The organism is Caballeronia catudaia, from assembly GCF_001544755.2.
GTDB lineage: Bacteria > Pseudomonadota > Gammaproteobacteria > Burkholderiales > Burkholderiaceae > Caballeronia > Caballeronia catudaia.
The window spans coordinates 56,597-111,914 of record NZ_FCOF02000009.1 but is presented as its reverse complement, the minus strand read 5'-3'; the positions used below and the strand labels follow the sequence as shown (position 1 = coordinate 111,914).

The window sequence follows — 55,318 nt, the reverse complement described above, 5'->3', positions numbered from 1 at the left end:
ATCATGAGCGTGAACACGGCGCTCGTGCGCGTCATCTATCCGCACGAGCAGCTCGGGCGCGGCGTGTCCATCAACGCGACGGTCGTTGCGATCTCGTCGGTGATCGGGCCGACGGTCGCTTCGGGCGTGCTCGCCGTCGCGACGTGGCCGTGGCTCTTCGCGATCAACGTGCCGATCGGCGTCGCGGCATTCGCGATCGGCTGGAAATCGATGCCGCGCACGCCGGGGCATCGGCAGCCGTACGACTACATCAGCGCGATCATGAACGCGCTCTTCTTCGGCATCGCGATCGTCGCGGTCGATGGCTTCGGGCACGGCGAGCATCGGCCGTATCTCGTCGGCGAACTCATCGCGACGGCGGTCATCGGCTACTTCTTCGTGCGGCGGCAACTGACGCAAAGCGCGCCGCTTCTGCCCGTCGACCTGATGCGCATTCCGGTATTCGCGCTGTCGGTGGGCACGTCGGTGTGCTCGTTCTGCGCGCAGATGCTCGCGTTCGTTTCGCTGCCTTTCCTGTTGCAGGGCACCTTCGGCATGAGCCAGGTCGAGACCGGCTTTCTGATGACGCCGTGGCCGCTCGTGATCGTGTTCGTCGCGCCCATTGCGGGTGTGCTCGCGGATCGCTATTCGGCCGGGCTGCTGGGTGGCATCGGTCTCGCGATTCTCACAGTCGGACTCGTGCTGCTCGCGAGCGTCGGCGCGCATCCGGACGCGTTCGACATCACATGGCGCATGGCCGTCTGCGGGCTGGGCTTCGGGCTCTTCCAGTCGCCCAACAATCGTCAGATGCTCGCGTCCGCGCCCCGCCATCGCAGCGGCGGCGCGAGCGGCATGCTCGGCACCGCGCGTCTCACCGGGCAGACGTTCGGCGCCGCGCTCGTCGCGCTGATCTTCGGCGTCGCGCCGAAGCAAGGCCCCGTGATCGCGCTTGCCGTGGCGGCGGTGTTCGCTGCCGCGGCCGCCGTCGTCAGCATGCTGCGGCTCACGGGCAAACGCAGCGTCGAAACGGCCTGAATCACACGCGCTTCGCTGGGCACAGCCCTTGCTGAAACTCCTTTTCAAGGAATTCGCACCACGCGGATTGTTCGGATATCAGCAACGAGGAGTGTGTTCATGGCCAATTCCCTCAACGGCCTCAGGGTCGCCATTCTCGCCGTCGACGGCTTCGAGCAGGCCGAACTCGTCGAGCCACAGCGCGCGCTGAAGGAAGCGGGCGCGCATGTCGATGTCGTGTCGCAGAAGCCCGGTCAGATCCAGGGTTTCAAGCACGTCGACAAGGGCGACAAGGTGAATGTCGACGTCACGTTCGATACAGCGAACGCCGCCGATTACGACGCCCTCGTGCTGCCGGGCGGCGTCGTGAACGGCGACGCGATACGGCTCGACGCGAAGGCGCAAAGTTTCGTGAAGGAAGCCGATCAGGCGAAGAAGCCGATCGCCGTGATCTGCCACGGCGGCTGGCTGCCGATCTCGGCGGGCATCGTCGCGGGCCGCACGATGACGAGCTGGCCGAGCCTGCAGGACGACGTGCGCAATGCGGGCGGCACATGGGTCGATCAGGAAGTGCAGATCGACGGCAATCTCATCACTAGCCGCAAGCCCGACGATCTGCCCGCGTTCAACAAGGCGCTGATCGACGCGCTCGGCAAGGCGCGCGCCGCGTGATTGAACAGGAGCCGAAGCCGATGCTGCGCTCGCCGCGATCACTCATACGCGTGCTTACGCTGGCGCTGGCCGCGGCAGCCTGCGCACCCGTCGCGAACGCGCAAACGGACAGCGCCGCGCAAAGCCAGAAACTCTCGCCCATCGACCAGCAGTTCCTGCAGGACGCCGGTCAGGCGGGCGCGACGGAAATCGCCGCGAGCAAGCTGGCGCTCTCGCACGCAAGCGACCGGCAGGTGCGGGAATTCGCACAGCGAATGATCGTCGATCACACGAAGCTCGCGCGCAATCTCGACGTGATCGCGAAACGTCACGGCATCATCGCGCCGGCCGCCGCCGATTCCGCCGTGATCGGCAGCCTGCAAAATCTCCAGGGCGCGGAGTTCGACACGGCCTATATTGAAAAGGTAGCCGTGAGCGGGCACCAGAAGGCCGTCGAACTTTTCAGGAAAGAGAGCGAAAGCGGCAACGACACTGCGCTGAAGGCGGCGGCGAACAAAGCGTTGCCGATCATCAGCCATCACTACGAGATGGCGCAGCAGTTCGCGAAAACGAAGGCGGCGTCATGAGCGTCGTTGCTTCTCATCCCGCCTCGCATCGCGCCTCTCAACCCGCTTCCCGTCCCGCTTATGAGGACTCGACCATGCACATCACGTTTGCAGACGAATCCCCCGTTTATGACGGCGATGATCTCGCGATTCACTTCGCCGCGCTCATCGACGGCGAGCCGGTCGTATGTTCGATCACCGCCGAGGCGCTCGAAGATCACTTCGGCGCGAAATCCCCGCGCGAGGACGATCTGCTCGCCGCCTTCGAACAGGGCGCGGCGCGCATCCGCGCGGTCTGCGCCGAAGTGCTCGACGACAACGGTGGCCAGCCCGCCGTCCTGCGCAGCGGATTGTTCCGCGTCGCCGGCATGGAGCCGTAGCGAGCGCGCCGGCGTTCGTCGTGCAGCGCAGCCAGTCCGACCAACCCCACGCCAACAAGGAGGGAACATGTCCCTGATCATCGCGGGCCGCTTCCAGACTTTTCGTGCCGCCGAATCGGCGGCCCAGAAGCTCTTCGCGCAAGGCTTCGTGGAAGAAGACGTGACGCTCTTCTTCGTCAACCCGAGCGGGCAGCACGCACGTTTCCCGGTCGGCGGCGACGTCGGCACCGACCCGGGCGCGAGCGGCGCGCCCAAAGGCGCCGGTAAAGGCGTGACGATCGGCGCGGTGATCGGCGCCGTGGTGGGCGCGGCGATATTCGCCGTCTTCCACGCGCCGCTGCTCGTCTCGGCGATCGCGGCGGGCGTCGGCGCGTACGTCGGATCGCTCGCCGGCGCGATGTCGCATACGAAGAAGCCCAAAACGGCCGCGCAAGCCGAGGAGCCCGCGCGCCACGCGGGCGTGCTCGTGGCCGTGCATGTGTCGCCGGAGTCGCAGGACCAGGCCGCGACCGCGTTGCGCGAAGCGGGCGGCATGGATATCGAACGCGCGTCGGGACGCTGGAAACAAGGCCGCTGGAGCGACTTCGATCCGTCACAGCCGCCGCATCCGGTCGGCGAGTTCGCGCAGACGCGCGCCTGACCCGTCTGCCGTTCGTTCGATGATGACGCCCGCCTCGCGCGGGCGTTTCTTATCGTTACACCCAGATTGCCCGCATGTGATGAGGCAGCATGTCCGCCCGAATGCCGCAGTCCGCGGGCAGCATGCGCGGCGCATCGCCGTCGTCAGCGGCGGACGGCTCGCAAATGCGCCCATCCGTTACCCGCGATGTCTGCGCCGGCTGCGATTCCACGCCGGCAACGTGCTCACGCACCTGCAACGTCACCGCCGATGCCGCGATCGCCACGAGTATCAGACACTCGCGATGCACGAGTCGATTGAAGTATTTCACTGCGCTCTCCTGTTGCCGTTCATGTGCGCGCGTCTCATATCGGACGCGGGCTGTAGTGCGTGAGCGGCAGCAAGTCGGCAGCAAGTCACATGCCGCGCAGCCGAGCGGTTGCTGGCACGCCGCGTGCGTCATGTATCGGCGAGCCGCATCCCGCAGGGAGATTGCGCCGCGACAATGTCAAACGAAAAGGAGGTGTCATATGAGCACGAACGTCGTATCGGTACTCAACGATCTCGTCGAAACCTCGAAGGACGGCGAAAAGGGATTTCTCAAGGCCGCCGAGGACACGCGTGACCCGAGCCTCAAGCTGCTGTTTCAGAACCGCGCGCAGAAATGCGCGGAAGGCGCGCGCGAGTTGCAGGATATCGTCGCCCGCCTGGGCGGCAAGCCCGAAACCGGCGGTTCGATGGCAGGCGCGCTGCATCGCGGCTGGGTCGATGTGAAGTCGGCCGTGACGGGCCACAGCGATCACGCGATTCTCGCCGAATGCGAGCGCGGCGAAGACGCCGCGAAGAAGAACTATCGCGAGGCGCTCGACAAGGACCTGCCAGCCGACATCCGCGCCGTCGTGGAGCGCCAGTATCAGGGCGTGGTGGAAAATCACGACCGCATCCGCGATCTTCGCGATCAGTACGCGGCGGCGAAGTCCTGACGCGATGAGGTCCGCGGCCCTTCCGTAACGGGCCGATGAAACACGAACGGCCGCGCGATGCGGCCGTTCGTTTGTCCAACGCAGGCGAGACGCCCGTTATTGCGGCTGACCCTTGTCGTTCGTACCGAGCGACGAAGCCGCCGCCGCCGCCGACGCGCCCTTCAGCTTGTGCGCCTTGTTCTGCTGATGCAGATACGTGCCCTTCTCTTTTTTCGCTTGCGTGCCCGTGGTCCCGGCTGCATCGGACGCTGCCTGCGCGAACGCCGCCGTCGAGAACGCCAGCGCGAGCGCGCCGATCAATGCCATCTTTTTCGTCTTCATGAAGAGCTCCTTTTTCTGCGGCCTCTGAACGCCGGGCTACTGCGCATTCATGAGCCGCCTGGGTAAGTACCGTCCTGAACGGTCGTACTCGTGTTTTAAGTTTCGAAGTGCTGCGAGGTTGATGCGCGCTGCGTGAAGCGTCATGCGTGAAGTTGCGACTGAAGCGCCGTGCGGACCCGGCGCCTCCATGCGAGAACCCGCGCTTCGTCCGACTGCGCGCCATCCAAGGCGAATCGTCGAACCCCGCGCGGGTTCCGTACTGCTGGCACTCAACCGCGGCCCGCCGTGGCGAAGCCGGGCATACGAACTATGCCATTACTTGGCGGCAATTTTAAGATGGTTCTTCACGGAAGCAACACCCGAGACGTTCGAGACGACCTCTTCCGCCGCGGTCTTGTCCGCCGCCGAGGGCACCGAGCCCGTCAGCGAGACGATACCCCCGCGCGTCTTCACGTGGATATGCGTGGACTTGACGTTCTTCGCACCGAGGAGTTCGGCCTTGACCTTGGTGGTGATCGCGCTGTCGTCAACCTTCTGGCCCATGGACGTATCGGAACCGCTCGTCGACGACGCCGAATGCGTCTGCGCCCCCACGTTCAGCGCGAACACCACACATGCGATACCGCCGGCTGCCTTCAGGATTTGAGTCGTCTTCATGGCATTACTCCCATTTTGTCGATTTTGGTCTTGCGCCCCGTCGCCCGCTTCATGCGATGCGTGCACGAACCGCTCTTTGTCACGTCCGCGCCGTAGCACGCGGATCGTCCCCCCTGTCCGCAACTTGCGTGCCGCCACTGAAGCGGCGCGTTCGATGCCCCTGAAAAACCGCGCGCGAGGCACCGTCGTTCAAGGGCAACGTGAGTCTCCGAACAAATCTTCGACGCTAGTGAAATCGCCCCGCGCCGCCTGCGCCGTACTGCCCGAAAGGCGCGTCGCTTTTGGTTGGGAACGTGTAAAAACTGCGTGAAAACGGCCCCGCCGAGGCTTGCGGAAGACAGGAGCGGACACGAAAAACGTAGTGGCGGCGCGAGCTTATCGCTAGATGGCATGGCTGTTGCTTTAATCATCTCCAAACCAGCCCATTACGTTTAGAACAATCGAGGATTAGCAAGCAATGCCGCCTACACTCGAACTCCGCGCGAAGCAAACGCTCGCGCTCACGCCGCGCCTTCAGCAGTCCGTTCGTCTCCTGCAACTCTCGTCGCTGGAGTTCCAGCAGGAATTGCGCAACGCACTGGACACGAACCCCTTTCTCGAATACGACGAGTCCCAGACCGAGGACAACGCGCTCGGCGCCGACAACGGCAGCTCGATGGCCGACTCGACGTCCACGAACACGGCCGATGGAGCGGCCGAAGCCCCGCTCACATCCGAACCCAGCATGGAGAGCGAAGCGAGCGCCGATGCCGGCTCGCGCGACGACGTCAGCGAGTTCTCGTCCGATCCCTTCGGTCGCAGTGCATCGCGCGGAAGCGGTGACGGCGAGGGCTCCGATCCGGCCGACTGGGTGCGCATCGAGCCGTCGCTGCATGAAACGCTGCACGACGCGCTGCGCCTGTATCAACTGAACGAGCGCGATCGCGCGATCGCGCAACTCATCATCGAAGCGCTCGACGACGACGGTTATCTGCGCCAGGAATTGAGCGAGCTCGCGGGCGTCGTCGAAATAGAGCCGGGGTTGACCGAGGATGAACTCACCATCGCGCTCAGGCTCGTGCAGTCGCTCGACAAGCCGGGTGTCGGCGCGCGCAATCTCTCCGAATGCCTCTCGCTGCAACTTGACGCGCTGGACGAAGAGACGCCGGGCCGCGCTGTCGCTCGCGAAATCGTCACGCATCATCTGGAGCGGCTTGCTCGCCGTGAGCAAGCCGAGTTGCAGAAGAAGATCGGCTGCACCGCCGATGAACTGCGTATCGCGTGCGCGCTCGTGCGCCGTCTCGATCCGAAGCCGGGCGAGAACTACGGCCGCAGCGAAGACAACTATGTGGTGCCGGACGTCATCGTGCGTCAGGTGAAAAAGCAATGGGTGGTGACGATCAATCCAGCGGTGCTGCCGCGCGCGCGGATTCATCGCATGTATGCGGAACTGTTCGCGCAGTCGGCGGGCGCGAGCCGCTCGCCGCTCGCGCAGCAGTTGCAGGAAGCACGCTGGCTCATCCGCAACGCGCAGCAGCGCTTCACGACGATTCAGCGCGTAGCCGAATGCATCGTCTCGCACCAGAAAGCGTTCTTTGATTACGGCGAGATCGCATTGAAGCCGCTCGTGCTGCGCGATGTCGCCGACGAGCTCGGACTGCACGAATCGACCATCTCGCGCGCGACGGGCAACAAGTACATGGCCACGCCGCGCGGCATCTTCGAGTTCAAACACTTCTTCCCGCGCGAATTGAGCACGGAAAGCGGCGGCACATGCTCGGCCGCGGCGGTGCGCGCGCTGCTGAAGGAAATGATCTCGAAGGAAAATACGGCCGATCCGCTGTCCGACGTGAGCCTCGCGAAGATGCTCGCCGATCAGGGCGTGATCGTGGCGCGGCGCACGGTGGCGAAGTATCGGCATCTGATGAAGGTGCCGCCGGCGGAATTGCGCCGCCAGGCTTGAAGTCGATGGCGGCAATGCTTTCACGCTCTCAAGCGTTCGGCGACGACCCGGTCAAGCGAGGCGCCTGAGCGACAAGAGCGTAGCCGACAGGCCGTCCGTTCGCGGACGGCCTTCTTTTGCCGGCTTCGGTCTGCATCAACGCCAGCCCGACGCCCGATGTGTGCGCTTTCTCGCCGCCGTCGCCGCTAGCTCGGCGCCGAGCAGGAACACCGCCGCCGAGTAGTAGAGCCACATGAGGATGATAGCGAGCGATCCAGCCGCGCCGAACATGTTCGCAGTGCCGGCGTGCGCGAGATAGAACGCGAAGAGACGCTTGCCGCCTTCGAAGAGCAGCGCGGCCGCGGCAGCGCCGAGCGCGGCGTCGCGCCACAGCATGCGCGTCGTCGGCAGGAACTTGAGCAGCACGGTGAACGCGATCATCAGCACTCCGAGCGATATCGCACGCCTCGTCAGTCCCGACAGCACGATGAACGGGCTGCCATCGCCGAGCACCCAGTGGCCCAGGAGTTCGACGAACGCATCCATCACGAGCAGCACGGCGACCAGCAGCCCCGAGCCGACGACCAGACCGAACGACATGAGCCGCACGCGCAACAGCGTGACGATGCTTTCGCGCGTGCTCACGGCGGGCGTCGGCCAGATCACGTTGAGCGCGCTGTGCAGAGACGAAAACGTCGCCGATGCGCCGATCAGCACGCCCGCGAGCGAGAGAATCGCCGTGCTGCGCGCGATATCCGCGTGCCACGCATTCGCGACGATCGCTTCAAGCGCATGCGCTGCATCGACGCCGACGACGCCACTGATTTCAGCGAAAAGCCGCCCTTGCACGGCATCCGAGCCGAAGAACACGCTCGCCACCGCGATCACGATGACGAGCGTCGGCGCGAGCGAAAACGCCGCGAAAAACGCGATCGCCGCCGAGAACATCAGGCAGTGGTCCTGCGTCCATTGCACGATGGGATCGACGATCCACGAGAGCCAGCCGAACCGCGACGTGCGGCCCGAAGCGACGGGCGCGGATTGAGTGGGAACGTGCTGGTCCATCGGCGAAAAGCGTGAGCGGCGAAAGGTGTCAATCGACGATGTTAGCCCCGCGATGCCAAGCGCGTGTAAAAAACGGCGCGCTCCGTAAGGAGCGCGCCGCGCTTGCACCCGATTAAGCGTGTTCAACTCCGGTCTTCGTCAGGGTCAGAGTCAAGGTCAGAGTCGGCGTCCTCGTCGACGAGGCCGCGGGTTTCGTCCTGGATTTCGTCGGGCAGGATGTCGGCGTCGGACTCCAGATTGTTGTCACCGTCAGCCGACGCCACCTCGCCGGTGCCCGCGCGATCCGTATCGCTGTTGAGCTCGGCTGCGGACTGGCCGAGCGCGTGCGCGTCGAGCTCGTCTTCGATATCACCCGGATAGCGCTTTTCGCCCTGCACATCCGAGCCGCTGTCGGACGAGTCGCTCGGACCGAGCGCGCCGGTTCCATGCCCCTTGCCGTACTCCACGCCGTCGTCTTCCGGCGGGTTCAATGTGCTTCCACTCATCATGACCTCCGTTGGATCGTGTCCCTGACGAGTCCGCAAAACCCGTTCCGCGAACGCGGGCCATCGGCGCAAAAAAGCCCCGCGCTCCTTGCGGAGCGCGGGGCCGGAGTGCAAGACGGCTTTTCGCTCGAATCAGGCCTTCGCCGCCGGACGCTTCGCTTCGCTCGCGCCCTGCTTCACGGTCTTGACGGTCTTCTCCGTCACCGATGTCGCCGTCGCGACGCTGCGCAGGTCCGAGAGGAACGAATCGCGCCAGACCGAAAGATTGTTCTCGCGTAGCGGCACCATCATGTCGGCGTGGCGCGCCTGACGCTCGGCGAGCGGCATCGACAACGCTCTTTCCAGCGCTTCGGACATCTGTGACAGATCGAACGGATTGACGACCAGCGCGCCCGGCAACTGATCCGCAGCGCCCGCGAACTGCGAGAGCACCAGCGCGCCCGGATCGGCCGGGTCTTGCGACGCGACATATTCCTTGGCGACGAGATTCATGCCGTCGCGCAGCGGCGTCACATAGCCGACCTGCGAGAGCCGGAACAGCGCCATCAGCAGATTGCGCTCGTATTTGCGGTTGAGATACTGGATCGGCGTCCAGTCGAGCTGCGCGAAACGCCCGTTGATGCGCCCCGCCTCGCCTTCGAGATTCTGACGGATGCGCTGATACGTCTGCACGTCCGAGCGAGTCGGCGGCGCAATCTGCACAAGCGACACGCGGCCATGCCAGCCCGGTGCGTTCAGCAAGAGCCGCTCGAACGCCTGGAAGCGCTCGACGAGACCTTTCGAATAATCCAGGCGATCGACGCTCATGATGAGCTTGCGCCCGTGCATGCTGTCGCGCAGGCTCTTCACCTGCTTGCGGTTGGAGAACTGCTCGGCGGCTTTCGCGATGGCGTCCGGATAGATGCCGATCGGATACGCGCCCACTTTCAGCATGCGGCCGAACGCCTGCAGCATGCCGTCGTCGCTGTAGTGGCCGCGGCCGGTGCGCTCCACGTAATCGATGAACGACTGCTTGTCCGCGTCGGTCTGGAAGCCGACGACGTCGTACTGGCACATCGCCGCGATCAGTTCCTCGTGCGGCGGCACGGTGCGCATCATCTCCGGGACCGGAAACGGAATGTGCAGGAAGAAGCCGATCGGATTCGCGACGCCGAGCTTTCTCAATTCGTTCGCGAACGGGAGCATGTGATAGTCGTGCACCCAGATGATGTCATCGGGCTTGAGCAGCGACTTCAGCTTCGCGGCGAGACTACCGTTGACGCGCATGTAGCCCGCATATTCCTCGCGATCGAAGCGCGACAGGTCGTTGCGATAGTGGAAAGTCGGCCACAGCGTGGCATTCGAGAAGCCGCGGTAGTACTGGTCGTAATCGCGGCGCGTGAGCCCGACGGTCGCGTAGGTCACCTTGCCGCTCTGCTCTACGACGGGAGCGCCCGCCTCGCCGACGATCTCGCCGCTCCAGCCGAACCAGACGCCCCCGGTCTCCTTGAGCGCGTCCAGAACCCCGATCGCGAGCCCGCCCGCGCTAGGCTTGCCTTCCTGCGTCGGCGCAACGCGATTCGATACCACGATCAATCTGCTCATTACAGCATCACCTCTTCAGTTGTCGTTGCATGCTCGAATTGGCGATCAAGGGTACGCAAAAATTGTGCCGTTTTGTTCTTTTATGTAAATGAAAGTTTGTATGAAGATGTTACGGACGAACGAAAACACGCGACGAAAGCGCGCCGCGTAGAAATTTTGTTCTTGTGCCGGGTGCGTCTGCCGGCAAGAAATCACGAATCCTGCTCGGAACCCAGGTCGCGCTGATAGTCGATGCCCTCGCGGCGCACACCGCCCTGGTTGTGTTCGCCGTCTGGCGGAACGCCAGGCGCAGGGCGGTTCTGACCGGCGGGATCGTGCTCGGCGGGCGGCGCGGACGCGCCCTGCACGCCGGCAGCCTTGGCGGCTTCGGCGCGCGCTTCGCGCTTGGAAGAGTGACGCGCGGAGCGTCGAAGTGCGGGATGCCTCATGATGCCTCCAGAAAAGAAGGCCGTCGCGATAGTGACGTCGGCGGCGTCGGACCGGTGCGCTTGGGTCAAGCGCGGCTTCAGAAAAAACGACCGGCGACTAGGGCGTCGCCGGTCATTGTTGCGTCATCTGTTGTAATCCCTACGTCCGGGATGGAAACTTATTCAAACCTTGCACGAATTCTGGGCATTGTCCAACGTCTGCAATCCAGCTTCCTTCGGCGCTGCTAGTACACGTGCGGCATGTCGCCCGGTCCCGGCGGCGGATCGCCGATGGGTTGCGACGGCGGCACGGGCGGTTCACGCGTCGGGTCCGGATTCGTGTCCGGCGGCATCGGCGTGGGCGGCGGCTGATCGGGCGGCGTCACCGGCGGGTCCGGCGGCTGCGGCGTCTGTGCATCGATACGGGCGCTAGCGCAGGCGCGATCGGGAACACTGAGGGACATGGCGGGCTCCTTGCGGTCTTGTGATCGTACTTTCCCATCCGCGCGGCGCCATTGCACGGCGCGCGCCGATGTCATTCGATCGCGAGCAAGGGACATGCCCCTCTAGGCGTCCGGTCGGCATCCATCTGTCACATTATCGGCGTAGAAAACGCGCCTGCCAATAAAAAACGCCTGCGCTTTTTAAAAGACGCAGACGTGTTTTCGTCTAAAGATAAGCGACGATCAGGGATTTTCGTTATCGGGCTCGTTGACGTCGCCGCCTTCGCCGACGGCCGCCTTGTTCGCGTCCTCGCCGTATTCCACGAGGCGGTTGTAGAGCGTTTTCAGGCTGATGCCGAGGATTTCCGCGGCGCGTGTCTTCACGCCACCGCATTGATCGAGCGTCGCGAGAATCAGCTGACGGTCGGCCTGCGCGAGCGACGTGCCGAACGGAATCGTCACCGCCGTGCCCGCCGACGGCTTCGACAGCGAAATCTGCAGCGGCACGGTCGCCGTGCTGTCCGAGTCCGACGCCGACATGATGTACGCCCGCTGCACATAGTTCTTCAGCTCGCGCACATTGCCGGGCCAGTTGTACGAGCCCAGCATCTCGCGCACGGCGGCCGGGAAATTCTTCTTCGTGTTGTAGCGGGAGTTGAGCTCGTCGAGAAAGGCCTGTGCCAGCAGTTCGACGTCTTTGCCCCGCTCGCGCAGCGGCGGCAGGTTGATCGGAAACACGTTCAGGCGGTGATACAGGTCGAGGCGCAGCTTGCCTTCCAGCACGGCCTGCTCGGGATCGCGATTGGTCGCAGCGATCAGGCGCACGTCCGTCTCGATCTCCTTGGTCGTGCCGACGCGCATGAACATGCCCGTCTCGAGCACGCGCAGCAGCTTCACCTGAAGCTCGATCGGCATCTCGGTGATTTCATCGAGGAACAGCGTGCCGCCGTTCGCGCGCTCGAAATAACCCTTGTGCTGACGATCCGCGCCCGTGAACGAGCCGCGCTCGTGGCCGAACATCTCCGATTCGATGAGGTTCGGCGAAATCGCGCCGCAGTTGACGGCGATGAACGAATGCTTGCGGCGCAGGCTGAGCTCGTGCAGCGTCTGCGCGGCGACTTCCTTGCCAGTGCCGGATTCGCCGATCAGCAGCACGGACGCGGCCGTCGGTGCGACGCGGCCGATCTGGTCATAGACGGTCTGCATCGCCGCGGAATTGCCGAGCATCAGACCGAAGCGGCCCATTCGGCGCAGTTCACCGCGCAGGGTGCCGATTTCCGCCTTGAGATCGCCGGCGCGCGGCAGGCGTGAAAGGATCGCCTTCACGCGCTGCATGTTGATCGGTTTGACGAGGTAATCCGCTGCGCCCATCTTGAGCGCGCTGACGGCGGATTCCACCGTCGCGTGACCGGTTATCACGATCACTTCCACCCCCGAGCGCGGGTCGAGATCTTCGAAGAGATCGACGCCGGTGCCATCGGGGAGTTTCAGGTCGGTGAATACGACGTCCGGCGTCTGACGCACGAGCTGAATGCGCGCCTCGCGCAAATCGCTGGCGGTGGCCGTCGTCAATCCATCTTCGCCGATGATCGCGGCTAGCGCCTCGCGGGTACTGGGATCGTCATCGACAATCAATACGTGTGGCATGCGTCTCGAATTCTTCCAAAGCGTTTTCAGGGTCACACGCCCGGTGGCGGCGTGGTCTTCTCCGCGCGGCTAACGCCGTGCGGGCCGGTGCGATTCACGTTCACACTGATGCCCGATCGAATCAGCGGGCAACGCAAATGCGCGACAAAATAATTACCGATGTTCTGTACGCTTGGCACGACTTCCGCGTAAGTTTTTCCATTTAGGCAACTTATCGCAGAAGTTTCGCTGATTATAAGCGCTTATCAAGATGAGAACGCACGCTGATCCCAGCGTGCGTTCTCATTGATCGCATCATAAAACCGGCGTGAAACGATCAGCTCATTCGCGGCATTGCCGCAAGTCGCGATCAACTGCGCGGAAAGTGCCACGCATCCGCCGTCCCGCCTACCGTGCCATGACCATTCACCGCTTGCGCCGAGCCGGCGGGCGTCAGCACCTTGCCGCCCTCGTCCTCCCAGCGGCTCAGATCACGCGCAGTGCGCCGTCCGGCGAGATCCTGCGACTGCACCCATTTCCATGCGAGAACGCTGCCCACCGCGAACAGCGCGCCGAAGATTCCGATCGAAGGCCGTGCCATTTGTGTTCTCTCCCATCTTCAAGAAATTCCGATGCCGCCGCACAAAGCCGGCGGCGGTCACAATGTGCCCCATCGTCGCAAGCGGCGAATCAGCGTGAAACCAGAAGGCCGATCAGGAAGCCGACACCGGCAGCCATCCCGAGCGACTGCCACGGGTTGTCCTTCACGTATTTCTCGGTGCAATCGATGCCCGCGCGATAACGGCCCTGCGCGCTCGCCTGCGCGTCTTCCAGCGCGACACGCGCCGAATCGACGTGATCGCGCAGGCGCGAGCGCAGCGCTTCGACGCCCTCGCCGGGCAGCGACGCCGATAGCCGCAACAACTCCTCGGAGTCGTTCAGCAGCACCTTGATGTCCTCAATGATCTTTTGCTTGCCCAACGCAAGCTGGACAGTCGTCTGACTCATGGAATGAAGTCCTCGCCTAAGTGGGTTCTGTGGAACGTGGCGCTGGCCTGAAGGCGACGCCGGATCACTGCGACTCGGCGACCGGCACGCGGGCCACGGCGAGCCGCCCGCCTGCTGCCAGCCGCGCACGCAGACTGCGCACGACGCCGCTCGCCGTCAGAGCGCCGCCCATCGCGCCGAACACGAGACTCGTCACGTTCGCGGCGCGCGCGAGCGCTGGCGTGCCCGCCGCATAGCCTAGCACCGCGCACATGAGCGCGGTGACGAGCGCGACCGCGGCCCAGTGATAGATGTCGATCGGCTCGCCGGCCCCGAGTTCCGGCCGATCGCCGCCCGGACCGTGCGCGCGCCGTGCGCGGGTGGGCCGTGTCGTGCTCATGCGCGGGTTCGTGCGCTCTCGCGCGGCCGCCTCGAATGTAAAGAAGTCGTCCATGATGCGTTGCCTCTCTCGCCCATCCTCGTGTGTGCGCCTCGGACGCGATGCTTCGTCGGCGGACTTTCGAATAAGAATCACGATGATCTTCATGATGCAGCTTTCATGCCACGGCCGATCGGCCCTGAACGAACGTATGCTTTCGCCACTTTCTGGCCGACGGCCGGGTAACAATTACGCCGTCGCGTTGTAAATTCTCGAAGCCGAAAAGAGAACCTTTCCGAAACCGTATGACAGCGTGCAACGGACGCCGACAAAATATGCGCGGAGCAAGTCCGCGCATTGCCGCAGAGTCGTTGCGAATGGTTAAATAGCGTTATTGAGACAGGCTGGTTCGCAACGATTCGAATGCGCAAGCAGCCGATGCAAACGACCCTGTACGGACGCACGACCAGGAAAAGCGGCTCGCGGGCAACGTGAGCCGACCGCAGCGCGCACGACGCGCGATACATGCCGGGACGCGCGGTCATCCACGTTTCGCCGCTCGCGCGCGCCGACTGCGTACAGACCGGCCGCAACCGCAGACGAGCGCGGGCCGCCGCCCGCCCACCACCTACGCAGAACTCAGGAACGATCAGGACACATGGCGTCAACCGATCTGGATCCGCCGCCCACCGCGGTCGGCGATACACCCGCGCAAAGAAAGCGCAACACGGGAGAAGTGCCGGGCCTGAGGTCTTATGGACTGCTCTACGGCTCATCGCCCGTGATGCAGGAGTTGTACGCGCAGATCGAGCGCGTCGCCGCCACCGATGCGACCGCGCTCATCATCGGCGAGTCGGGAACCGGCAAGGAGCTCGTCGCCCGGACGATTCACGACTGCAGCGCGCGCAAGGACGCGCCGTTCATCGCCGTGAACTGCGGTGCGATTCCCGACAACCTCATCGAGGCCGAGCTCTTCGGGCATGAGAAAGGCAGCTTCACGGGCGCGGTGCAGGGACGTATCGGCTACTTCGAGCATGCCAACGGCGGCACGCTCTTTCTCGACGAAGTGACCGAGATGTCGCCCGTGCGGCAGGTGAAGCTGCTGCGCGCGCTGGAGACCGGCACGTTCTTTCGTGTCGGCGGCAACGATCTCATCCGCTCGGATGTACGCGTGATCGCGGCGACTAACCGCGATCCCGTCACGGCCGTGAAGGAAAACGGCTTGCGCGAGGATTTGATGTATCGCCTCGCCGTCTTCCCGCTGCGCGCGCCGCCCTTGCGCGAGCGCGATTCGGACCGCGAACTGCTCGCGCAGCACTTCCTTGCCGAGATGAACGCGCAGGAAGGCACGAACAAGGCCTTCAGCAAGCGCGCGCTTGACGTGCTGCGCACCTACTCGTGGCCGGGCAACGTGCGCGAGTTGAAGAACACGGTGTATCGCGCGTTCATTCTCGCGGAGAAAACGGTGGAGATCGCGCACCCGCATCTCGCGTCGCGCGTAAAGAAGCCCGTCACGCAAGGCGATGCGATGAACGTCTGGGTCGGCACGCCACTCGCCGATGCGCAGAAGCAGATCATTCTCGGCACGCTCAAGCACTGCGGCGGCGACAAGCGGCGCGCGGCAAAGGCGCTCGGCGTGAGCCTGAAGACCTTGTACAACCGCCTCGGCGCGTACGAGAACGAAGACACGGACTCCGGCGAAGCGGGTTCGAACAACGAAAGCTGAACGCCCTGCTTCTCGGCTTTCCAAATGTCCATCGAGCGAGCGCGCAATTGCCGCGCTCGCTTTTTTTTGGCCGTTGGCTCGCAACGTGCTCTGTCCGTTTGCAATTTCTTGCAATTTTCTCAAGGCGGTAATTAGAAGCATGCTTCAGAATGCGCGAGGTCCGCGCATCGCGATTGTCTCTGTGCATTGCCGGACGGTCATTTGAAAGCGAAAGCTCAAGTAGATTCGAACCTATCGAAACCCGATCGCAAGGATCGGGAACGGCAGACGAAGGAAAAAGCAACATGCAGATCAGGGTTCATCGGCGCCGGCCGCGCGCCGCCGCGCTCGCCGCGGTCATCACTGGTGCCATCGCCTGTGTGAGTCTCAGCGGATGCAACTCGCTGTACAGCGAAGGCGCGACGGCCGGCGCGGGTATCGCGGGCGCAGCGGTGGCGAACAGCGTTACCAGCAACGCCGCGGTCGCGACGGGCATCGGCCTCGGCGCGGTCGCCGCGGCGCGCGCGGGGGTGCAGTACTCGCAGCGCGTGGTCCATACCAATACGCAGGATCAGATCGCCTCCGTCGCGGGTCCGCTTGCGGTCGGGGCCGTCGCGCCGTGGAAGATCGTCCATTCGGTGCCGATCGAAGAAGACGAAAAAGGCCGCGTGACGGTGAGCCGCACCATCAGCAGCGGCGTGCTCGACTGCAAGGAAATCGTGTTCTCCGTCGACCGCGATGCGACCAAGGACCGTCCCGCCGGCAGCGCGTTCTACGTTGCATCGGTGTGCCGCGATGGCGACAAGTGGAAATGGGCGTCGGCCGAACCGGCCACGCCGCGCTGGGGCTCGCTGCAATGACCGTGCTTTTCGACGGACACTTCTTATCCTTGCGTCTGGGCTGCCTCGCGGCCGTCGCCGCCGTTTGCGTGACGATGAGCGGCTGTGCGTCGATCGGCGCGGCGGCGGGCGCGACGGCCGGCATCGCGACGGGCGCGTTCACGACCAATCCGGCGGTCGGCTTCGCGGTGGGCGTGGCGGTGCAGGCCGCCACCGATGAAGTCGTGAAGCGCACGATGAAATCGCTGCATCAGGATCAGCAGGTCATGATCGCGGTGACGGCGGGCAGCTCGCAGGTCGGCGAGACACGGCCCTGGAAGGTCAAGCACACGTTGCCGGTCGAGAACGGCCACGGCGAAGTGCGCGTGCTGCGCGAGTTTGGCAGCGCGCTCGCGACATGCAAGGAGTTCGCCTTCTCGGTCGTCGATGGCGACGACGCCAAGGCGCCCGCCGATTGGTTCATCGCAACGGCCTGCCAGCAGTCCGAGGGATGGAAGTGGGCATCGGCGGAGCCTGCGGTCGAGCGGTGGGGAAGTTTGCAGTAGTAGTCGCTGGTCGCGGTCTGGACATGAGAAGCGCGGTGCTCCTGAAGGAGACCGCGCTTTTTTGTCGTCTCAGCCGTTTGCGATCGCCTCCAGCGCGACCCGCGCTAGAAAGCCGCTGCGCGTCTCGTGGCGCGCTTCGACGTAACTGTCGATCTTGTGAAGCACGAAGCGCGGCAGGCTGATGTTGATGCGTTCGGGACGCGAGTCGAGCTTGGAGAGGTCGACTTCGACATAGGCCCAGATAGCACCGGCGAAATCGGGGTCGACGATCAGTTCCTCGATGCTCCTCGACGTGATCGCGACGTCGGCGCCGTCTTCGATGATCGTCTCGATGTGAAAAAAGATAGCTTCCCGGGCATTTTGGATCGCTTCGTCGATCGTATCTCCGGCCGAAAAAACGCCGGGCACGTTGGGCACGGTCACTCCGTAGCAGCTTTCAGGATCTTTATGAATGGCGAGGGCAAATTCCATGTCCGGCTCCGTTAGGACGAGTACAGACGGTTGGGCAATCCGGCGCCTCTGAGTACTGATCTGACTGTCCCGATGCCACGTCTTTCTTTGGATGAACCACGGTCACGCGACCGCCCTTGGGTGTGTGTCTGAATGGTGATGAAGCGCGATGATTCCATCTCGTCCCCGAACGCCGCGTGTGTAGTTTTACACACCCGGCAGTGATTCTCAAGACGAGAACGTTACGCTCCGTCGCACTCGGCGAACATTCAGCGAAACGGCCAACGCCAACGAAAAAGCGCGGCTCCGTCACCGGCAACCGCGCTTCGAAATCGAATCACAGCCCTACTGAACTCAAGCCTCCACGTCCTCCAGGCTCAGCATCTCCGTCTGGTCGTTATACGAGAAAATCTCGCCATACCGTCCCCAGTCGATGACCGCATCGAGCGTCTCCTGCGCGGCCTTGTCGGAGAGGAAATCCTCCAGTTCCTGCTCGAAACGCACCCGCGGCGCGCGATGCCCCGGCCGCTCGTTCAGCACTTTCTTGATCCGCGCGGCGAGCGGCACATGCCGCAGCAGATGCTCCGCGAACATCATCTTGCGCTCCTGCGTGCCGAGCTCCGCGAACACGCGCGCCTGCGGCGTCAGGAAAATATCGCCCTCGCGCACATCGGCGAAACCGAGATGTTGCAGCACTTCGGCGACCGGAAAGAGCTCGTCCACTTCGAGATGCAGCGTACGCGCGATTTCCGGCATGTCGGCGCGGCCGTGATACGGCTCGGCCGCGAGCGTTTCGATGAGACCCGCCATCAGGTTCGTCGACACCGAGGGCAGCCAGCTCCGCAGCTCCAGCCCCTTCTTCTTCGCTTCGTCCAACTGGCGCGCGGTCATCTTCGCGTAGATATCGTCGACGAGCCGCCGGAACGCCGGATCGAGACGGTTGCGCGGATGCTTGAACGGCACCTTGATCTCGGCCATCACGCGCCCAGGATTCGACGACAGCACGAGAATGCGGTCGCACATGAACACCGCTTCCTCGATGTTGTGCGTGACGATCAGCACCGACTTGATCGGCATGCGGCCCTGCGTCCAGAGATCGAGCAGGTCGGTGCGCAGGTTCTCGGCGGTCAGCACGTCGAGCGCGGAGAACGGCTCGTCCATGAGCAGCAAGGTCGGATCGACGACGAGCGCCCGCGCGAAGCCCACGCGCTGGCGCATGCCGCCCGACAGTTCGCGCGGATACGCGTTCTCGAAGCCGTCGAGACCGATCAGGTCGATCGCGGCGAGCGCACGCTCACGGCGCTCGCGCGAACCCACGCCCTGCGCCTCCAGGCCCGCTTCCACGTTCTGCAGCACGGTCAGCCACGGAAACAGCGCGAACGTCTGGAACACCATCGCGACGCCCTTCGCGGGGCCGCGCAACGGCTCGTTCAGGTACGTGACCTCGCCCGCCGTCGGCTCGATCAGCCCGGCGATGATGCGCAAAAGCGTAGATTTGCCGGAGCCGGAACGCCCGAGCAAACCAACGATCTCGCCTTCGCGCAGCGCGAGGTTCGCGTCGTCGAGCACGAGCAGTTCGCCCTGCGTTTTGTTGAAGCCGCGGCTCACGTTCTGCACGCGCAGGATTTCCGCGCCGAGGCGTGGCGGCGTGCCGGCCGGCGCCGCGCCCGCCGTGCGCTGGAAGGTCTGCGTATTTTTCAGGTTCTGCATCGGAACTCGTCCTCAATCCAGCCGGAGTTTTGCTTCGGCATAGGCGTATAGCGGGCGCCACAACAGTCGGTTGAACAGCGTGACGAACAGCGACATCACGGCGATGCCGAGAATGATTTTCGGGTAGTCGCCCGCGGCGGTGTTCTGGGCGATGTAGGCGCCGAGCCCGTGCGCGACGACTTCCGTCTTGCCCCACGAGACCGCCTCCGCGACGATGCTCGCGTTCCACGCGCCGCCCGACGCGGTGATCGCGCCAGTGATGTAGTACGGGAAGATGCCCGGCAGCATGCACCTCTTCCACCACTGCCAGCCGCGGATCTGGAAGTTGGTTGCGGCTTCGCGATAATCGTTCGGGTAGGAGGACGCACCCGCGATCACGTTGAAGAGGATATACCACTGCGTTCCGAGCACGATGAGCGGCGACAGCCAGATATCCGGGTTCAGGTTCCAGTGCACGATCGCCACGACGAACACCGGGAACAGCAGGTTCGCCGGGAACGCGGCGAGGAACTGCGCGAGCGGCTGGATCTTTTCCGAGAGCGCCGGACGCAGGCCGATCAGCACCCCGATCGGCACCCAGATCACCGATGCGATCGCGATCAGCACCACCACGCGCAAGAGCGTGATGAACCCCAGCAGGAACACGTGGCCGACTTCGCTTGCGGTGACACCCGTCGCGACGAACGACGCGACCTTCCACACGACGAACACCGTGACCAGCAGCACGACGGTGCCCCACGCGATGTCGCCCACACGCGTCGACGGCACTTTCGCGCGCAGCGGCAGCCCGACGTTCTCGAATGCGCCCTGCAATGACGGCAGCTTGATCGGCACGCGTGCGAGCTTCGCGAGAATCCAGCCCGCGGGCACGAGCAGACGGTGAATCAGGCGCGTGCGGCGGATCAGGTCGAGCAGCCACGATTCCGGAGCGTTGCCCGAACTCGTGAACTCCATCCTGAACTTGTCGGCCCACGCGACGAGCGGGCGGAACATCAGCTGGTCGTAAGCGAGGATGACGACGATCATGGTGAGGATCACCCAGCCGATCGCGCCGACATTGCGCTCGCCGATGGCCGCGGCCAGATACGCGCCGATGCCCGGCAGCACGATCGTGCGGTTGCCGACGGTGATCGCCTCGGACGCGACGACGAAGAACCAGCCACCCGACATCGACATCATCATGTTCCAGATGAGGCCGGGCATCGAGAACGGCACTTCGAGCTTCCAGAACCGCTGCCAGTTGGTGAGATGAAAGCCGCGCGAAACTTCGTCCAGGTCGCGCGGCACGGTGCGCAGCGACTGATAGAAGCTGAAGGTCATGTTCCACGCCTGGCTCGTGAAGATCGCGAAGATCGCCGCGAGCTCGGCGCCGATCACGCGGCCCGGGAACATCGCCAGGAAAAAGGTCACCGTGAAGGAGATGTAGCCCAGCACCGGCACCGACTGGAGAATGTCGAGAATCGGCACGAGCACGATCGACGCGCGCCGGCTCTTCGCCGCGAGCGTGCCGTAGATCAGGGTGAAGATGAGCGATGCGATCATCGCCAGCAGCATGCGCAAGGTCGTGCGCAACGCGTATTCGGGCAGATTCGTGGGATCGAGCGAGATGGCCTGCGACTGCAGCGTCGAGATCGGCGCCAGGGTTTCGTGAAATCCAACGGAGGCGAGCGCGATCATGCAGATGATCATCGGGAACGCCACGAAATCCCAGCGATTGGGAAGGAGCCGCCACACGGACGCGTTCGCCGTGCGATTCAGATTGAAACCAAATTCCATGAAGGCCCTCCCCGTAAGGCTTTGTTCCGGCCGCGCGAGCGCGGGATAGTGCTTGAGACGGCAAGCGAGCCGTCGGGCGGGCAAGAAGCCCTGGCCCGGCGCGACCCCATGCTCAACGCGCGCGGCCGTCGAAAGGACGACACGAAGCGCGCAAAGAGCGGCGCCAGGCAGTCGCCGCGTCGAGCATTGCCGGCGCTGAACCGAGCGACACTACACCAACCGATGTGACAGGCACAACCGTCATGCGGCCCGGCGCGCGATTCGTGCGATCTTTCTGTTGCTCTTCGGCACGGCACGGGCAAAATGAAGGGCATTCGCGCCGGATGCGCCGTCGCCCGCATGCTTTCGCTTCCTTTCAGACCGGCTGCGGCTCGCCGGGGCCGGGCAGCGAAGCAACGCGGCGGCGAGCGCGCTTGCGCGGCGCGCGTCCGTTATGTTGGACGCACGTCGCCCGCCGTAACAAGACGCTTGATAGGCGGCGAAAAACATCGTCCAATCTTGGCTTATCACGAACAATAAATTGAGCGCCGAAGCGATGCGACACGACGCCAGATCCGGGCCGCAAGACCACCCGAACCCGACCCGCCGCGCCGTTGCGGGCGTGGTCCGTGAAGCGGCAGACTCCGCGCGCTGTAATCCGCGCGCCCGCGTTGCCGGCTTCGCGCAGGCCGCCCCGCACGGATGGCGCGCGCGCTGTCCGCGCACGGCGTGATCATCCACGCCGCCCGAGATCGATGAACAAGCTCATCCTGCACCGTGTGATCGCGACGCTCGGCCTCTCGGCGCTGGCATTCGCGTGCTGGATTGCCGCCGGCTTGTTGTCGGACCGAATGGTACAACAGGAGATGACGTCCACAGTGCGCACGGAGCGCCAGATGGCGGCGTCCATCGTCGACAACATGGCGCAGATCATCGCGAGCGATCTGGCGATGTCGCGCGCCATTCCCGCCACGCTCGCGCAGATGGAACTCACGCAGCGGGCGCTGGCGGAGTCGCGGAATTATGCCTCGAACCCCGCCGCGACGGAACTCGAACGACGCAAGGACTGGACCGCGCGCCCCGGACTCGCGAAGGTCAACCACTTCCTGCACGACGCCCAGGGCTTCTCCGGCCTCGATTCGATCTGGCTCGTCAACGAGAAGGGATTCTGCATCGCGTCGAGCAACGCCAACGACGACGACAGCTTCATCGGCTATGACATGAGCGCCCGCGGCTACGTCACGCGCGCGCTGCTCGGTGGCTTCGTCGAAATGTACGGCGTCGGACGCCTCTCCGGCGAGCCGGGCATCTTCATCGCGGCGCCCGCCTACGAGGACGGCTTTCTCGTCGGCGCCGTGATCGCCAAGGTGAGCATCGACCGCCTGCGGCACTGGGTGTCGCGCGCCGGCACCTTCGTGACCGACGAGAACGGCGTCGTGGTGATGGCGCACGACGGCCGGCTCGAATACGAGGCGATGCCCAACGCGCCTGTCGCGCGCATGACCGAGCGCGAGCGGATCGAGCACTACCGGCGCGAGTCGTTTCCGGAGTTGCGCGTGTCGCACATCGGCGAGCAGATGCGCGCCTCCGAGCACTGGCTCGCGCCCGCGCTCGCCCAAACCTTCTATGCGGCGAACGGCAGCAACGTGCCCTCGCTCTACGACGAACGCACCGGCCTGAATTCGGGCCTCTCGGCGCATATCGTGCATCCGCTCACGAGTTGGCCGGAAATCAGCCGCAACCACAGCCGCGACCGCCTGCTCGTGTTCCTGACGATGGCGGGCGTCGTCACCCTCGCCCTCGTGATCGCGACGTCGTACTCGCGCGAACGACGGCTGCACCGCGCGACGCGCGATCTCGCCGAACAGTTGCAGTCGGCCAATACGCTGCTGTCCGCCGAGGCCCGCCACGACGCGCTGACGGGCGCCCTCTCGCGACGCTATTTCCTCGACACGCTGCGCCATGAAGTGGAGCTCGCGCGCTCGGCCGGCACGCCGTTGTCGGTGGCGATCGCCGATCTCGACCACTTCAAGCAGATCAACGACCGCTTCGGCCACGCGTCGGGCGACCGCGCGCTGGAGCATTTCGTCGAAGTGTGCCGTGCGCAACTCCGCCCGAGCGATGCGATCGGCCGGCTCGGCGGCGAAGAGTTCGGCATTCTGCTGCCGCAAACCTCGCTCGCCGATGCGCAAGCCGTGCTGGAACGCCTGCGAAAGCGCTTTCATCACGAGCACTGCGCGCATCTGCCGGACGATGCGGCGCTCTCGGTTTCCATCGGCATCACCGAGCTCGCGCCCGATGACGCACTCGAATGGATCCTGTCGCGCGCCGATCTCGCGCTTTATGAGGCGAAATCGCGCGGGCGCGACCGCAGCGAAGTGCGCCCCGCCGATCCGGGCTCGTCCGAGCGGCACCCGGAAAACACGCTCGCAGGCAAGTGAGGCCTTTGGCGGACGCGCCGGGTCATCGCACGGTCATCCGCATGTCGCGACGCGCACGCGTCCCGCAGGTATCATCGATGTTCGATAACGAATGCCGCTGGCCCCAACCGGGAGGATTGCATGAAGGGAAATCTGGTCATCGTATGCCGCGATCAGGACGCTGAAACGTTCGACCATCTGCTCGCCGAGTACGGCTCGTTTCAGACGCGGCTTTCGTCGACGGCGTGGTTCCTGAAGATCGACCTCGCGCCCGAAGTGATTCAGGAAGAGATTCTCTCGCGCCTCGGCAAATACACGACGCACTATATTTTCGAGGCGTCGACGGTGACATACAACACGGTCGACAGCGAAGCGGCGTCGGCGCTCGAAACTTTGTTCGACTGAAGCCGCTTCGTTCGACTGGCGCGCGGCGTTACAGCGCGCGCTCTTCGTGCTGCGGGCCGGCGCGGCGCTCGGCGAGCGGCTGCGTGGCGATGTCGAAGGGAAACGTCATCGCGACCCGCAGCCCGCCTTCGGGACGATTGCCGATCTCGCACTCGCCGCCCGCGCGCCGCGCGAGCCGCTCCACGATCGCCAGTCCCAATCCGCTATGGCCGCTGCCGCCACGCGCGGGATCGAGCCGCACGAACGGCCGGCTCGCCTTGATGAGATCGTCCGGCGCAATGCCCTTGCCGTGATCGGCGACGGATAACACCCAGCCCTTCGCTTCCCGCCGCGTTTCGATGACGACAGGCGGCGCGCCATACGCATGCGCGTTGTCGAGCAGATTCGACAGCAGCCGGTCCAGCGTGGCCGCGGGCAGCACGAAAGCCGGCCCGGCCTCCAGATTCAGGCGAACGGGCTGCACGCCCGGCGACACCGCCCGATACGCGCGCACGATGCGCTCGCACTGCTCGTCGACGGGAACCGGCTCGCTGCCGTCCGGGCGGTCGTGCGCGAACACGAGGAATTGATCGACGATATGCGCCATCGATTCGACGTCGCGCACGACGCCGTCGCGCATTTTCTCGTCGTCCATCATTTCGGCGCGCAGGCGCAGGCGCGCGAGCGGCGTCTTGAGATCGTGCGCGACGCCCGCGAGCATGACGGCGCGGTCGTTTTCGGCCTGCGAGACTTCGCGCACCATCTGGTTGAAGCCGTGCGTGAGCTGCCGCAATTCGCGCGGGCCGCGCTCGGGCACGGGCGGCGTCGGCTGGCCGCGCCCGAAGCGCCCGACCGCCTGCGCGAGCGAGCGCAGCGGATATTGCAGTTGCCACGCGCCGAAGAGCGCGGCGAGCACGGCGGTCGAAAAGATCAGCGCGAGCCACACGAGCATGCGGTCGCGCGAGCGCGGCGGCCGCAGCGGCTGCACCGGCACGACGATCCAGCCCGTGTCCTTCGCGCCATGCACCCATACGCTCGGCGGGCCGCCGGGCTCGTTCAGGCGCACGTCGGTGCCGTCGGGCAGACGGTCTTTCAAATCTTCGATGAAGCGTTGCAGCGGCCGCGGAATGTCGTCGTCCGGCTGCTTCGGCACGTCCGGGCTGTCGAGCGTGACCGTGCGCACGCGCGGGGGCAAAGGCTGATCCGGCGTGTTGGCGATGTGCTGACGCACCGCCTCGACGAGAAACACGGCCTCCTCGACGGCGAAGCGCGTCTGCACGTTGTCGCGCTCGAAGCGGATGATCGCGAACCACGCGACATGCGACAACACCAGCATGCCGATGACGATCAGGACCAGCCGGCCGAACAGCGTATCAAATGCCCGGCGCATTTTGCTCGCCGTCCGGCACGAACACGTAACCGCGCCCCCGCACCGTCTGAATGAAGCGCGGCGCGGACGGGTCCGTCTCGAGGATGCGGCGCAGGCGCCACACCTGCACGTCGATGCCGCGGTCGGTGCCGTCGTATTCCGGGCCGTGCAGCAGTTCGAGCAGGCGCTCGCGCGTGAGCGTGCGCATCGGGTTGTTCACGAAGATCTTGAGGAGCGCGAATTCGCTGCCCGACAGCGTGAGCGGCCTGTCGTCCTGTTGCAGCGTGCGCGACTGGAAATCCAGCCGGAAGCGGCCGAACGAATAAGGCTCTCGCTGCTCGGGCGCCGCCGACGGAATCGTGCGGCGGCGGCGCAGCACCGCCTGCACGCGCGCCAGCAGCTCGCGCGGGTTGAACGGCTTGCCGAGGTAATCGTCCGCGCCGAGTTCCAGCCCGACGATGCGGTCCACGTCGTCGGCGCGCGCGGTCAGCATGATGACGGGGATGTCGTCGCCGGACGCGCGCAATGATTTGAGCGCGGTGAGCCCGTCGACGCCCGGCATCATCAGATCGAGCACGATGAGATCCGGCCGCTCGCGTTCGATGCGGCGTTCGAGTCCACCGGCGTCATGCAGCACCGACACCTCGATGCCTTGCCGGACCAGATAGTCGCGCAGAAGGTCGCGCAGTTCGGCGTCGTCGTCGACGACAAGTATTTGCGTAGTCATGGGATGAAGTTTAGCGCGTGACTACGACCTCGATTGATGACAGCCGTGCCATAAGGGTTACGGCGCGTTACTACGAAAGGGAGGCGTAAACCGGCGTAATAAGCCTAAACGATGCCGTAACACACGCCCAGTTGCGAACCCCTACGCTGTGTCTCACCGACAAGCGCAAGACCTCGACGCACTTTCCGACACGTCTTTCAGGGTCTCGCGGCTTCGGCTTCGACAACAATCCAGGGAGTCACGAGATGGCCAAGCAATATCGCATCCTCACCGCCGCCGCCGCTGCAATCGCGCTGACGTTCGGCACGGCCTACGCCGCCACGAACGACGCGCCGCCCGCGCCCCCCCCCGGCGGCCCGGCCATGATGGGCGGTCACGGCGGCCCCGACGGGCACCGCATGGAAATGCGCATGAAGAAGCAACTGGACGAGCTGCACGGTCAGTTGAAGCTCAACGCGGATCAGGAAAAGCTGTGGCAGAGCGCGCTCGACACGATGAAGCAGAGCCACCAGCAGATGCGCGAGGCGCGCAAGCAGATGCACGAGCAGTTCAAGTCGATGGAAAACCAGGCGATCCTCGACCTCGACGCGATGCACGCCGCGCACCAGAAGCTGGATCAGCAGGCGTCGCAACTGCGCGAGCAGACCGCGACCGCGTGGCTCAACTTCTATCACTCGCTGAACGATCAGCAGAAGACGACCGTCAGCACGGCGCTCAAGAAGCACTTTGCGAAGATGCGCGAGCACGAAGAGAAACGGCATGAGCGCTGGGAGAAGCACGGCGCGCCGGGCGCGGCGGCGGGCGCATCGGCGACTGCAAAGCCTTAAGCTGGCTTAGCGCGTAAAAAAAGACCGCGGGGCTTCGCGCTCCACGGTCTTCGTCACATCAGGCCATTGATCAGGCGAGATCGAACAGCAGCACTTCCGCATCGTCGCCCTTCTCGACCGTGACCTTCGAGACGTCTTCGAGCTTCGCGGCATCGCCGGCGGCGAGCGTCTCGCCATTCACCGTCACTGCGCCGCGCGCCACGTGCACGTACACGCGGCGGCCCGCCGGGACGTCGAAGTCGGCGCGCTCGTCGCCATCGAAGAGGCCCGCGAAGATGCGCGTGTCCGCGCCGATCTTAACCGAGCCGTCCGCGCCTTCCGGCGATGCGATCACGCGCAGCCGGCCGCGCTTTTCATCGTCCGCGAAACGCTTTTCCTCGTAGCCCGGCGCACCGCCCGGCGCATCCGGAATGATCCAGATCTGCAGGAAATGCGCGGTTTCGGTCGGCGAGCCGTTGAACTCGCTGTGACGCACGCCGGTGCCCGCGCTCATGCGCTGGACGTCGCCGGGACGGATCGTCGAGCCGTTGCCCATGCTGTCGCGGTGCGCCAGCGCGCCATCGAGCACGTAGCTCACAATTTCCATATCGCGATGGCCATGCGCGCCGAAGCCCTGGCCGCCCGCGACGCGGTCCTCGTTGATCACGCGCAGCGCTCCGAAGTGCATGTGAGCGGGATCGTAGTAATCGGCGAAGGAGAAGCTGTGATACGAGTCCAGCCAGCCGTGGTTGGCGTGACCCCGTTCGTTGCTGCGGCGAATCTCGATCATGATGTTTGCTCCCGCCCATGGCGTTGTTTTGCGATGGAGAGAATGTAAGGGCGCGGCCCCTCCGAAACAACGCGCGCGGCGGCACTACATCGTTCCGCTGATGCGTGTAATCGGACGCGTCCGGCTTCGCGCTCGCGCGTGGGCCGGGTTCGGGTAAAATACCGCGCTTTTCGGGGCGCGACGGGGCAGCGATCGTCCACGAGCCTGACCTGACGCGCGGTTCACCGCTTTCGGCACCCGGAAGCCAGAGAAAAAGCGAGTCCGCCGCGGCGCATCGATCGCTTACAGCAGGGTTAGCAGCAACGGCAGTCCGCAATTTTGACCATCTAGAATAGCGACCGCCCGCCGCGAAGCGAGAGACGGACGGAAGACGGCTTCACGCGGGCAAAAGCCGCGCCGCGCCAGACGCATCCGCGCTCCATGCACGTTAGGCACCTTATCAAGGAAACACCATGTTGCAAGGCTACGGTCCGCTGATCCTCGCGGGCACCTGGCAGACCGTCAAGCTGGCGGTGCTCTCGCTCGCGTTCGCCTTCGTGATCGGCCTGATCGGCGCGGCGGCGAAGCTGTCGAGGAACCGGTTCGCGTCGGGCGTCGGGACCGTCTACACGACGCTCATCCGCGGCGTGCCCGACCTCGTGCTGATGCTGCTGCTCTTTTACAGCATCCAGATCTGGCTGAATCTTCTGACGGACGCGGCGGGCTGGGATCAGATCGACATCGATCCGTTCCTCGCCGGCATTCTCGTGCTCGGCTTCATCTATGGCGCGTATTTCACCGAGACGTTCCGCGGCGCGTTCTTGTCCGTGCCGCGCGGCCAGCTCGAAGCGGGCGTGGCGTACGGCATGACGCCCTGGCAGACCTTCTCGCGCATCATGTTTCCGCAGATGATGCGTTTCGCGCTGCCGGGCATCGGCAACAACTGGCAGGTGATGGTCAAGGCGACGGCGCTCGTGTCGATCATCGGTCTCGCCGACGTCGTCAAGGCCTCGCAGGACGCGGGCAAGGGCACGCTGCGTTTCTTCTTCTTCACGCTGATCGCGGGCGCGATCTATCTCGCGATCACCACGATCTCGAATCTCGTGCTGATCTGGCTGGAGCGGCGCTATTCCATCGGCGTGCGCAAGGCCGACCTCTAATTTGCCCATGAAAGAGCGGCACGGATCATGATCGAAATCATCCAGGAATACTGGAAGAACTACCTCTTCACCGACGGCTATCGCATCACCGGTCTCGCGATCACGATGTGGCTGCTGGTCATTTCCATCGGCCTCGGCTTCTGTCTTTCGGTGCCGCTCGCGGTCGCGCGAGTGTCGAAGAACAAGCTGCTGTCGCGCGCCGTGTGGCTCTACACGTATGTGTTTCGCGGCACACCGCTCTACGTGCAGCTGCTGCTTTGCTATACAGGTCTGTACAGTTTGCAGGTCGTGCGCGATCACATGTTGCTCGCTGAATTTTTCCGCAGCGGCATGAACTGCACACTTCTCGCGTTCACGCTGAACACTTGCGCGTACACCACCGAAATCTTCGCGGGCGCGATCAAGGCGACGCCCTACGGTGAGATCGAAGCGGCGCGCGCCTATGGCATGTCTTCGTTCACGCTTTATCGGCGGGTGATTCTTCCGTCGGCCTTGCGACGAGCGCTGCCGTATTACAGTAACGAAGTGATTCTGATGCTGCACGCGACCACCGTCGCGTTCACGGCGACCGTGCCGGACATCCTCAAGATCGCGCGCGATGTCAACTCGGCGACGTATCAGTCGTTCGAGGCGTTCGGCATCGCCGCCCTGCTCTATCTCGTCATCTCGTTCGCGCTCGTGTGGTTGTTCCGCCGCGCCGAGCATCGCTGGCTCGCTTATTTGCGGCCGCAAGGCAAATAAGACCATCGCCGCCCAAGGACCGTACATGATTTCCCAGCAGCACAAGCTTTTCGTCGACGACATCCACAAGCAGTACGGCAGCAACGAAGTTCTGAAGGGCGTTTCGCTCAAGGCGAAAGCCGGCGACGTGATCAGCATCATCGGCTCGTCGGGCTCGGGCAAGAGCACGATGCTGCGCTGTATCAACTTTCTGGAGCAGCCGAATCAGGGGCGCATTTTCGTCGACGGCGACGAAGTCCGCACGATGAAAGACAAGTCCGGCGCGCTCAAGGTCGCTGACGCGAAGCAATTGCGACAAGTGCGCTCGAAGCTCTCGATGGTCTTTCAGCACTTCAATCTGTGGTCGCATATGAACGTGCTCGAGAACGTGACCGAGGCGCCCGTGAACGTGCTCGGACTCTCGAAGAAGGAGGCCGAGGACCGCGCGCGCACGTATCTGGAGAAGGTCGGGCTCGCGCCGCGCGTCGAGAAGCAGTATCCGTCGCATCTGTCGGGCGGACAGCAGCAGCGCGTGGCGATCGCCCGCGCGCTTGCGATGCATCCCGACGTCATGCTCTTCGACGAACCGACGTCCGCGCTCGACCCCGAGCTCGTCGGCGAAGTGCTCAAAGTGATGCAGACGCTTGCCGAAGAAGGCCGCACGATGATCGTCGTCACGCACGAGATGGCTTTCGCGCGCAACGTGTCGAATCACGTGGTGTTTCTACATCAGGGGCGCATCGAGGAAGAAGGTCATCCGGATGCCGTATTCGGCAACACGCGAAGCGAGCGGCTCAGGCAATTCCTGTCCGGCAGTCTCAAGTAAGCCGAAGCAACTCCCCTTCCAGAACAGGCGCCCGCGAGGCGCCTTTTTTTGCGCCCTGCGCGCGGCGGTGCGAGCCGGTCTTGGGGTCCTTCGCCGAACTAGCGCTACGACACTGCCGCGTCAATAGGCGACAAACCTGACCCCGAAACTTACAGCACGCTGAAGCCTTGACGGGATAAGGCTTTGCGGGCGATTTCCCATGCTTTGGGTAGCGTGTCTACGACATGGGCATTGCATTTTTGACACAACCGCCGACGGTTCCTCGATTTTCTTTGGCGGCTGTAACGTATTTTGTTAAATTGGTAACGAAAGTACCAAAACGAAGTACGCAAAAAGTAGTTTTACTTCAAAAGTCCAAAAGAAACGGAGGAACGGCGCCGATCGACGGATCGGAGCCGGGTTCGCGCCCACGACGCGCGGATCGTCACAAGCACCACAGCCCGCGTGTCCTTCCTCTGAAAACGATTTTTCGGTTGGGTGCGCCCGCATCGAACCACACAGCAGCACTTGGGTTCTATTTCTTGACAGGGTTGGAGGAGATGATGAAGAAAGCTTTGCTCGCGTCGGCAGCACTGCTGACGTTCAGCGCGGTGGCGCACGCTCAAAGCAGCGTGACGCTGTATGGCCGCCTGGACGCTGGGCTCGAATACATGAACGGTGTGCCGACCGGTCCCGCCGGCGCGCCCGCCACCGGCTCCTCGCACCGCTTCAGGGCGGAAAGCGGCGACTGGGGCACGAGCTTGTGGGGTATGAAGGGCGTCGAAGATTTGGGCGGCGGCTACCGCGCCGTGTTCCAGTTGGAAGGCAGCTTCAACACCATGACGGGCGCGGGCCCGGGCGGTGGCGGTCTCTTCAATCGCTGGGCGACGGTCGGTATCGCGAACAACCAGTTCGGTACCCTGTTGCTGGGTCGCGAGCTCTTCATCGCGAACGGTGTGTGGGACTTCGATCCGTTCGGCCAGTCGAACTGGTCGTCGGCGTCGCTGGTGCGTGGCCGCAACTGGCCGCAGTCGAGCAACAACATTTCGTACCAGTCGCCGAAGTTCGCGGGCCTCGACTTCTACGGTCAGTACTCGCTCTCGAACGCGACGAACTGGAACGGTAACGGCACGACCCCGCAAGGCCGCGAAGCGGGCGCGTACATCACGTACACCACGCCGCTCTTCCAGGTGCGCGGCATGTACGACGAAATCCGCAATCCGGCGAACGGCACGCTCGGCGGCGCCTACAACCCGATCGACGGCGGCTCCGGTGGCAACGGCGTCTACGCGTATTCGCGCGAATACACGGCGATGTTCAACGTCTTCCTCGGCCAGTTCAAGATCCAGGGCGCGTATCAGGCCATCCGTAGCTCGGGCATGACCGGCCAGTTGCCCGGCCAGCCGACCACGCTCGATCACGAATGGGGCGGCGTGACGTGGCAAGCGACGCCGGCGGCAGCGCTGATCGCCGCGGTCTACCACTCGAACGGCAACAACGGCGCGGGTAATGCGACCATCTACACGGTCGGCGGCTCGTACAACCTGTCCAAGCGCACGCTGCTCGACTTGCAGGTCGCGACGGTGCAGAACAGCAAGACCGCGAACTACGGTCTGAACGCCAACAACTACGGCTCGGCGGCTTCGACCGACAACCCGTTCCCCGGCCACAGCCAGACGGGCGTGTACGCAGGCATCCAGCACTCGTTCTAATCGACGAGTCTGAGCAGAACATAGCTTCATCAGGTTTTCACGCTGCTGCGAGAGGCGCGTATCGGTGCGGTGCCCGAAAGGGTATCGCACCGTTTTTTATTGGCGCGCGTGGCTCTTATCGCAGTCCGAACAGGCTTGTCAAGCCGAAGACCAAAAACTACAAATCGAAGACGCAGACAAAGTAAGTTCTCCTCCAAAATCCGAAATTCGAATTGACCACGCATGTTGCATGCATGCGGCTGCGTGCTCGCTTCGAAGCAAAACACGGCAATTTTGAACTACACCTTTCTAGGGGTTGGCAGGAGATGATGAAGAAGGCTTTGCTCGCGACAGCGGCGCTACTCACTTTCAGCGCGGTCGCGCACGCACAAAGCAGCGTGACGTTGTACGGTCGCATCGATGCGGGACTCGAATACATGAATGGCGTGCCGTCAGGAAATGGCGGCAGCACGAATCGCTTCCGCGCAGAAAGCGGCGACTGGGGCACGAGCTTGTGGGGTATCAAGGGCGCCGAGGATCTTGGCGGTGGAAACCGTGTCCTGTTCCAGCTGGAAAACGGCTTCAATGCCATGAACGGCCAGGCGCAAGGCAACCTGTTCAATCGCTGGGCGACCGTCGGTATCGCGAATCAGCAATTCGGTACCGTCCTGCTGGGACGCGAGCTGTTCATCTCGAACGGCGTGTGGGACTTCGATCCGTTCGGTCAGTCGAACTGGTCGTCGGCATCGCTGGTGCGCGGCCGCAACTGGCCGCAGTCGAGCAACAACATTTCGTACCAGTCGCCGAAGTTCGCCGGTTTCGATTTCTACGGCCAGTATTCGTTCTCCAACGCGACGGGCTGGAACGGTAACGGCACGACCGATCAAGGCCGTCAGGCAGGCGCGCAGGTCACCTACACGTCGCCGTACTTCCAGGTTCGCGGCATCTACGATGAAATCCGCAATCCGAACAATGGCGCGCTCGGCGGCATCTACGATCCGGCAAACGGCGGCAACGCGCTGAACAAGGCCAACGGCAACGGCGCCTACGCCTACTCGCGCGAATATACCGCGATGGCCAACGTGTTCCTCGGCCAGTTCAAGCTGCAGGCCGGCTATCAGGCGATTCGCACGTCCGGCATGGTAGCCCAGTTGCCCGGCCAGCCGACCGCGCTCGATCACGAATGGGGCGGCGTGACATGGCAAGCGACGCCAGCCGCGGCGCTGATCGGCGCCGTCTACCACGTGAACGGCAACAACGGCGCGGGTAACGCCACGATCTACTCGATCGGCGGCTCGTACAACCTGTCCAAGCGCACCCTGTTCGATCTGCAGGTCGCAACCGTGCAGAACAGCAAGAGCGCGAACTATGGCCTGAACGCCAACAACTACGGTTACTCCGCGGCGACCGACAACCCGATTCCGGGCCATAGCCAGACGGGCGTGTACGCGGGTATCCAGCACTCTTTCTGACCGGCGAGACCAGACGCGTTATAGCTAGATAGAAAGTTTTCACGCCGCTGCGAGAGGTGCGTGCCGGTGCGATGTCCCCGTGATATCGCACCTTTTTTTTGACAAATCGGCATTACTTACAGACTGCTTGCGATAAAGCAGCCATTTCGGATACGTCCAATTATCGCTGCCCCGCCCTACCGATAGCCTCGCGGATTCGTTTCCACATGCGAGCGCTTCCCGTGCCTCAGCCAATCAGATTCGCCTCCCGCGCTGCTGCGCGCGAGATTCAGACCATCGATCGCACGGACGCGCGTCCGACGGCGCGCGGCTGATCGGCATGCAGACGCATCGCACCGCCGTGCTTCTGATCCACGGACTCGGCGGCACGGAATTCGATCTGGGCTCGATCCACAAGATGCTCCGGCGCGCCGGCGTGGATACGCACGCGTTGACGCTGCCCGGTCACGGCGGCACGCCCGACGATCTGATCGGCCTGCGGGCCGAACAGTGGCTCGACGCCGTTCGCGCGAAGTATCAGGAAGTGACGCAGCGTTACGACGTCGTGCATGTCATCGGCATGTGCATGGGCGCGCTGCTTGCGATCCTGTTATGTGCGCAGGAGCGGCACGAGCGCGGCAAGCTGATCACGCTTGCGTCGCCGATCTATCTCGACGGCTGGGCGACGCAGCGGTACGCCTTCGCGCGTCATCTGCTGTATCGCCTGCCGATTTTTCGCACGCGCATGCGGGTGCGCGAGCACGAGCCGTACGGCGTCAAGAACACGCTGACGCGAACGATCATCAAGGCGAAGTTCGAACGCGGCGACACGTTTCACTATCGCTGGGTGCCCCTCGCCTGCCTGCGCGAAGTCGACCGCTTGCGACGCATGGCGAAGCGCGGCGCCGCAAAGGTTCGCTGCGAGACGCTCGTTCTGCACGCGCGCGACGATGATCTGACGAGCCTCAAATCGGCTTATTTCCTGCGCGACACCATCGAGCGATCGGCACTCGTCGTGCTCGAAAACAGCTATCACATGATTTGCATCGACAACGACCGGCGTCTGGTCGTCAGCAGCGTGCTGGACTTTCTCGGCCTCGCCGCGAACGACGCGGCGGCGCCTGCACCGACGTCGACGAAGACTGTCGCGCGCCTCGCTTCCGAGCGCGCTGTGGCCGCGCGCTGAACGAACGAAGGCCGCCAATTTTTCATCGGCGGCCTTCGTTCGTCACGAAATGCGAATCCGTCAGTCCCGCGCCATGCCCGACGCGCCGTGGCTCAGCCAGTCGAGCACCGCGGCGGCGTCATCGTCACTGGATTGACGTGCCTTCGCGACCGTTTCGCTGATCTTCGCGCCCGGCTTCGGCGCCGCGCGGCGAATCGCCACGCCGACTGCGAGGATGTCGATGATCACGAGGTGCAGAATGCGCGAGATCATCGAAAGCTGCGACTCGCGTATCTCGATGTGATCCGTCTCGAGCGCAACCGTCGCGCGCTTGGCGAGCGGCGTGTTGCTCGACGTGATCGCGATGACCGTCGCGCCCTGCTGCATCGCCACTTCGAGCACGCGCAACAGTTCCGGCGCGCGCCCCGACTTCGACACGGCCACGATCACATCGCCCTTGCCGAGCAGCGCAGCCGACGCCGCCTGCATGTACAGATCGCCGTAAGCGATCGTCGGGATGCCGAAGCGGAAGAACTTGTAATGCGCGTCCTGCGCGACGATGTTCGAATTGCCGAGCCCGTAAAACTCGATGCGCCGCGCGCCATTGAGAATATCGATCGCGCGCTCGACGTTCTCGAAGTTCAGATGCTCGCGCAACTGAAGAATCGCCGACACCGTGTTGTCGAGCACCTTCGCGCCGAAGTCCGTGGCCGTGTCGCCGAGATGCACCTGGCTGTGGCTCACTGGAATCGTACCGGTGAGCCCGGTCGCGAGCTTCAGCTTGAAATCGGACAAACCCTGACAGCCGAGCGAACGGCAGAAGCGGATCACGGTCGGCTGGCTCACGTCGGCCTTGCGCGCGATGTCGATGATCGGATCGTTGATGATCGAGCGCGGATGATTCAGCGCGATATCCGCGACGCGCCGCTCGGCGGGCGTCAATGCGTCGCGCATCTGGCGGATGCGCTCGAACACCGCGGACGAGCCGCTGTTCGCGCGGTTCGACAACTGCTCCGAGAGAATCGCCGACACGCCAAGAAACGCCGGATATTCGGCCGTGATGATGTAAGTCGGGATGCCCGACAGATATTGCTGAAAGCGCCCTTTCGCCTCGAATCGCTGACGAAACGGCGACTTGTGGAACAGCTCGCCGAGCTTGAGCACGATGCCACCGCCGATGAAAATGCCGCCCAGCGCGCCCAGCGTCACAGCGATGTTCCCGGCGAACGTGCCGAGAATCGCGCAGAAGCAGTTCACCGTCTCGAGCGCGAGCGCTTCGCCTTGCAGCGCGCGCTGCGTCACCTCGGCGGCGGTGAAGTCGTCCGCGACCGTCACGCTGTCGCGCTCCGCCAGCGCGCGATAGATCAGCTCCAGCCCCTGCCCCGCGCACACGCGCTCAAACGATACGTGCGGAAACTTGCGGCGCGCATAGCGCATCACGAGGTCCTCGCGCTCGTCGAACGGCGAGAACGTGGCGTGGCCGCCTTCGCTGCCGAGCGCGATCCAGCGATCGTCGGCGGGAATGAGGCCGGACACGCCGAGGCCCGTGCCCGGTCCGAGCAGACCTATCACGCTGTTCTGCCGGCGCGAACCGCCGCCCACCTGCTCGCGCTGCGCGTCGGTGAGCCCTGGCAGCGCCATCGCGAGCGCGGTGAAATCGTTCACGACGAGCAGCGTGTCGAAGCCGAGCGCACGGCGCGTCGCTTCGATCGAGAAGCTCCAGTCGTGATTGGTCATCTTCACGTGATCGCCGTCGACCGGATTCGCGATCGCGATCGCCGCATGATTGACGCGGCCGACCTTCGTGTCCTTCAGATACTGCTGCATCACTTCCGCGATGCCGGGGTAATCGGCGCCCGGATACACGCGGATGTGCCCGACCTCGCCGGGCGCCGTCTCCAGCGCGAAACGCGCGTTGGTGCCGCCGATGTCGGCGAGCAGCCTCGGTCCGTCGGCGTGCTGAGCCGCTGCCTTATGCACACCAGTAGACATCGAGCTTCACTCCTTGAGCGTGGACCAGCGTCGAGATGGCGTTCTTCTGCGGCGCGGCGAGCGCCGCGTTCAGTACGTCGAGTTTCTTCTGGCCGGAAATGAACAGATACAACTGCCTGACCTGCGTCAGCGCCGACATCGACAGACTCACGCGCGCATGCGGCGCCGCGCCCGGATGGACGGAAACGTAGCGCTGCGGTGTCGAGATGGCGAACTCCCATTCAGGCGCGTCGGCGAAGATCGAGGCCGTGTGGCCGTCCTCGCCCATGCCGAGCACGGCGACGTCCGGCAGGCGCCGGCGCGGATCGGCGTTCAGTTCGGCGATGTGCGCTTCGAGCGGTTTGGCCGTATCGACGAGCGGCAGGAAATACGCCGACGCAGCCGCGTTCTGCAACAGCGTCTCGCGCGCGAACGTCGCGTTGCTCGCCGGATCGGTCTCGGGCACCCAGCGGTCGTCGACGAGCGTCACGTCGATATGCGCCCAGTCGAGCGGCGCGCGCGAAAGCGTCTGCAAGAACGGCTTCGGGCTGGAACCGCCCGATACCGCGAGGGTGGCGTGCGCGGTTTGTCCCGCGGCGTCGGCCGACGCCGCGCCCCTTGCCGCGAGGGACGCTTTCAGCGCGTCGCCCACGGCTTTGGCCAGCGCGTCCGAGTGGGCGCGCGGATCGTCGAAAGTACGAAGCTCGATCACTTGCTTCTCCTGCTTGTTCTGGTTTATCGATCCGCAATCTGTTCGGACCATCGCGACGATGGGCGAAGCGGAGTCCTGCATTCCCGTGCGCGCCGCGCGCCTCGTCCGGGCAGCGTCGGCCTCACGCCGTCAATTTTCCTCTTCGAGCCAGCACGTGCCCGCCTGCGCCAGCATCGCGCTCGATGCCGCCGGGCCCCACGTGCCGGCCGCGTACGGCTTCGGTCTGGTGGTCGACGACGCCCACGCGTTCAAAATGGGCTCGACCCAGCGCCATGCCGCTTCCTGCTCGTCGCGCCGCACGAAGAGCGCGAGCCGGCCGTTGATCACGTCGAGCAACAGGCGCTGATACGCGTCCATCTGTCCTTCCTTGAAGAACTGGTCGAACGCGAGATCCAGATGCACGCTCGCGAGATTCATGCCCTCGCCGGGCTGCTTCGCCAGGCAATAGAGACGAATCGACTCGTTGGGCTGCAGGCGGATCACGAGCCGGTTGGCGCCCGCGCGCAACGGCATGGACCCGAGCGACGAATGCGGCACCGCGCGGAAGTTCACGACGATTTCCGCGACGCGATCGGCGAGCCGCTTGCCCGTGCGCAGGAAAAACGGCACGCCTGCCCAGCGCCAGTTCTCGATCTCGACCTTCAGCGCGACGAACGTCTCCGTGCTGCTGTCGGGCCGCACGCCCTTCTCGGTCGTGTAGGCCGGCACCTGCGTGCCGCGGATCACACCCGCATGATATTGCCCGCGCACCGCGACGCGGCTGATATCGCGCTCGTCGATGGGTTTGAGCGCGCGCAACACACGCAGCTTTTCGTCGCGCACGGAGTCGGAATCCATCGAGTGTGGCGGCTCCATCGTCACGATGGAGAGCAGCTGCAGCAGGTGGTTCTGCACCATGTCGCGCAGCGCGCCCGTATTGTCGTAGAAGTCACCGCGCGCTTCCACGCCCAATTCTTCCGCGATCGTGATCTGGATGCTCTCGACCCATTCGCGCCGCCACAGCGGCTCGAAGAGCGCGTTGCCGAAGCGCAGCGCGAGCAGGTTCTGCACGGGCTCCTTGCCGAGATAGTGATCGATCCGGTAGATCTGCTCTTCCTGGAAGATTTCGCCGACGGCGTCGTTGATCGCGTTCGACGACTTCAGGTCGTAGCCGAGCGGCTTCTCCAGCACGATGCGCGAATTCTGGTTCAGCCCGACGTCGGCGAGTCCGCGGCAGATCGGCACGAAGAGCGACGGGCCCGTCGCGAGATAGAAGACGCGCGTGCCACCGTAACGGCCGAGCACGTCGCGCAGCAGGGCGAAGTCTTCCGCGCGGCCGAGATCGAGCCCGACATACTCGAAGCGCTCGACGAAGCTGCGCCACGCCGACTCGTCGACGCCATTTTTCGACACGTGCGGCTTCACGTGCTCCTCGACCCAGGCGCGATATTCCGCCTGCTCCTTGGTTTCGCGCGCGACCGAGACGATCTTGCCCGCCGGGTTGAGCATGCCCGCGCGATGCGCCTCGAAGAGCGCGGGAAGGATCTTGCGCATCGAGAGGTCGCCGGTGCCGCCGAAGAGTACGAAGGTGAAGTTCGAGTCGCTTTGCATGGCCTGAACGTGGTTTCGAGAACTGGAATGTGAGTCGAAATCGGGGCGTGCCGCCTATGAATTTATCGGACGCCCGAACCCGGCCGTAGTCCGATAAAATTTTTTTTGACACTGAATTGTAGTTTAACTACAATCCAAATCAAGAGGAAATGTCGCTGACGGAAAAACTGCGATCTGACAATCAGACCAATCTGATGATCTGCACTTTCTGGGGTAGACATCCTGAGCGCATGTTAATGGAGCCAGCGGCGCGCCGCTCTCCACCGGAAAGCGCCCTTTCCGGCTCGAAGCGTCAGGGCCTCGCGCCTTGCCGTCGAGCGCGCCCTTCGTGGCGAAGCCTGAACGGTCGGGTAAAAATCAAAAGAGGAGACAGCCGTTGCGATTCAATTTACTCATCTCTTGAGAGCCGTGCGGCCGACCATCGGTCTGCCGGCCCGGCACGCCGCGCTCGTACGATTCGCGCCTGCCGCTTCCCCGCCGACACCGCCGATTTTCGGCCATCCAGTTGCGCCGTTTGACCACCGCTTTTGATCACGCTTTTAGCCATGCTTCTGGCGGCATCGGGAGCCAATCGTTTCTTGTTCAGGTGTCTGGAGGAGATTAACAATGAAAGTCCGTAAGCTCATGGGCGCGCTGTGCGCCGCAGGTCTTCTGTGCGGCGCGACGGCGTCGGCGGTTCAGGCTGCCGAAGCGGTTTCCGTGTTGCACTGGTGGACGTCCGGCGGCGAATCCAAGGCAGTCGGCGTGCTCAAGGACGACATGACGAAGCAGGGTTACACCTGGAAGGACTTCGCCGTCGCGGGCGGCGCGGGCGCGGCCGCGATGACCGCGCTCAAGACGCAGGTGATCTCGGGCAATGCGCCGTCGGCGGCGCAGATCAAGGGCCCGCTGATTCAGGAATGGGCCGAGCAAGGCGTGCTCGTGCCGATCGATTCCGTGGCGGGCGACTGGAAGAAGAACCTGCCGCCGGAAATCGACAAGATCATCCACGCCGACGGCCACTATGTCGCCGCGCCCTTCTCGGTGCATCGCGTGAACTGGCTGTACATCAACAAGGCCGCGCTGGATAAAGCCGGCGGCAAGGTGCCGGCCAACTGGAACGAGTTCTTCCAGGTCGCCGACAAGATGAAAGCCGCGGGCATCATGCCGATCGCGATGGGCGGCCAGCCGTGGCAGGACCTGACGCTGTGGGAAGACGTCGTGCTGTCGCAGGGCGCGGACTTCTACAAGAAGGCGATTGTCGATCTCGACCAGAAGACCTTGACGTCGGACAAGATGGTTCAGGTGTTCGACACGGTCCGCAAGATCCAGGGCTACTTCGACAGCGGCCGCACGGGCCGTGACTGGAACCTCGCGACCGCGATGGTCATCAACGGCAAGGCCGGCATGCAGTTCATGGGCGACTGGGCGAAGGGCGAATTCGCCGGCGCGAACAAGAAGGCGGGCACGGACTATATCTGCGCGCCGGTGCCGGGCACGGAAAAGGCCTACACGTTCAACGTCGATTCCTTCGTGTTCTTCCAGCAGAAGGGCCAGAAGGCCGCGACGCCGGGCCAGCTCGCGCTCGCGAAGACCATCATGACGCCGGAATTCCAGGAGCAGTTCAGCCTGAACAAGGGTTCGATCCCGGTGCGTCTCGGTGTATCGATGGATAAATTCGACGACTGCGCGAAGAAGTCCTACGCTGATGAACAAACGGCGATCAAATCGGGCGGCTATGTTCCGTCGCTCGCGCACGGCATGGCTCAGGGCGACGCCGTCGCCGGCGCGATGACCGACGTCGTGACGAAGTTCATGAACTCGTCGCAGGATTCGAAGAGCGCGGTTGCCGCACTCGCGAACGCCGCCAAGACGAAGTAAGCGCAAGGCAGTGTCCGCCCGGCGCGTGTGCTGACGCATGCGCCGGGCGGTTTGTCAGCCACAAGCAACGTCGCACTATTTAGCGCCGCCGCCATTCGCCGCATGCGCGCGAGACCGTGCAGCCTTACGCACGAGACGCGCCGGCGCATCTTCCAGGAGTCGAGTCGTGACTGCCTCCATCACCGCGGACAAGAAACCGCAAAGCCCGCCCCGTCGCGCATCACCGACGGCGGCGCTCGCCGACCGCCTGATTCCGAAGCTGGTGCTTGCTCCCAGCGTCTTGATCGCGCTGGTCTTCGTGTACGGCTTCATCGCCATTACGGGGTATCTGTCGCTGTCGGAATCGCGGCTGATGCCGCGCTACGATTTCGCCGGCTTCGACCGATACAAACAACTCTTCGCCAACGATGTCTGGTGGACTTCCGCCGCCAACCTCGGCTGGTTCGGCATTCCGTTTATCGGGATTTGCGTGTTCCTCGGCCTCTTCCTCGCGATCCTTCTCGACCAGAAGATCCGCAACGACGGCGCGTTGCGCGCGATCTTCCTTTATCCGATGGCGCTTTCCTTCATCGTGACGGGCACCGCGTGGCAGTGGATTCTGAATCCCGGCCTCGGCCTCGAAAAAGTCTTCCACGACTGGGGCTGGACGAGCTTCTCGTTCAACTGGCTCGGCGATCCGGACAAGGCGATCTTCTGCGTCGTGATCGCGGCCGTGTGGCAATCGACCGGCTTCGTGATGGCGCTGTTCCTCGCCGGTTTGCGCGGCGTCGACAGTGAAATCTTCAAGGCGGCGCAGATGGACGGCGCGGGTTTGCCGACCATCTACCGCAAGATCGTGATTCCGAGCATGCGCCCGGTGTTCTTCTCCGTGCTGCTGATTCTCTGCCACATCACGATCAAGACCTTCGACCTGGTCGTCGCATTGACGGCGGGCGGTCCGGGCACGTCGTCGTCGCTGCCCGCGATCTTCATGTACACGTTCTCGTTCAACCGCGGACAGTTGGGCGTGGGCGCGGCGTCGTCGATGATGATGCTCGCCACCGTCGTCGCGGTGCTCGTGCCGCTCATGTATCTCGAATCGAGGAGCACGCGAAATGCAGCCTAAGATGACTTTGAGCCGCGCCGTCATCTATGCGGTGCTGATTCTGTTCGCGCTGTACTTCCTGTTCCCGATCTACGTGATGCTGTCGACGTCGTTCAAGGATCTCGATCAGCTTCGCACGGGCAATCTGCTGACGCCGCCTTCGCACTTCACTTTCGCGCCGTGGGTGAAGGCGTGGCAGGAAGCGTGCACCGGCGTGCGCTGCGACGGCATGCAGCCGTTCTTCATGAACTCCGTGCGCATGGTGATTCCGGCCGTGCTGATCTCGTCGTTCGTCGGCGCGTTCAATGGCTATGTGCTCACGCACTGGCGTTTCCGCGGGGCGGATGGCCTGTTCACGATGCTGCTCGTCGGCTGCTTCATTCCCTTCCAGGCGATCCTGCTGCCGATGGCGCGTCTGCAAGGTTTTCTCGGCCTTTCGAACACGACGACCGGCCTCGTGCTCGTTCACGTGATCTACGGCATCGCATTCACGACGATGTTCTTCCGCAACTTCTACGTGAGCATTCCGGCTGAACTGGTGAAGGCCGCGCGCATCGACGGCGCGGGCTTCTTCACCATTTTCACGAAGATTCTGCTGCCCGTCTCGCTGCCGATTTTCATGGTGTGCCTGATCTGGCAATTCACGCAGATCTGGAACGACTTCCTGTTCGGTATCGTGTTTTCGGGCGTGGATTCGATGCCGATCACGGTCGCGCTGAACAACCTCGTGAACACATCGACGGGCGTGAAGGAATACAACGTCGACATGGCGGGCGCGATCATCGCCGCCTTGCCGACGATTCTCGTCTACATGATCGCCGGACGTTATTTCGTGCGCGGGCTGACGGCCGGCGCGGTGAAGGGTTAATCGGCTTTAGTCCGACATAGAGATAGAGGATTCACAATGGCAAGCCTTTCCATCCGTGACGTGTACAAGACCTACCCGAACGGGGTGCCGGTTCTCAAGGGCGTCAACATCGACATCGAGGACGGTCAGTTCCTGATCCTCGTCGGCGGCTCGGGCTGCGGCAAATCGACCTTGCTGAACATGATCGCCGGTCTCGAAGACGTGACGCAGGGCGACATCATGATCGACGGCAAGACGGTCAACGACCTCTCGCCGAAGGATCGCGACATCGCGATGGTGTTCCAGTCCTACGCGCTCTACCCTTCGATGAGCGTGCGCGACAACATTTCGTTCGGCCTGAATATCCGCAAGGTGCCGAAGGACGAGCAGAAGAAGATCGTCGATCGCGTGTCGGAGACTTTGCAGATCGGTCATCTGCTGGATCGCAAGCCGGGGCAACTATCGGGCGGTCAGCGTCAGCGCGTCGCGATGGGCCGTGCCTTGGCGCGCGATCCTGTGATGTTCCTGTTCGATGAGCCTTTGTCGAATCTCGATGCGAAGCTGCGTATCGAGATGCGTTCGGAGATCAAGCTGCTGCATCAGCGTCTGGGCACGACGATCGTCTACGTGACGCACGATCAGATCGAGGCGATGACCCTCGGCGATCGCATCGCGGTGATGAAGGACGGCGTCGTGCAGCAGTTCGGCGCGCCGCAGGAGATCTACGATTCGCCGTCGAATCTGTTCGTGGCGGGCTTCATCGGCGCGCCGCCGATGAACTTCATCACCGGCAAGCTGGTCGAGTCGGGCTCGGGCGTCGGCTTGCAGGTCGATACGGGCGTCGCGCAGAAAGTGCTGACTCTGCCGTTCGATGCGGGCCGTCTGCGCGGCAAGGTCGGCCAGGACGTGGTGCTCGGCCTGCGCCCTGAGCGCATCACCGATTCGCGCGCCGCGCACGATGTGTCGGATGCGAGCCTGCAGCCGGTGGATGTGCGCGTCGACGTGATCGAGCCGACCGGCCCGGACACGCTCGTGTTCGCGCAGGTGAACGGCAAGCGCATCGTGTCGCGCGTGCATCCGGCGTCGAATCCGCAGCCGCTTACGAACATGACGCTGCTGTTCGATGTGTCGAAGGCCGTGCTGTTCGATCCGCAGACGGAAGAGCGGCTGGCTTGAATCTGGTTTTTTGATTGGGTTCGAACGCCACGGTGAGCCGTGGCGTTTTTCGTTGCGTCGCCATTACAGGCACAATCGGCGTTTTGCATTCCGATTGGCTCGCACCGCATGACACTTCTCTCCGCGCATCCCGAACTCGCCTGGCCCACAGTCGAAGGCGCCGATCCCTACATCGGCCTCGAATCCCTCGACGACGCCCGCGCGCAAGCCTGGGTCGACGCCCAGAACCGCCGCACCGAAGCCGCGTTCGGCCGTACACCCGAAGCGCGCGCGCTGGCCGGACGGCTCGAAAAAGCGTACACATCGAAGGATCGCATCGTCGCGTGTTCCCGCTACGGCGACTGGGCCTACAACACGTGGCAGGATGACGCGCATCCGCTCGGCATCGTGCGTCGCACGCCTTGGGCTTCGTGGCTCGCGGGCGCGACGGAATGGGAAACGATCCTCGACGTCGACGCGCTCGACCTCAACACCCGCGCGGATGACGACACCCGCTGGGCGCTCGCCGACTTCGACATGCTCTACCCCGATTACGACCGCGCGCTCGTGAGCCTGTCGCCGGGCGGCTCGGATGCGGTGATCGTGCGCGAGTTCGAGATCGCGTCGAAAAGCTTTGTCGCGGAGGGCTTCGCGCTGCCCGATGTCGGCAAGCACGACATCTCGTGGATCGATCGCGATACGGTCTACGTCGGCTGGGACGACAGCAAGACAAACCCGCGCCCCGCGCTGACGACCTCGGGCTTTCCGCGCCAGTCGCGCCGCTGGAAGCGCGGCACGCCGCTGGCCGATGCGCCCGTCGTGTTCGAGGGCGAACGGCGCGACGTATCGGCGGGCGTCGACTACGATCCCATCGAAAAGCTGCATCTCGCCTCGCGCGCGGTGAGCTTCTACGACACGCTCAACTACTGGCTCGACGAAACCGCCAACGCATGGCGTCAGTACGATCTGCCGGCGCACGTGGAAGTCGAGCACTGGAACGGCTGGCTCTTCGTCACGCCGCGCAAGTTCTGGAACGCGGGCGGCCGCCGCCATGCGCCCGGCACGCTGACGGTCATCCGGCGCGATGCGTTTCTCGCGGGCTCGCGCCAATTCACCGCGCTTTTCACGCCGTCCGAGCGCCTCGTGCTCGCGGGCATCGACTTCACGAAACAGTTCCTCATCGTCTCGCAGATGGACGACGGCGCGCCGCGCGTCACGCTAATGCGTCCGCCAACGCAAGACAACGGCGACTGGGACGCGCGCGACTTCGCGCTCCCGGCGGCGAGCCAGTCCTGGGTCGATTCGATCGACAGCGAGCGCGACGATACCGCGCTCATCCACGTCGAGCACTTTCTGGAGCCGCCATCGCTCCATCACGCCGATCTCGCGAGCGACGCGCCGTGGCGACTGCTCGCGCGCCTGCCCGCGCAGTTCGATGCGAGCGGTCTTTGCGCCGTGCGCCGCCACGCGATCGCGCCGGACGGCGAGCGCATTCCCTACTGGCTGATCGGACGCGACCTCGAAACGAGTGCGAACACGCGCCCTTGCCTGCTCTACGGCTATGGCGGCTTCGAAGTCGCGCTCGATCCGCACTACGACGCGACCACCGGCATCGCATGGCTGGAGCGCGGCGGGCTCTACGCGATCGCCAACATCCGCGGCGGCGGCGAGTTCGGGCCGGCGTGGCATCAGGCGGCGCTGCGCGAGAACCGGCAAATTTCGTTCGACGATTTCATCGCGGTCGCGCAGGCGCTTGTCGAGACCGGCGTCACCACGCCAAAGCAGCTCGCGATTCGCGGCGGCAGCAACGGCGGCCTGCTCACGGGCGTATGCATGGTGCAGCGGCCCGACCTGTTCGGCGCGGTGCTTTCCGAAGTGCCGCTGCTCGACATGGCGCGCTATCACTTGCTGCTGCAGGGCGCATCGTGGATGGACGAATACGGCGATCCGGACGACGCCGACGATCTGCGTCATCTGATGGCGTATTCGCCGTATCAGAACGTTGACGCGGATATCGCGTATCCGCCGGCGCTCTTCACGTCATCGACGAGCGACGACCGCGTGCATCCCGGCCACGCACGCAAAATGGCCGCGAAGATGCAGGCGCAAGGCCACGGCGAGGTCTGGTATCAGGAAACCGGCGAAGGCGGACACGGCGCGGGCGTCGAGCCTGAAGCGGTGGCGCGGGCGGAAGCGGCGGCCTTCACGTTCCTCGCGGCGAGCATCGGCCCGCTCGCCTGATTCACACCTTCACGGGCGCCGCATGCGAGCGCAGCACCAGCGTGCGCCCCGCGAAGGTCAACACGCCGCATACGCCGATCACGATGCCCATGCCATGCGGCGACACATCGTGAAAGAGCCCGATCGCGAGGCTCGCGAGCGCGCCGAGCGCAAGTTGCATCGCGCCAAAAACGGCGGCAGCCGCGCCCGCGTTCCTCGGATAGCGATGCATCAGCTCCGTCGTGCAATTCGCCGAAAGCAGGCCCACGACGCCGACGACAAAGAAGAGCGTCGCGACGATCGACCACAATCCGCCCCAGCCGGTGAGCGACACGAGCGCGACCGCGAGCGCCGCCGCGACGCTCACGAACGACGCGGCCGAAATCATCTTCATGGCGCCGATGCGCCCGACGAACTTCGTATTGAGCACATTGCCCGCGATGATGCCGACGATGTTCAGCCCGAACAGCAGCCCGTAGTACTGCGGCTTCACGTGGAAGTAATCGATATAGACGAACGGCGTCGCGGTGATGTACGCGAACATGGACGCGAACGCCATGCCGCCGCACATCATGTGGCCCCAGGTGACGGGATCGGTCAGGAGATGACCGTACGCCGCGAACGACTTGCCGAGCGCCGCGCTCGCGCGCTTCTCCTTGGGCCACGTCTCGGGCACGCGCAGATACGCGGTCACGGCGCAGGTCAGGCCGAAGAGCGTCAGCGCGACGAACACCACGCGCCAGCCGCCCAGCAGAAGCAGTTGCCCGCCGATCAGCGGTGCGAGCAACGGTCCGATCGACGTGACGATGGAGAGCATCGACAGCACGCGAGCGGCATCGCCCGGCTCGTGGGCGTCGCGGGCGATCGCGCGCGCGAGCACCGACGCCGCGCCCGCCCCGAGCGCCTGCAGGAAGCGCACGAAGACGAGCGCGTCGATGGACCACGCCGCCGTGCAGCCGATGCTCGCGAGCGCGTACAGCGCGATGCCGCCGAGCAGGACGGGCCGGCGGCCGTAGGCGTCGGAAAGCGGGCCATAGAGCAGCATGCCGAACGAGAAGCCGAACATGAAGCTCGTGAGCGTACTTTGCGCGGCGGCGGGGCTGGTTCCGAAAGACGCGGCGAGCGCCGGCAGGCTCGGCAGATACATGTCGATCGACAGCGGGCCGCACGCGGCAAGCGCGCCGAGCAGCAGGATCAGACGGCCATCGGGCCGGCGCCGGGTGGTGTCGGACATGGAGTGCGCCAGAGGGGAAGAGTTAAGGCTACGCAGCCTTTCTGCCGCGTAAAAGGCGAATAAAGAGCGAACATTGTACGCGAGCGCCGCCGTGATCCGGCCCTGAGCGCGGCGTTGCGCTAAGCTCATCGCTTCTTTTCTTCATCGTCTCGTCGACCCGATGACCGCCTTTCTGCTGATCTGGAGCCCGAAGAAGTGGCCTTGGCCCGAACTGCCCGATATCGCGCGGCGCGTCAAAGCGGGCGAAGCCGTCGCCGATGTCTGGGGCTGCGGCACCGCGCGCGGGCTCTTGCCGGGCGACCGCGTGTTCGTGCATCGCGTGTCGCAGGAACCGAAGGGCGTGTTCGCGTCGGGCTGGGTGACGCGCGCGCCTTACGAAGTGCCCGACGCCGCGAGCAAGCGCGGCTATCGGCTGTGCATCGATTTCGTGTACGACTTTCTCACCGACGCGCACGAGGAAGTCGTCGTCACGCGCGACGAATTGCGGGCGCATCCGTTCTCGGTTCAGACGTGGGACGCGCAGATGTCCGGCACGCTCATCAAGCCGATGGCCGAAGGCGCGCTGGAGAAGCTGTGGACCGAGCGGACCGGACGGCGCGCGGCGAAGCGCCCGAAGCCGGCGTAAGCCCCGGACACGACGCGACGGGCTGCCTCGCATCGACTCCGGTACAATTTCAGCATCGTTTTTTCGCGTCGGACCGCGCATCGTGCGCGCTGCACGCGTCGCCGCTTAAGCGTCCGGCCGGTCCTCGCGACTCCCGCATCCACTTTCAGCGCAGGCTTTCTCCATGTCCAAGAATCAAGCTCTCTTCGAACGCGCCCAGCGAACCATTCCCGGCGGCGTGAACTCGCCGGTGCGGGCGTTCCGCTCGGTCGGCGGCACGCCGCGTTTCATCGAGCGCGCGCAAGGGCCGTACTTCTGGGACGCCGAAGGCAAGCGCTATATCGACTACATCGGCTCGTGGGGCCCGATGATCCTCGGCCACGTGCATCCCGAAGTCCTCGACGCCGTGCAGCGCGTGCTCGCGAACGGCTTCTCGTTCGGCGCGCCGACCGAAGCCGAAATCGAGATCGCCGAGGAAATCTGCAAGCTCGTGCCGTCGATCGAACAGGTGCGCATGGTGTCCTCCGGCACCGAAGCGACCATGAGCGCGCTGCGTCTCGCGCGCGGCTTCACGAACCGCAGCCGCATCATCAAGTTCGAGGGCTGCTATCACGGTCACGCGGACAGCCTGCTCGTGAAGGCCGGCTCCGGCCTGCTCACGTTCGGCAACCCGACTTCCGCGGGCGTGCCCGCCGATATCGCGAAGCACACGACGGTGCTCGAATACAACAACGTCGAGCAATTGAACGAGGCGTTCGGCGCGTTCGGGGCGGAAATCGCGTCGGTGATCGTCGAGCCGGTCGCGGGCAACATGAATCTCGTGCGCGCGACGCCCGAGTTCCTGAACGCGCTGCGCGAGCGCTGCAACGAGTACGGTTCCGTCCTGATCTTCGACGAAGTGATGTGCGGCTTTCGCGTCGCGCTCGGCGGCGCGCAGCAGGTCTACGGCATCAAGCCGGATCTCACGTGCCTCGGCAAGGTCATCGGCGGCGGCATGCCGGCGGCGGCGTTCGGCGGACGGCGCGACATCATGGCGCATCTGGCGCCGCTCGGCGGCGTGTATCAGGCAGGCACGCTGTCGGGCAATCCGATCGCGGTGGCCGCCGGCCTGAAGACGCTGCAACTGATCCAGCGTCCCGGCTTCTACGACGATCTGGCGAAGCAGACACGCAAGCTCGTCGATGGCCTGACGAAAGCCGCGCGCGACGCCAAAGTGCCCTTCTCCGCCGATTCGATCGGCGGCATGTTCGGCCTGTACTTCTCGGACACCGTGCCGGGCAGCTTCGCGCAGATCCAGCAGGGCGACACGAAGCGCTTCAACGCGTTCTTCCACGCGATGCTCGACGCCGGCGTGTACTTCGCGCCGTCCGCGTTCGAAGCGGGCTTCGTGTCGAGCGCGCACGACGACGCCGTGATCGACGCGACCCTCGACGCAGCGCGCGGCGCATTCGCGTCGCTCGCGGCCTGACGCTCCCGGGCCGCGCCGATGTTCTCGCAAACCGACTTCACCCACATGGAGCGCGCGCTCGCGCTCGCGTCGAAGGGCATGTACACGACGACGCCGAACCCGCGCGTCGGCTGCGTGCTCGTCAAGAACGGCGAAGTGATCGGCATGGGCTTCACGCAGCCGGCCGGTCAGGATCATGCCGAAGTGCAGGCGCTGAAAGACGCCCGTTCGCGCGGCAAGGACCCGCGCGGCGCAACGGCTTATGTGTCGCTCGAACCGTGCAGCCACTTCGGGCGCACGCCGCCGTGCACGCATGCGCTGATCGATGCGCGCGTCGAGAAGGTCATCGCCGCGATGGAAGATCCGAATCCGACGGTGTCGGGCCGCGGTCTCGCGATGTTGCGCGACGCGGGCATCGACGTGCGCTGCGGCCTGCTCGCGAACGAGGCGCAGGAAATGAACATCGGCTTCGTGTCGCGCATGACGCGCCGCCGTCCGTGGGTACGCATGAAAGTTGCGGCGACGCTCGACGGCCGCACCGGCCTTCCATCGGGCGAAAGCCAGTGGATCACCGGCGAAGACGCGCGCGCGGACGGCCACGCGTGGCGCGCCCGCGCCTGTGCGATTCTTACCGGCATCGGCACGGTGCGCGAGGACGATCCGCAACTGACCGTGCGCGCGGTCGACACGCCGCGCCAGCCGCAGCGCGTCTTGATCGACAGCCGTCTCGACGTGCCGATGCACGCGCGCATCCTCGATGGCGCGCCGCCGTGGATCTTTCATGCCGCCGACGCCGACCCCGCGCGCATCGACGCGCTGCGCGATAAAGGCGCGGAGCCGATCGAGCTTTCGAACGAGCACGGCAAGGTCGATCTGCCCGCGATGCTCACCGCGCTCGCCGATCGCGGCATCAACGAACTGCATGTCGAAGCGGGCCACAAGCTCAACGGCTCGCTGTTGCGCGAGGGCTGCGTCGACGAACTGCTGATCTATCTCGCGCCGAGCCTGCTCGGCAGCGCACCCGGCATGTTCGACTTCGCGCCGCCCGACACGCTCGATGCGCGGCCGCATCTGAAGTTCCATCGCATCGACCGGCTCGGCGACGATCTGCGCATTCTTGCGCGCTTCGCGGAGGCCAACGTCGCGAACTGATCACGCACCGACTCAAGGAAGAAAGCCGATGTTCACAGGAATCGTCGCGGCGCTGGGCCGCATCGAAAAAGTCACGCCGCTCGGGGCGGAGCAAGCGGGTGTTCGTCTGACGGTCGCGGCGGGCGGCCTCGATCTCGCCGATGTCGAGCTCGGCGACAGCATCGCCATTCAGGGCGCGTGCATGACGGTGATCCAGAAGTCCGCGGATTCGTTCGATGTCGATGTGTCGCGCGAAAGCCTGAACAAGACCGTCGGCCTCGGCGATGCGGGCGTGCAGGTGAATCTGGAGAAAGCGTTGCGCGCGCACGACCGGCTGGGCGGCCATCTCGTCTCCGGTCATGTGGATGGGCTGGGCGTCGTGTCGAAGTTCGCGCCTGTCGGCGAGTCGCACGAGTTGCGCATCGTCGCGCCGAAGGACATCGGCAAGTATCTGGCCTACAAGGGCTCGGTGACGGTGAACGGCGTGAGTCTCACCGTGAACTCGGTCAGCGACCGCGCCGATGGCTGCGAATTCTCCATCAACCTGATTCCGCATACGGTCGAAGTGACGACGCTCAAGGCGCTGTCGGCAGGCGCGAAGGTCAATCTGGAGATCGATCTGATCGCGCGGTATGTCGAGCGGATGATGAGTGCGGGGTAATCCGGGCGTTGGCGACGCGCAGGATGGTCAGCCGGTCGAATATTCGGCCTCCGGTGAGTTCAGCAGATGGAAGTCGAAGGATGGCTGCCTGTCGTAGCGAATCGAAAGCAAATGAACCGTGTTGCCGGTCAGCAGATAAAGCAGGACATGGTCGTCCAGCACGTACTCGCGGAGCTCTCCTTGCGCCGGCCCATCGATTCGAGTGATGGCCGGCAGCACGTCGTTCACGAGGCGCGACTCGCAAGCCTCGGTTAGCGCGCCGACAAAGCGCCGCCCCATCGCCGGAAAGCTTTGCAGCAGTGGAATCGCATTGTTCTCGATGGCGTCGAGCAGACGATCGAAGCCGTGTGGAAAGCCGACGCGGCTCCAATATCTCTCGATGCTGGCGAGTCGGTCGACGAAGCCTTCCGTAAAAAGGATCTCGGCCAGTCTGCGTTCATCATTCACCGTCGGCCTCTCCGCTTTCCGCTTGCTTCGCGGCTCTGCGCGCCCTGATGCGCGTGATCGCCGCGCGACCCTCGGTAGTGCGGCCGGCCGCGATGTCGTCGAGGCCTTTCTTCACGTCGTGCAGCGTCTGCGAATAAAGTTGTGCGTGCTCCATCCGATGGAACGCGTCGAGCTTCTCCGCGCTGATGAGGGCCGCCCAGCGCTTGCCGTCTTTGGTGATGATCTTGTCGGTTCCGTCGCGTACTTCATCGACCAGTTCCGAGAGTCGGGCGCTCGCGTGCGAAAGGGGAATGATGTCTGTTGCGGAAGAAACCATGTAAGGCTCCTTCAGGTCTCGGGTACTCGGCATGGTACGACTCCGGTTCGTGTGAAGATTGCGACGATGTTAGTTTGCTTCGCTCACCGCCTCCACACCATTCGTCCGAAAGGCATAGGCAAACTTCCCTTTCACCTGTCCGCCGATTTCAGCAACTGTCCATCGGCCGTGGCGTAAAATACGCGCTTTCCCCAAACCGGACCCAGTACGGGACGTCATCATGTCGCTCGCCTCCACTCCTGAGATCATCGCTGAACTGAAAGCCGGCCGGATGGTGATCCTCGTCGACGAAGAAGACCGCGAGAATGAAGGCGATCTCGTCATCGCCGCCGAATTCGTCACGCCCGAAGCCATCAACTTCATGGCGAAGTACGGGCGCGGTCTCGTCTGCCTCACGCTCACGCAGGACCGCTGCAAGCAGCTGAACCTGCCCCTCATGACGCACCGCAACGGCACACAGTACGGCACGGCGTTCACCGTCAGCATCGAAGCGGCCGAAGGCGTGACGACCGGCATTTCCGCGGCCGACCGCGCGAAGACCATCGCCGCCGCGGTCGCGCACGACGCGCGCGCCGAAGACATCGTGCAGCCCGGCCACGTGTTCCCGATCATGGCGCAGCCGGGCGGCGTGCTCGTGCGCGCGGGCCACACGGAAGCCGGCTGCGACTTCACCGCGCTCGCGGGCCTCACGCCCGCCGCGGTGATCTGCGAGATCATCAAGGACGACGGCGAAATGGCGCGCCTGCCCGATCTCATCGAATTCAGCCAGCAGCACGGCATCAAGATCGGCACGATCGCCGATCTGATCCATTACCGCAGCCGCACCGAGTCGATCATCGAAAAAGTCTGCGAGCGCACGATGCAGACCGCGCACGGCCCGTTCCGCGCAGTGCTGTATCGCGACGACCCGACGCACTCGCCGCACATCGCGCTCGTACGCGGCATGCCGCGCCCCGATCGCGAAACGCCCGTGCGCGTGCACGAGCCGCTCTCGGTGCTCGATCTGCTTGAAATCGACGTGTCGACGCACTCCTGGACCATCGACGCCGCGATGAAGGAAATCGCCGCGCGCGATCTCGGCGCGATCGTCATGCTCAACTGCGGCGACACGAAGGAACATCTCGTCGACGTGTTCCGCGCTTTCGAACAGAAGGACAAGGCCGCCGAGCTCAAGCGCCGCCCGATCGACTTCAAGACTTACGGCATCGGCGCGCAGATCCTGCGCGATCTGGGCGTCGGCAAGATGCAGGTGCTCGCGAATCCGCGCAAGCTCGGCAGCATGTCGGGCTACGGGCTCGAAGTGACGGGCTTCGTGCCGATGCCCGGCTGCCCTGCGACTGCCGCCCCCGTCGACCCGGGCATCACGCAGTTGCGCTCGGCCTGACGCCCCTTTCAACCGAACAATCTAAAACCAACGGACCTCATTCATGGAAATCGGACAATATCAGCCGAACCTCGACGGCGACGGCCTGCGCATCGGCATCGTGCAGTCGCGCTTCAACGAACCGGTGTGCAACGGCCTGGCCGATGCGTGCATCGAGGAGCTGGAGCGCCTCGGCGTGATCGGCCAGGACGTGCTGCTCGTCACCGTGCCCGGCGCGCTCGAAATTCCGCTCGCGCTGCAAAAGCTCGCCGAATCCGGCCAGTTCGACGCGCTGATCGCGCTCGGCGCCGTCGTGCGCGGCGAGACGTATCACTTCGAGCTCGTGTCGAACGAAAGCGGCTCCGGCATCTCGCGCATCGCGCTCGACTTCGGCATTCCGGTGGCCAACGCGGTACTGACGACCGAGAACGACGAGCAGGCGGTCACGCGCATGACCGAAAAAGGCCGCGACGCCGCGCGCGTGGCGGTCGAAATGGCGAATCTGTCCGTCGCGCTCGAACAGCTCGACGGCGATGAAGAAGACGAAGACGAAGAAGACGAGGATCGTGCATGAAAAGCGCTCGACGCCGTTCGCGTGAACTCGCGACGCAAGGGCTGTATCAATGGCTGCTGTCCGGCGCGCCCGCCGGCGAGATCGACGCGCAGTTGCGCAGCGCGCAAGGCTTCGACAAGGCCGACCAGACGCATCTCGATGCGATCCTGCACGGCGTAATCAAGGAATCCGACGCGCTGTCCGAGCAGTTGCAGCCGTGCCTCGACCGCCCGATCGAGCAATTGTCGCCGGTCGAGCGCGCCGTGCTGCTCGTCGCCGCGTTCGAGTTCAAGCATCACATCGACGTGCCGTATCGCGTCGTCATCAACGAAGCGGTCGAGCTGACCAAGACCTTCGGCGGCTCGGACGGCTACAAATACGTGAACGGCGTGCTCGACAAGCTCGCCGTCGTCATGCGCCCGGCCGAGGCGCAGGCGCGCGGGCGTGGCGCGTGATGAACGGCGTCGCGGAACCGGTCGTCAGGCTCGCGTCGCGCGTCGGCGCGATCGAGCCTTTCTATGTCATGGAGCTGATGAAAGAGGCGCAGGCGCTCGAACGCGCGGGCCGCGACGTGATCCACATGAGCATCGGCGAGCCGGATTTCACCGCGCCGGAGCCCGTCACCCGCGCCGCCGCCGATGCGTTGAAGCGCGGCGTCACGCAGTACACCAATGCGCTCGGCATTCACGCGCTGCGCGAGGCGATCGCGGGGCATTATCGCGACACGTTCGGTCTCACGGTCGATCCGGAGCGCATCGTCGTGACGGCGGGCGCGTCGGCGGCGCTTCTGCTCGCGTGCATGGCGCTCGTCGATAACGGCGACGAAGTCCTGATGCCCGACCCGTGCTATCCGTGCAACCGGCATTTCGTGTCGGCCGCCGATGGCAAGCCGGTGCTCATCGCGAGCGGTCCGGCCGAGCGTTTTCAGCTCACGGCGGAGCATGTCGAAGAGCATTGGAACGACAAGACGCGTGGCGTGCTGCTCGCGTCGCCGTCGAATCCGACGGGCACGTCGATCGAGCCGGACGAGTTGCGGAGCATCGTCGACACGGTGCGTGCGCGCGGCGGCTTCACGATCGTCGACGAGATCTATCAGGGCTTGAGCTACGACGCGAAACCGGTGTCGGCGCTCTCCTTCGGCGACGATGTCGTCACCGTGAACAGCTTCTCGAAGTACTTCAACATGACCGGCTGGCGGCTCGGCTGGCTCGTCGTGCCGCACGCAATGGTCGGCGCCGTCGAGAAGCTGTCGCAGAATCTGTTCATATGCGCGTCGGCGCTCGCGCAGCACGCGGCGCTCGCGTGTTTCGAGCCCGAAACGATCGCCATCTACGAAGCGCGCCGGCTGGAGTTCAAGCGGCGGCGCGATTACATCGTGCCGGCGCTCGGCTCGCTCGGTTTCGGCGTGCCGGTGGTGCCGGACGGCGCGTTCTATGTCTACGCCGATACGACCACGGTCCGCCATCCCGCCGCCGGCAACAGCGACGCGCTCACGCACTCGATGCTTCACGACGCGGGCGTCGTGCTCGTGCCCGGCATGGACTTCGGGTTTCATGCGCCTGAGCGCTACATCCGCGTTTCGTAT

The 55,318-nt window shown here is 64.3% G+C and carries 56 protein-coding genes (2 of these 56 cut by a window edge); 32 read left to right on the top strand and 24 right to left on the bottom strand.

Annotated elements, in window-relative coordinates:
* The 5 genes from AWB75_RS12535 to AWB75_RS12515 all read left to right on the top strand — a co-directional run.
* Positions 1-1,014: the 3' portion of an MFS transporter gene (locus tag AWB75_RS12535; RefSeq protein WP_061124405.1), read on the top strand. 354 nt of this gene lie to the left of the window's left edge; the window shows 1,014 of its 1,368 coding nt (coding positions 355-1,368); its start codon lies off the left edge, out of view; the stop codon is at positions 1,012-1,014.
* 99 nt (positions 1,015-1,113) lie between these two features.
* Positions 1,114-1,665, top strand: a complete 552-nt coding sequence (locus AWB75_RS12530; protein WP_061124404.1) for a type 1 glutamine amidotransferase domain-containing protein — start codon at positions 1,114-1,116, stop codon at positions 1,663-1,665.
* Between the two features lie 20 nt (positions 1,666-1,685).
* The gene (locus tag AWB75_RS12525; RefSeq protein WP_061124520.1) at positions 1,686-2,231 is read left to right on the top strand and encodes a DUF4142 domain-containing protein; all 546 of its coding nucleotides are present in this window, start codon (positions 1,686-1,688) and stop codon (positions 2,229-2,231) included.
* Positions 2,232-2,305: 74 nt separating this feature from the next.
* Positions 2,306-2,590, top strand: coding sequence for a DUF1488 family protein (locus AWB75_RS12520; protein ID WP_087086595.1), 285 nt, complete (start codon positions 2,306-2,308; stop codon positions 2,588-2,590).
* A gap of 67 nt (positions 2,591-2,657) precedes the next feature.
* Entirely contained in the window at positions 2,658-3,230 is a 573-nt protein-coding gene (locus AWB75_RS12515; protein ID WP_061124402.1) for a glycine zipper family protein, read from the top strand.
* A 55-nt stretch (positions 3,231-3,285) separates the two neighbouring features.
* Here AWB75_RS12515 and AWB75_RS12510 read toward each other — a convergent pair whose 3' ends face one another.
* Positions 3,286-3,540: a hypothetical protein gene (locus tag AWB75_RS12510; protein WP_143746430.1), complete on the bottom strand. Its 255-nt coding sequence runs from the start codon at positions 3,538-3,540 to the stop codon at positions 3,286-3,288.
* Between the two features lie 199 nt (positions 3,541-3,739).
* Between AWB75_RS12510 and AWB75_RS12505 the strand changes: the two genes are divergently transcribed.
* Entirely contained in the window at positions 3,740-4,192 is a 453-nt protein-coding gene (locus AWB75_RS12505; protein ID WP_061124400.1) for a PA2169 family four-helix-bundle protein, read from the top strand.
* Positions 4,193-4,288: 96 nt separating this feature from the next.
* Here AWB75_RS12505 and AWB75_RS12500 read toward each other — a convergent pair whose 3' ends face one another.
* Both AWB75_RS12500 and AWB75_RS12495 read right to left on the bottom strand, forming a co-directional pair.
* Positions 4,289-4,513 (bottom strand): hypothetical protein, encoded by a 225-nt coding sequence (locus AWB75_RS12500; protein ID WP_061124399.1) that lies wholly within the window; start codon positions 4,511-4,513, stop codon positions 4,289-4,291.
* Positions 4,514-4,828: 315 nt separating this feature from the next.
* Positions 4,829-5,170: a BON domain-containing protein gene (locus AWB75_RS12495; protein WP_061124398.1), complete on the bottom strand. Its 342-nt coding sequence runs from the start codon at positions 5,168-5,170 to the stop codon at positions 4,829-4,831.
* Between the two features lie 457 nt (positions 5,171-5,627).
* Between AWB75_RS12495 and AWB75_RS12490 the strand changes: the two genes are divergently transcribed.
* On the top strand, positions 5,628-7,112 hold the full coding sequence (locus AWB75_RS12490) for an RNA polymerase factor sigma-54 (protein WP_061124397.1): 1,485 nt from the start codon (positions 5,628-5,630) through the stop codon (positions 7,110-7,112).
* A 135-nt stretch (positions 7,113-7,247) separates the two neighbouring features.
* Here the strand turns inward: AWB75_RS12490 and AWB75_RS12485 are convergent, their stop codons facing one another.
* The 9 genes from AWB75_RS12485 to AWB75_RS12445 all read right to left on the bottom strand — a co-directional run bounded on the left by AWB75_RS12485 (position 7,248) and on the right by AWB75_RS12445 (position 14,142).
* Positions 7,248-8,156 (bottom strand): YihY/virulence factor BrkB family protein, encoded by a 909-nt coding sequence (locus AWB75_RS12485; RefSeq protein ID WP_061124396.1) that lies wholly within the window; start codon positions 8,154-8,156, stop codon positions 7,248-7,250.
* Between the two features lie 122 nt (positions 8,157-8,278).
* Positions 8,279-8,644 (bottom strand): hypothetical protein, encoded by a 366-nt coding sequence (locus AWB75_RS12480; RefSeq protein ID WP_061124395.1) that lies wholly within the window; start codon positions 8,642-8,644, stop codon positions 8,279-8,281.
* A 129-nt stretch (positions 8,645-8,773) separates the two neighbouring features.
* Positions 8,774-10,225, bottom strand: a complete 1,452-nt coding sequence (gene otsA / locus AWB75_RS12475) for an alpha,alpha-trehalose-phosphate synthase (UDP-forming) (RefSeq protein ID WP_061124394.1) — start codon at positions 10,223-10,225, stop codon at positions 8,774-8,776.
* 191 nt (positions 10,226-10,416) lie between these two features.
* Positions 10,417-10,653, bottom strand: coding sequence for a hypothetical protein (locus AWB75_RS12470; protein WP_061124393.1), 237 nt, complete (start codon positions 10,651-10,653; stop codon positions 10,417-10,419).
* Positions 10,654-10,877: 224 nt separating this feature from the next.
* A complete protein-coding gene (locus tag AWB75_RS12465) occupies positions 10,878-11,096 on the bottom strand; it encodes a hypothetical protein (protein WP_061124519.1) in 219 nt (72 codons plus the stop codon).
* A 222-nt stretch (positions 11,097-11,318) separates the two neighbouring features.
* Positions 11,319-12,722, bottom strand: coding sequence for a sigma-54-dependent transcriptional regulator (locus tag AWB75_RS12460; protein WP_061124392.1), 1,404 nt, complete (start codon positions 12,720-12,722; stop codon positions 11,319-11,321).
* A 349-nt stretch (positions 12,723-13,071) separates the two neighbouring features.
* Positions 13,072-13,302, bottom strand: coding sequence for a hypothetical protein (locus AWB75_RS12455; protein ID WP_061124391.1), 231 nt, complete (start codon positions 13,300-13,302; stop codon positions 13,072-13,074).
* Between the two features lie 89 nt (positions 13,303-13,391).
* Complete coding sequence (locus AWB75_RS12450; protein WP_061124390.1) at positions 13,392-13,709, bottom strand: DUF883 family protein; 318 nt, start codon at positions 13,707-13,709, stop codon at positions 13,392-13,394.
* 64 nt (positions 13,710-13,773) lie between these two features.
* The gene (locus AWB75_RS12445; protein WP_061124518.1) at positions 13,774-14,142 is read right to left on the bottom strand and encodes a hypothetical protein; all 369 of its coding nucleotides are present in this window, start codon (positions 14,140-14,142) and stop codon (positions 13,774-13,776) included.
* Between the two features lie 583 nt (positions 14,143-14,725).
* On the opposite strand from AWB75_RS12445, the gene AWB75_RS12440 reads away from it, so the two are divergent.
* The 3 genes from AWB75_RS12440 (at position 14,726) to AWB75_RS12430 (ending at position 17,156) form a co-directional block, all read left to right on the top strand.
* On the top strand, positions 14,726-15,793 hold the full coding sequence (locus AWB75_RS12440; RefSeq protein ID WP_061124389.1) for a sigma-54 interaction domain-containing protein: 1,068 nt from the start codon (positions 14,726-14,728) through the stop codon (positions 15,791-15,793).
* Between the two features lie 284 nt (positions 15,794-16,077).
* Positions 16,078-16,632: a hypothetical protein gene (locus tag AWB75_RS12435; protein WP_061124388.1), complete on the top strand. Its 555-nt coding sequence runs from the start codon at positions 16,078-16,080 to the stop codon at positions 16,630-16,632.
* Positions 16,629-17,156, top strand: a complete 528-nt coding sequence (locus AWB75_RS12430) for a hypothetical protein (protein ID WP_061124517.1) — start codon at positions 16,629-16,631, stop codon at positions 17,154-17,156. Before AWB75_RS12435 ends, AWB75_RS12430 begins: the two co-directional genes overlap by 4 nt.
* A 69-nt stretch (positions 17,157-17,225) precedes the next feature.
* On the opposite strand, the gene AWB75_RS12425 is transcribed toward AWB75_RS12430, so the two are convergent.
* From AWB75_RS12425 to AWB75_RS12415, 3 genes are all read right to left on the bottom strand, one after another.
* Positions 17,226-17,627, bottom strand: coding sequence for a type II toxin-antitoxin system HicB family antitoxin (locus AWB75_RS12425; RefSeq protein WP_061124387.1), 402 nt, complete (start codon positions 17,625-17,627; stop codon positions 17,226-17,228).
* A gap of 333 nt (positions 17,628-17,960) precedes the next feature.
* A complete protein-coding gene (locus tag AWB75_RS12420) occupies positions 17,961-19,316 on the bottom strand; it encodes an ABC transporter ATP-binding protein (RefSeq protein ID WP_061124386.1) in 1,356 nt (451 codons plus the stop codon).
* Between the two features lie 12 nt (positions 19,317-19,328).
* The gene (locus AWB75_RS12415; RefSeq protein ID WP_061124385.1) at positions 19,329-21,092 is read right to left on the bottom strand and encodes an ABC transporter permease; all 1,764 of its coding nucleotides are present in this window, start codon (positions 21,090-21,092) and stop codon (positions 19,329-19,331) included.
* A 734-nt stretch (positions 21,093-21,826) separates the two neighbouring features.
* On the opposite strand from AWB75_RS12415, the gene AWB75_RS12410 reads away from it, so the two are divergent.
* Both AWB75_RS12410 and AWB75_RS12405 read left to right on the top strand, forming a co-directional pair.
* The gene (locus AWB75_RS12410) at positions 21,827-23,512 is read left to right on the top strand and encodes a sensor domain-containing diguanylate cyclase (protein WP_061124384.1); all 1,686 of its coding nucleotides are present in this window, start codon (positions 21,827-21,829) and stop codon (positions 23,510-23,512) included.
* A gap of 120 nt (positions 23,513-23,632) precedes the next feature.
* Positions 23,633-23,896, top strand: a complete 264-nt coding sequence (locus AWB75_RS12405) for a double-stranded DNA-specific endonuclease (RefSeq protein WP_014190806.1) — start codon at positions 23,633-23,635, stop codon at positions 23,894-23,896.
* Between the two features lie 28 nt (positions 23,897-23,924).
* On the opposite strand, the gene AWB75_RS12400 is transcribed toward AWB75_RS12405, so the two are convergent.
* Both AWB75_RS12400 and AWB75_RS12395 read right to left on the bottom strand, forming a co-directional pair.
* Positions 23,925-25,265, bottom strand: coding sequence for an ATP-binding protein (locus tag AWB75_RS12400; RefSeq protein ID WP_061124383.1), 1,341 nt, complete (start codon positions 25,263-25,265; stop codon positions 23,925-23,927).
* Complete coding sequence (locus tag AWB75_RS12395; RefSeq protein ID WP_061124382.1) at positions 25,249-25,971, bottom strand: response regulator; 723 nt, start codon at positions 25,969-25,971, stop codon at positions 25,249-25,251. The genes AWB75_RS12400 and AWB75_RS12395 overlap by 17 nt, the downstream gene beginning before the upstream one ends.
* Positions 25,972-26,216: 245 nt before the next feature.
* Here AWB75_RS12395 and AWB75_RS12390 point away from each other — a divergent pair, with 245 nt between their 5' ends.
* Complete coding sequence (locus AWB75_RS12390) at positions 26,217-26,798, top strand: Spy/CpxP family protein refolding chaperone (RefSeq protein WP_061124381.1); 582 nt, start codon at positions 26,217-26,219, stop codon at positions 26,796-26,798.
* A 70-nt stretch (positions 26,799-26,868) separates the two neighbouring features.
* Here the strand turns inward: AWB75_RS12390 and AWB75_RS12385 are convergent, their stop codons facing one another.
* Positions 26,869-27,567 carry a pirin family protein gene (locus tag AWB75_RS12385; protein WP_061124380.1) on the bottom strand — a complete coding sequence of 233 codons (699 nt, stop codon included), beginning with the start codon at positions 27,565-27,567 and terminating at the stop codon, positions 26,869-26,871.
* A 452-nt stretch (positions 27,568-28,019) separates the two neighbouring features.
* Between AWB75_RS12385 and AWB75_RS12380 the strand changes: the two genes are divergently transcribed.
* The 6 genes from AWB75_RS12380 (at position 28,020) to AWB75_RS12355 (ending at position 34,559) form a co-directional block, all read left to right on the top strand.
* Positions 28,020-28,706 carry an ABC transporter permease gene (locus tag AWB75_RS12380; RefSeq protein ID WP_061124379.1) on the top strand — a complete coding sequence of 229 codons (687 nt, stop codon included), beginning with the start codon at positions 28,020-28,022 and terminating at the stop codon, positions 28,704-28,706.
* A gap of 27 nt (positions 28,707-28,733) precedes the next feature.
* The gene (locus AWB75_RS12375) at positions 28,734-29,447 is read left to right on the top strand and encodes an ABC transporter permease (protein ID WP_061124378.1); all 714 of its coding nucleotides are present in this window, start codon (positions 28,734-28,736) and stop codon (positions 29,445-29,447) included.
* A gap of 25 nt (positions 29,448-29,472) precedes the next feature.
* Entirely contained in the window at positions 29,473-30,252 is a 780-nt protein-coding gene (locus tag AWB75_RS12370; RefSeq protein ID WP_061124377.1) for an ABC transporter ATP-binding protein, read from the top strand.
* A 542-nt stretch (positions 30,253-30,794) separates the two neighbouring features.
* On the top strand, positions 30,795-31,943 hold the full coding sequence (locus tag AWB75_RS12365; RefSeq protein WP_061124516.1) for a porin: 1,149 nt from the start codon (positions 30,795-30,797) through the stop codon (positions 31,941-31,943).
* A gap of 308 nt (positions 31,944-32,251) precedes the next feature.
* Positions 32,252-33,394 (top strand): porin, encoded by a 1,143-nt coding sequence (locus tag AWB75_RS12360; protein ID WP_061124515.1) that lies wholly within the window; start codon positions 32,252-32,254, stop codon positions 33,392-33,394.
* Positions 33,395-33,713: 319 nt separating this feature from the next.
* Entirely contained in the window at positions 33,714-34,559 is an 846-nt protein-coding gene (locus AWB75_RS12355; RefSeq protein WP_061124376.1) for an alpha/beta hydrolase, read from the top strand.
* A 60-nt stretch (positions 34,560-34,619) separates the two neighbouring features.
* On the opposite strand, the gene AWB75_RS12350 is transcribed toward AWB75_RS12355, so the two are convergent.
* The 3 genes from AWB75_RS12350 to zwf form a co-directional block, all read right to left on the bottom strand.
* Entirely contained in the window at positions 34,620-36,530 is a 1,911-nt protein-coding gene (locus AWB75_RS12350) for a bifunctional transcriptional regulator/glucokinase (protein WP_061124375.1), read from the bottom strand.
* Entirely contained in the window at positions 36,511-37,221 is a 711-nt protein-coding gene (gene pgl / locus AWB75_RS12345) for a 6-phosphogluconolactonase (RefSeq protein WP_061124514.1), read from the bottom strand. The genes AWB75_RS12350 and pgl overlap by 20 nt, the downstream gene beginning before the upstream one ends.
* Positions 37,222-37,350: 129 nt before the next feature.
* Positions 37,351-38,811, bottom strand: a complete 1,461-nt coding sequence (gene zwf / locus AWB75_RS12340; protein ID WP_061124374.1) for a glucose-6-phosphate dehydrogenase — start codon at positions 38,809-38,811, stop codon at positions 37,351-37,353.
* Positions 38,812-39,417: 606 nt separating this feature from the next.
* Between zwf and AWB75_RS12335 the strand changes: the two genes are divergently transcribed.
* From AWB75_RS12335 to AWB75_RS12315, 5 genes are all read left to right on the top strand, one after another.
* Positions 39,418-40,671 (top strand): ABC transporter substrate-binding protein, encoded by a 1,254-nt coding sequence (locus tag AWB75_RS12335; protein ID WP_014190792.1) that lies wholly within the window; start codon positions 39,418-39,420, stop codon positions 40,669-40,671.
* A gap of 166 nt (positions 40,672-40,837) precedes the next feature.
* Positions 40,838-41,776: a carbohydrate ABC transporter permease gene (locus AWB75_RS12330; protein ID WP_061124373.1), complete on the top strand. Its 939-nt coding sequence runs from the start codon at positions 40,838-40,840 to the stop codon at positions 41,774-41,776.
* Positions 41,766-42,623, top strand: a complete 858-nt coding sequence (locus AWB75_RS12325) for a carbohydrate ABC transporter permease (RefSeq protein ID WP_061124372.1) — start codon at positions 41,766-41,768, stop codon at positions 42,621-42,623. The genes AWB75_RS12330 and AWB75_RS12325 overlap by 11 nt, the downstream gene beginning before the upstream one ends.
* Before the next feature lie 36 nt (positions 42,624-42,659).
* Complete coding sequence (locus AWB75_RS12320) at positions 42,660-43,778, top strand: ABC transporter ATP-binding protein (protein WP_061124371.1); 1,119 nt, start codon at positions 42,660-42,662, stop codon at positions 43,776-43,778.
* Positions 43,779-43,886: 108 nt separating this feature from the next.
* Positions 43,887-45,998, top strand: coding sequence for a prolyl oligopeptidase family serine peptidase (locus tag AWB75_RS12315; RefSeq protein ID WP_061124370.1), 2,112 nt, complete (start codon positions 43,887-43,889; stop codon positions 45,996-45,998).
* A gap of 1 nt (position 45,999) precedes the next feature.
* Here the strand turns inward: AWB75_RS12315 and AWB75_RS12310 are convergent, their stop codons facing one another.
* Complete coding sequence (locus tag AWB75_RS12310) at positions 46,000-47,211, bottom strand: Bcr/CflA family multidrug efflux MFS transporter (protein ID WP_061124369.1); 1,212 nt, start codon at positions 47,209-47,211, stop codon at positions 46,000-46,002.
* 160 nt (positions 47,212-47,371) lie between these two features.
* Between AWB75_RS12310 and AWB75_RS12305 the strand changes: the two genes are divergently transcribed.
* From AWB75_RS12305 to AWB75_RS12290, 4 genes are all read left to right on the top strand, one after another.
* Positions 47,372-47,836: a hypothetical protein gene (locus AWB75_RS12305; RefSeq protein WP_061124368.1), complete on the top strand. Its 465-nt coding sequence runs from the start codon at positions 47,372-47,374 to the stop codon at positions 47,834-47,836.
* A gap of 163 nt (positions 47,837-47,999) precedes the next feature.
* Positions 48,000-49,283 (top strand): glutamate-1-semialdehyde 2,1-aminomutase, encoded by a 1,284-nt coding sequence (hemL, locus tag AWB75_RS12300; RefSeq protein WP_061124367.1) that lies wholly within the window; start codon positions 48,000-48,002, stop codon positions 49,281-49,283.
* Between the two features lie 18 nt (positions 49,284-49,301).
* Positions 49,302-50,414, top strand: a complete 1,113-nt coding sequence (gene ribD, locus AWB75_RS12295) for a bifunctional diaminohydroxyphosphoribosylaminopyrimidine deaminase/5-amino-6-(5-phosphoribosylamino)uracil reductase RibD (RefSeq protein ID WP_061124366.1) — start codon at positions 49,302-49,304, stop codon at positions 50,412-50,414.
* A 28-nt stretch (positions 50,415-50,442) separates the two neighbouring features.
* Positions 50,443-51,054 (top strand): riboflavin synthase, encoded by a 612-nt coding sequence (locus AWB75_RS12290; protein ID WP_061124365.1) that lies wholly within the window; start codon positions 50,443-50,445, stop codon positions 51,052-51,054.
* A 27-nt stretch (positions 51,055-51,081) separates the two neighbouring features.
* On the opposite strand, the gene AWB75_RS12285 is transcribed toward AWB75_RS12290, so the two are convergent.
* Together AWB75_RS12285 and AWB75_RS12280 are read right to left on the bottom strand one after the other, a co-directional pair.
* A complete protein-coding gene (locus tag AWB75_RS12285) occupies positions 51,082-51,501 on the bottom strand; it encodes a type II toxin-antitoxin system RelE/ParE family toxin (RefSeq protein ID WP_061124364.1) in 420 nt (139 codons plus the stop codon).
* Complete coding sequence (locus AWB75_RS12280; protein ID WP_061124513.1) at positions 51,494-51,817, bottom strand: type II toxin-antitoxin system prevent-host-death family antitoxin; 324 nt, start codon at positions 51,815-51,817, stop codon at positions 51,494-51,496. The genes AWB75_RS12285 and AWB75_RS12280 overlap by 8 nt, the downstream gene beginning before the upstream one ends.
* Positions 51,818-52,037: 220 nt before the next feature.
* Here AWB75_RS12280 and ribBA point away from each other — a divergent pair, with 220 nt between their 5' ends.
* The 4 genes in view from ribBA to AWB75_RS12260 are tightly spaced (at most 43 nt apart) and all read left to right on the top strand, a layout consistent with a single transcriptional unit that may run on beyond the window.
* Entirely contained in the window at positions 52,038-53,201 is a 1,164-nt protein-coding gene (gene ribBA, locus AWB75_RS12275; protein ID WP_061124363.1) for a bifunctional 3,4-dihydroxy-2-butanone-4-phosphate synthase/GTP cyclohydrolase II, read from the top strand.
* 43 nt (positions 53,202-53,244) lie between these two features.
* Positions 53,245-53,754 (top strand): 6,7-dimethyl-8-ribityllumazine synthase, encoded by a 510-nt coding sequence (gene ribH, locus AWB75_RS12270; protein ID WP_061124362.1) that lies wholly within the window; start codon positions 53,245-53,247, stop codon positions 53,752-53,754.
* The gene (gene nusB / locus AWB75_RS12265) at positions 53,751-54,188 is read left to right on the top strand and encodes a transcription antitermination factor NusB (protein ID WP_061124361.1); all 438 of its coding nucleotides are present in this window, start codon (positions 53,751-53,753) and stop codon (positions 54,186-54,188) included. Before ribH ends, nusB begins: the two co-directional genes overlap by 4 nt.
* On the top strand, positions 54,188-55,318 hold the 5' portion of the coding sequence (locus AWB75_RS12260; RefSeq protein ID WP_061124512.1) for a pyridoxal phosphate-dependent aminotransferase. Its footprint extends 63 nt past the window's final position; 1,131 of the gene's 1,194 nt are visible here — the first part of the coding sequence; the start codon lies at positions 54,188-54,190; its stop codon lies beyond the right edge, outside the window. Before nusB ends, AWB75_RS12260 begins: the two co-directional genes overlap by 1 nt.

Excerpts from the sequence above, each read along its gene's own strand:
- nusB (WP_061124361.1), top strand. The coding sequence starts at position 53,751 with ATGAAAAGCGCTCGACGCCGTTCGCGTGAACTCGCGACGCAAGGGCTG.
- ribH (WP_061124362.1), top strand. The coding sequence starts at position 53,245 with ATGGAAATCGGACAATATCAGCCGAACCTCGACGGCGACGGCCTGCGC.
- AWB75_RS12470 (WP_061124393.1), bottom strand. The coding sequence starts at position 10,653 with ATGAGGCATCCCGCACTTCGACGCTCCGCGCGTCACTCTTCCAAGCGC.
- AWB75_RS12290 (WP_061124365.1), top strand. The coding sequence starts at position 50,443 with ATGTTCACAGGAATCGTCGCGGCGCTGGGCCGCATCGAAAAAGTCACG.
- AWB75_RS12430 (WP_061124517.1), top strand. The coding sequence starts at position 16,629 with ATGACCGTGCTTTTCGACGGACACTTCTTATCCTTGCGTCTGGGCTGC.
- AWB75_RS12315 (WP_061124370.1), top strand. The coding sequence starts at position 43,887 with ATGACACTTCTCTCCGCGCATCCCGAACTCGCCTGGCCCACAGTCGAA.
- AWB75_RS12465 (WP_061124519.1), bottom strand. The coding sequence starts at position 11,096 with ATGTCCCTCAGTGTTCCCGATCGCGCCTGCGCTAGCGCCCGTATCGAT.
- AWB75_RS12400 (WP_061124383.1), bottom strand. The coding sequence starts at position 25,265 with ATGCGCCGGGCATTTGATACGCTGTTCGGCCGGCTGGTCCTGATCGTC.
- AWB75_RS12515 (WP_061124402.1), top strand. The coding sequence starts at position 2,658 with ATGTCCCTGATCATCGCGGGCCGCTTCCAGACTTTTCGTGCCGCCGAA.
- hemL (WP_061124367.1), top strand. The coding sequence starts at position 48,000 with ATGTCCAAGAATCAAGCTCTCTTCGAACGCGCCCAGCGAACCATTCCC.
- AWB75_RS12500 (WP_061124399.1), bottom strand. The coding sequence starts at position 4,513 with ATGAAGACGAAAAAGATGGCATTGATCGGCGCGCTCGCGCTGGCGTTC.
- ribD (WP_061124366.1), top strand. The coding sequence starts at position 49,302 with ATGTTCTCGCAAACCGACTTCACCCACATGGAGCGCGCGCTCGCGCTC.
- AWB75_RS12530 (WP_061124404.1), top strand. The coding sequence starts at position 1,114 with ATGGCCAATTCCCTCAACGGCCTCAGGGTCGCCATTCTCGCCGTCGAC.
- AWB75_RS12390 (WP_061124381.1), top strand. The coding sequence starts at position 26,217 with ATGGCCAAGCAATATCGCATCCTCACCGCCGCCGCCGCTGCAATCGCG.
- AWB75_RS12415 (WP_061124385.1), bottom strand. The coding sequence starts at position 21,092 with ATGGAATTTGGTTTCAATCTGAATCGCACGGCGAACGCGTCCGTGTGG.
- AWB75_RS12520 (WP_087086595.1), top strand. The coding sequence starts at position 2,306 with ATGCACATCACGTTTGCAGACGAATCCCCCGTTTATGACGGCGATGAT.
- AWB75_RS12370 (WP_061124377.1), top strand. The coding sequence starts at position 29,473 with ATGATTTCCCAGCAGCACAAGCTTTTCGTCGACGACATCCACAAGCAG.
- AWB75_RS12495 (WP_061124398.1), bottom strand. The coding sequence starts at position 5,170 with ATGAAGACGACTCAAATCCTGAAGGCAGCCGGCGGTATCGCATGTGTG.
- ribBA (WP_061124363.1), top strand. The coding sequence starts at position 52,038 with ATGTCGCTCGCCTCCACTCCTGAGATCATCGCTGAACTGAAAGCCGGC.
- AWB75_RS12310 (WP_061124369.1), bottom strand. The coding sequence starts at position 47,211 with ATGTCCGACACCACCCGGCGCCGGCCCGATGGCCGTCTGATCCTGCTG.
- AWB75_RS12385 (WP_061124380.1), bottom strand. The coding sequence starts at position 27,567 with ATGATCGAGATTCGCCGCAGCAACGAACGGGGTCACGCCAACCACGGC.
- AWB75_RS12380 (WP_061124379.1), top strand. The coding sequence starts at position 28,020 with ATGTTGCAAGGCTACGGTCCGCTGATCCTCGCGGGCACCTGGCAGACC.
- AWB75_RS12325 (WP_061124372.1), top strand. The coding sequence starts at position 41,766 with ATGCAGCCTAAGATGACTTTGAGCCGCGCCGTCATCTATGCGGTGCTG.
- AWB75_RS12440 (WP_061124389.1), top strand. The coding sequence starts at position 14,726 with ATGGCGTCAACCGATCTGGATCCGCCGCCCACCGCGGTCGGCGATACA.
- AWB75_RS12455 (WP_061124391.1), bottom strand. The coding sequence starts at position 13,302 with ATGGCACGGCCTTCGATCGGAATCTTCGGCGCGCTGTTCGCGGTGGGC.
- AWB75_RS12505 (WP_061124400.1), top strand. The coding sequence starts at position 3,740 with ATGAGCACGAACGTCGTATCGGTACTCAACGATCTCGTCGAAACCTCG.
- AWB75_RS12525 (WP_061124520.1), top strand. The coding sequence starts at position 1,686 with ATGCTGCGCTCGCCGCGATCACTCATACGCGTGCTTACGCTGGCGCTG.
- AWB75_RS12445 (WP_061124518.1), bottom strand. The coding sequence starts at position 14,142 with ATGGACGACTTCTTTACATTCGAGGCGGCCGCGCGAGAGCGCACGAAC.
- AWB75_RS12335 (WP_014190792.1), top strand. The coding sequence starts at position 39,418 with ATGAAAGTCCGTAAGCTCATGGGCGCGCTGTGCGCCGCAGGTCTTCTG.
- AWB75_RS12425 (WP_061124387.1), bottom strand. The coding sequence starts at position 17,627 with ATGGAATTTGCCCTCGCCATTCATAAAGATCCTGAAAGCTGCTACGGA.
- AWB75_RS12420 (WP_061124386.1), bottom strand. The coding sequence starts at position 19,316 with ATGCAGAACCTGAAAAATACGCAGACCTTCCAGCGCACGGCGGGCGCG.
- AWB75_RS12365 (WP_061124516.1), top strand. The coding sequence starts at position 30,795 with ATGAAGAAAGCTTTGCTCGCGTCGGCAGCACTGCTGACGTTCAGCGCG.
- AWB75_RS12490 (WP_061124397.1), top strand. The coding sequence starts at position 5,628 with ATGCCGCCTACACTCGAACTCCGCGCGAAGCAAACGCTCGCGCTCACG.
- otsA (WP_061124394.1), bottom strand. The coding sequence starts at position 10,225 with ATGAGCAGATTGATCGTGGTATCGAATCGCGTTGCGCCGACGCAGGAA.
- AWB75_RS12320 (WP_061124371.1), top strand. The coding sequence starts at position 42,660 with ATGGCAAGCCTTTCCATCCGTGACGTGTACAAGACCTACCCGAACGGG.
- AWB75_RS12360 (WP_061124515.1), top strand. The coding sequence starts at position 32,252 with ATGAAGAAGGCTTTGCTCGCGACAGCGGCGCTACTCACTTTCAGCGCG.
- AWB75_RS12305 (WP_061124368.1), top strand. The coding sequence starts at position 47,372 with ATGACCGCCTTTCTGCTGATCTGGAGCCCGAAGAAGTGGCCTTGGCCC.
- AWB75_RS12410 (WP_061124384.1), top strand. The coding sequence starts at position 21,827 with ATGAACAAGCTCATCCTGCACCGTGTGATCGCGACGCTCGGCCTCTCG.
- AWB75_RS12375 (WP_061124378.1), top strand. The coding sequence starts at position 28,734 with ATGATCGAAATCATCCAGGAATACTGGAAGAACTACCTCTTCACCGAC.
- AWB75_RS12480 (WP_061124395.1), bottom strand. The coding sequence starts at position 8,644 with ATGATGAGTGGAAGCACATTGAACCCGCCGGAAGACGACGGCGTGGAG.
- AWB75_RS12350 (WP_061124375.1), bottom strand. The coding sequence starts at position 36,530 with ATGTCTACTGGTGTGCATAAGGCAGCGGCTCAGCACGCCGACGGACCG.
- AWB75_RS12460 (WP_061124392.1), bottom strand. The coding sequence starts at position 12,722 with ATGCCACACGTATTGATTGTCGATGACGATCCCAGTACCCGCGAGGCG.
- AWB75_RS12355 (WP_061124376.1), top strand. The coding sequence starts at position 33,714 with ATGCAGACGCATCGCACCGCCGTGCTTCTGATCCACGGACTCGGCGGC.
- AWB75_RS12395 (WP_061124382.1), bottom strand. The coding sequence starts at position 25,971 with ATGACTACGCAAATACTTGTCGTCGACGACGACGCCGAACTGCGCGAC.
- AWB75_RS12450 (WP_061124390.1), bottom strand. The coding sequence starts at position 13,709 with ATGAGTCAGACGACTGTCCAGCTTGCGTTGGGCAAGCAAAAGATCATT.
- zwf (WP_061124374.1), bottom strand. The coding sequence starts at position 38,811 with ATGCAAAGCGACTCGAACTTCACCTTCGTACTCTTCGGCGGCACCGGC.
- AWB75_RS12485 (WP_061124396.1), bottom strand. The coding sequence starts at position 8,156 with ATGGACCAGCACGTTCCCACTCAATCCGCGCCCGTCGCTTCGGGCCGC.
- AWB75_RS12280 (WP_061124513.1), bottom strand. The coding sequence starts at position 51,817 with ATGGTTTCTTCCGCAACAGACATCATTCCCCTTTCGCACGCGAGCGCC.
- AWB75_RS12435 (WP_061124388.1), top strand. The coding sequence starts at position 16,078 with ATGCAGATCAGGGTTCATCGGCGCCGGCCGCGCGCCGCCGCGCTCGCC.
- AWB75_RS12405 (WP_014190806.1), top strand. The coding sequence starts at position 23,633 with ATGAAGGGAAATCTGGTCATCGTATGCCGCGATCAGGACGCTGAAACG.